The sequence below is a fragment of the Pseudomonas sp. LG1E9 genome, from assembly GCF_003290225.1.
In the GTDB taxonomy this organism is placed as follows: Bacteria; Pseudomonadota; Gammaproteobacteria; order Pseudomonadales; family Pseudomonadaceae; genus Aquipseudomonas; species Aquipseudomonas cyclaminis.
This window is the reverse complement of record NZ_CP029983.1, coordinates 1,425,749-1,482,653: the sequence shown is the minus strand read 5'-3', so window position 1 is coordinate 1,482,653 and position 56,905 is coordinate 1,425,749. Positions and strand designations below refer to the sequence as shown.

Sequence of the window (56,905 nt, the reverse complement as noted above, 5' to 3'; positions counted from 1 at the left end):
CTTTTCGCTTTGGCTTCAACTTCGACTGGAGCGCTTTCCTACCGATCGCGCTGATTTACCTGATCAGCAGCATCGAAACGGTCGGCGACCTCACCGCCAACTGCATGATCGCGCGCCAGCCCATCAGCGGCCCTTCTTATATAAGCCGACTCAAGGGTGGCGTGCTGGGTGATGGTGTGAGCTGCATGATCGCCGCCACCTTCAGCGCCTTCCCCAACACCACCTTTGCTCAGAACAACGGCGTGATCCAACTCACCGGCGTCGCCAGCCGTTACGTTGGCTTATATATAGGCGTGGTGCTGTTTTGCCTCGGCTTGTTTCCGTTGATTGGCGCGGTGTTGCAGCAAATCCCCAAACCCGTATTGGGCGGCGCGACCCTGGTGATGTTCGGCAGTGTGGCGGCCGCAGGCGTGCGCATCCTTGCCCAGGCGCCGCTGGACCGCCGCAGCATGCTGATCATCGCCACGTCGTTTGGCGTCGGCCTGGGCATCGCCGCGCAACCGAACTTGCTGCACCTGATGCCGACGCTGGTGCAGAACCTGTTTGACTCGGCCATCACCAGCGGCGGGCTGACGGCCATCGTGCTGTGCCTCCTGCTGCCGGAGTCCAAGACAACTGAAGCTGCCGCAAACCACGCGCTGGAAAGCGACACACTGGAACCGCTTTAAGGGTTTTATTGCATCAGGACTTGTCTGAGGCTTGAGGGTGGGTTATCTGTGCACACGTCGTCTCTATCGATCAGCACGGTAATCTCCATGAGCCTCGAAGTTCCTGCCCACAGCAACCACGCCGGTAAGCCCGCCAGCCGCATTCGGCAAAAGAACGAACAAGCGATTCTCCAGGCTGCTGAAGATGAATTCGCGCGCCATGGCTACAAGGGCACCAGCATGAACACCATTGCTGCCAGTGCCGGATTGCCGAAGGCCAACTTGCACTACTACTTCACCAACAAGCTGGGCCTGTATATCGCCGTGCTCAGCAATATCCTCGAACTGTGGGACAGCACCTTCAACACGCTGACCGCCGAGGACGACCCGGCCGTGGCCCTCTCTCGCTACATCCGCACCAAGATGGAGTTTTCGCGACGCCAACCCCAGGCCTCGCGGATCTTTGCGATGGAAATCATCAGCGGCGGCGAATGCCTCACCGAATATTTCAGCCAGGACTACCGCACCTGGTTCAGTGGCCGAGCGGCCGTGTTCCAGGCCTGGATCGACGCGGGCAAGATGGACCCCATCGACCCGGTACACCTGATCTTCCTGCTATGGGGCAGCACCCAGCACTACGCCGACTTCGCCACGCAGATCTGCCGCGTCACCGGTCGCACCAAGCTGACCAAGCAAGACATGGAAGACGCGGGCACCAACCTGATTCACATCATTCTCAAAGGCTGCGGCATCAAGCCGGCCCTCTAGACGAAGCCACTTATGCCTTTCACGCTCACCGGTCTTTGCGAATTTCGTGAAGAAATACGCAAAAGCCGCTTCATCACCCTCGCCGCGCCAATCACCAGCCCACAGGACGCCCAGGCATTTTTCGAGCAACACAGCGACCTGAACGCCACGCACAACTGCTGGGCCTGGAAGCTGGCCGACCAATACCGCAGCAGTGACGACGGCGAACCCGGTGGCACTGCCGGGCGACCGATTCTGGCAGCTATCGAAGCCCAGGGTTTTGATCAGGTCGCCGTGTTGGTGATTCGCTGGTACGGCGGCATCCAACTGGGCACCGGCGGCCTCGCCCGTGCCTATGGCGGCGGTGCGAATAAATGCCTGCAGAATGCCGAGCGCCTCGAACTGATCAGCCGCGTGCCGTTGAGTTGCGCCTGTGGTTTCTCCGAGTTGAACCTGGTGAAACTGCGCGTGGCTGAACTCGGTGGCCTGGTGGTGGAGGAACACTTCACCGCCAACGGTGTGGAGCTGCAACTGGCGCTGGTTGAAGCGCACATCGACACGCTCCAGGCGCAGCTTGCCGACCTGAGCCGTGGGCGTATCCTGCTGCAACGCTGAAACTGTTACTGTAATTTGCTGAATCCCCCTGAACCGCGACTCCAAAGGAAGCTTTTCATGTCTACGCCAAAAACCGCACTGATCATCGGCGCCTCGCGCGGGCTGGGCCTTGGCTTGGTCAAGCAACTGCTCCAGGACGGCTGGGAAGTAACCGCCACCGTACGTGATCCGAGCAAGGCCGATGCCCTGAAAGCCGTGGGCCCGGTACAGATCGAAAAACTCGACATGGACGATCAGCAAGCCGTGATCGCCCTGGCCCAGCGCCTCAAAGAGCGCACCTTCGACCTGCTCTTCGTCAACGCCGGCGTCAAAGGTCCGGCCAACCAGGAACCTGGCCACGCCACCCTGGCGGAAGTCGGCCAACTGTTTTTCACCAACGCCGTGGCGCCGATCAACCTGGCGCAGCGCTTTGTCGGACAGATCCGCAAAGACAGCGGCGTGCTCGCATTCATGAGTTCGGTGCTGGGCAGCGTGACCATCCCCGACGGCTCGGACCTGGCGCTGTACAAGGCCAGCAAGGCCGCGCTCAACTCCATGACCAACAGCTTCATCACGCAACTGGGCGACCACAAGCTCACCGTGCTGTCGCTGCACCCAGGCTGGGTAAAGACCGACATGGGCGGCGAAAACGCGCACATTGATGTCGACACCAGCGTGCGCGGCCTGGTGGATCAGGTAAATGCCTACACCGGTAAAGGCGGCCACCACTTCGTGGACTACAAAGGCGACACCATCGCCTGGTAAACACCCCATTGATAGCGTCTTTTTCCTACGAGTAGACCAGATCCCGAACTACACGTAATCTACCCAGCTCGCCCTCACGGGCGACCCTGGATCAGCAGACAGGGCAACACTGAGCTGGCAAACCTGAACCCATCATTCAGAGGAGCCGGCCAATGCCTGCGACCCGTATCTGGTTAAAAAACCCCCTCGCGATTTTCACTGCCAATGGCCTCGATGCCCGTGGCGGCCTGGTGCTGCAAGACGGTGTGATCACCGAAGTGCTGGCCCAGGGGCAAGCACCCGCACAGCCCTGTGCCGAGGTGTTCGATGCCCGCGAGCATGTGGTCCTGCCGGGGTTGATCAACACCCACCATCACTTCTATCAGACCCTCACCCGCGCCTGGGCGCCAGTGGTCAACCAGCCGTTGTTTCCCTGGCTGAAAACCCTGTACCCGGTGTGGGCGCGGCTGACCCCGGAAAAGCTCGCCCTGGCCACCAAGGTCGCACTGGCTGAGTTGCTGCTCTCCGGCTGCACCACTGCGGCCGACCACCACTATCTGTTCCCCGACGGCCTGGAAAATGCCATCGATGTGCAAGTGGAAAGTGTGCGCGAACTGGGCATGCGCGCGATGCTCACCCGAGGCTCCATGAGCCTGGGCGAAGCCGACGGTGGCCTGCCGCCGCAACAGACCGTGCAACAAGGCCAAGTGATCCTCGACGACAGCCAGCGCTTGATCCACGAATACCACGAGCGTGGCGACGGCGCGCAGATCCAGATCGCCCTGGCGCCCTGCTCGCCGTTCTCCGTCACCCCGCAAATCATGCAAGCCAGCGCCGAACTGGCCAACAGCCTCGACGTGCGCCTGCACACCCACTTGGCGGAAACCCTCGACGAAGAAGATTTCTGCCTGCAACGCTTCGGCCTGCGCACCGTGGATTACCTCGACAGCGTCGGCTGGCTTGGCCCACGCACCTGGCTGGCCCATGGCATTCATTTCAACCCGGATGAAATTGCCCGCCTCGGCGCCGCCGGTACCGGGATCTGCCACTGCCCAAGCTCGAATATGCGCCTGGCGTCCGGCATCTGTCCGACCCTCGACCTGCTGGCTGCCGGCGCGCCGATCGGCCTGGGCGTGGACGGTTCCGCCTCCAACGACGCGTCGAACATGATCCTCGAAACCCGCCAGGCCCTGTACATCCAGCGCCTGCGTTACGGCGCGGAAAAAATCACCCCGCAAGGCGTGCTCGGTTGGGCTACCAAAGGTTCGGCGCAGTTGCTGGGGCGTACGGATATTGGTGAGTTGGCCGTCGGCAAACAGGCCGACCTGGCGCTGTTCAAACTCGATGAGCTGCGGTTCTCCGGCAGCCATGATCCGATTTCGGCGCTGCTGCTGTGTGGTGCGGATCGGGCAGACCGGGTGATGGTAGGGGGCAAATGGCGGGTCATTGATGGCCAGGTGGAAGGGCTGGACCTGAAAGGCTTGATCGCCGATCACACCCAGGCGGCCCGACAACTGATCGCCGGAACCTAAGCAAACACACTTCAAAAGGTGGGCGAGGGTTTGACCTCTCCCACACCTTTATCTGCTGTGTTCCTACAACCCCAGCAGAGACAACATGATAAACGTCGCAAACAACACAAAATGGGTCATCCCTTCGATGGCATTGGTTTCGCCATCGTTGAGGTTGATCGCGCTGACAATCAACGTGATAAACACCATCACGGTTTGCACTGGCGTCATCGCCATCTGGAACGGCTGGCCAGTGTAGAGCGCCATCGCCTCCATCACCGGCACTGTCAAAATCACCGTCGACAACGACGCACCCAGCGCAATGTTCACCACTGACTGCATGCGATTGGCCAATGCAGCGCGCAACGCTGTCAGGATTTCCGGTGCTGCCGAGATCGCCGCGACCACAATCGCCGTGATCACTGGCGGTGCGCCCGTGCCTTCCAGACCCAGGTCGAGGGTTTTGGACATCACCTCGGCCAGCGCGCCAATCACAATCACGCCAAACACCAGCGTGCCAATGGAGAACGCCAGGTTCACCGGCGGCGTCTGCTCCTCTTCCGCCAGTTTCTTGCGGCGTTTTTCCGGGTAGCTGTAGCTGAAGAAATAACTGTGAGGCCCCACCTGCATGCGCAGGAACAGGGTATAGAGCACCACCATCGCGCCAATGGTGAAGGCTGAGTAAATTTTCCAGTCGGCTTCGGGGATAAATTCCGGCACCACCATCGACACGCCCATGGCCGTCAGGATCATCACGCTGTAGGTACGCGCCGAGTCATCGTTGTAGGACTGCTCGCCATGTTTGATGCCGCCCATCAACGCGGCCAGGCCGAGGATGCCGTTGATATCCAGCATTACCGCGGAGTAAATGGTGTCACGCACCAAGGTGGGCGACGGCTCGTTGCTCATCATGATCGCCAGGATCACCACTTCCACCAGCACGGCGGCCAGGGTCAGGATCATCGTGCCGTAAGGGTCGCCGACTTTTTCCGCCAATTGCTCGGCGTGATGGGCCACACGCATGGACGCCACCACGATAAAACCGATCAGCGCCACGCCTGCCAGCAGCGCGACCATTTGCCCGCTGTGCAGCATCCAGTGCTCCAGCGGGTAGGCGGCGATGGCGGCAATCAGCGCCAACAGCATGAATTTTTCTTGCTTGAGAGAGGAGAGCATTCGGGGCCTTTTCGTACAGCAAATCAGTCATTGATGGGGTACAGACTGCGCCACGCTGCTAACGTTTCGTTACACCTTAGTTCAGAACCCTATTGCGTGAATTAAACGAATACTCTCCTGCCGGTCAGGTTTTACCGATTATTTCAGCCATGACCTGTAGAATGCGCCCATTGCACCTGATGAGAATTTAGACATGTACGATTGGCTCAACGCCCTGCCCAAGGCTGAACTGCACCTGCACCTGGAAGGCTCGCTGGAGCCTGAGCTGCTGTTCGCCCTGGCCGAGCGCAACAAGATTGCGCTGCCATGGAACGACGTCGAAACCCTGCGCAAGGCCTACGCCTTCAACAACCTGCAAGAGTTTCTCGACCTGTATTACAAGGGCGCCGATGTACTGCGCACCTCCCAGGACTTCTACGACCTGACCTGGGCCTACCTGCTGCGCTGCAAAGAACAGAACGTGATCCACACCGAACCCTTCTTCGACCCGCAAACCCACACCGACCGTGGCGTGCCGTTCGAAGTCGTGCTCAACGGCATCGCTGCTGCACTCAAAGATGGCGAGCAGCAACTGGGCATCACCAGCGGCTTGATCCTCAGCTTCCTGCGCCACCTGAGCGAAGACGAAGCGCAGAAAACCCTCGACCAGGCGCTGCCGTTCCGTGACGCGTTCGTGGCCGTGGGCCTGGACAGCTCCGAGATGGGCCACCCGCCGAGCAAGTTCCAGCGGGTGTTCGACCGGGCCCGTCATGAAGGCTTCCTCACCGTTGCCCACGCCGGCGAAGAAGGCCCACCGGAGTACATCTGGGAAGCCATCGACCTGCTGAAAATCCAGCGAATCGACCACGGTGTGCGCGCCATCGAAGACGAGCGCCTGATGCAGCGCATCATCGACGAGCAGATCCCGCTGACCGTGTGCCCGCTGTCCAACACCAAGCTTTGCGTGTTCGACGACATGGCCCAGCACAACATCCTCGACATGCTGGAACGTGGTGTGAAGGTGACCGTGAACTCCGATGACCCGGCGTACTTTGGTGGTTATGTCACCGAGAACTTCCACGCGCTGTACACCTCTCTGGGCATGACCCAGGACCAGGCCAAACGTCTGGCGCAGAACAGCCTGGATGCGCGACTCGTAAAGCCGTGACGTAAGCAAATGTGGGAGTGAGCGCCTGTGACGAGGGCGTTTGCTCCTACAGCGCAGCCAATCGGGCGATTTCCGCCACCCCGACGTCGTTGACCACCACGGCCCGGGCCTCGTTGACCAGGCTGATCCAGTTCGATTGCAGGAACAACTGCAACAGCCCCGCGCCCAACGCGCCACCCAGGTGCGGTTGCTGCTGGCTCCAATCGAAACAGTCGCACACCAGCGGTGATGCCAGGGCTTGAGTAAAAATACCCAGGCCCGCCAATTGCTGCACACCCTTGACCGTGACTTCAATGCGTTGCTCGCGACGCTCGATCCACCCCGCCACCAACATCCGTTCATACAGCCCCGCCGCCAGCTCACCGCCGAGGTGACCCCGGCACAGCCGAACATGGCGCAACAATGGTGGCGCCACCAACGCCAAGGGTGGAGCATCCGGCGAACTGCGTATTGCGCTGGCCAGGGTGGTACTGGCCAAGGCATCGATGGCGACGCTCACGTCGACAGCCGCCACGCGGAACAGCCGTTTACCGCGCCGGGCTTCGATCCGTAGCAAACCACTCCCAGTCAGCCGTGCCAGATGCGCATTGGCCGAGGCCGGCGACAGCCCGGCAAGCGTAGCCAGTTCCTCAGAGGACTTGGCCGAGCCGTCCATCAGGGACCAGAGCATGGCGGTGCGTTTTGGCTCAGCGAGCAAGCTGGCGATCTGACTGATGCATGGTGCCTCTTCCATCGATTCACTCCCTGTCGACTTATTTTTGTACTGCGGTTGGCGCCAAAGTATAGGGGCGTAAACCGGCAGTTCCTTAGCGTCTTACAGCGCGAATAGGGACAGCATCTGAGTGAAATTTCCTTGTGTGATGGAGGCTATTTACCTAGCGCCTAATCGCTCCGGCAATTGAGCGGTCAATGTCGCACAGCGAGACACGAGCATTTCTCGCAACAGGTTGATGGGTTTGCTCAACTGCGCGCGATGCGCGCACAACAGATTGAGCGGTGTGCGCTCGCCGCGCAGCTCCGGCAGGATCAGGCGCAGGCGCCCGGCCAGCACGTCGGTGCTCACATCCAGCCAGGATTTATAGGCAATGCCTACACCGGCGACGGCCCAGCGGCGCACCACGTCGGCATCGTCGCTGAAACGGTCGCCACTGACCGTCAGGCTGACGTCGCGCTTGCCGTCGTGAAAGGTCCAGTGGTCATGCACGCGACTGCCGAGCATATACAGCAGGCAATTGTGCTGGGCCAATTGCTCCAGATGTCGCGGCTCACCGTGGCGTGCGAGATAACTGGGCGCCGCGCACAGCACACGAACGTTGTGCGGCGCGACGGGCAGTGCAACCAGGCTGGAATCCTCGGGTTCGCCATAGCGCAGGGCAATGTCCACCGGCTGGCGAAACAGGTCGGCAATCCGGTCACCCAACAACAGGCGCACGGTGAGCTGCGGGTACTCACGCTGGAATTCGTCCAACCACGGCAGCAGTTGGTTGCGGCCAAAATCCGAGGGGGCCGACAGTTGCAGCACACCGCTGACATGGTCCTGGCCGCTGGCCAACAGGCGCCGCCCTTCATCCAGAGAACTCAACGCGGCGCGGGCATACTCCAGAAAGCCTTCACCTTCGGCCGTCAGGCGCAGGCTGCGGGTGGAGCGCGCCAGTAAACGTGTGCCCAACTGTTGCTCGATACGCTTGAGTGCCGCGCTGGCCACGGCGGGCGACAAGTCCATCACCCGCGCCGCCGCCGACAAACTGCCCAGGTCGGCCGCGCGCACAAACAACTGCAAATCATCAAAGCGCAGCATGCTCCCCCCGATTATCAAAATTCTATTGAAACAGAGTGCTGTTTTAGCGGCTTTTATGTTCTTGGGAAATAACCAATTATTTGCCCATCCCGTTCACCTGCTGTTTTGGAGCCCCCATGAAAGCCATTGCCTACTACGCATCACTGCCCATCACCGATGAAATATCCCTGCAAGACATCGAATTGCCGGAGCCCATCGCCGGCCCTCGCGACCTGCTGGTGGAAGTCAAAGCCATTTCGGTGAACCCGGTGGATACCAAGGTGCGCCAGAACGTCGCCCCGGAAAACGGCGCCGCCAAGGTGCTCGGATGGGACGTCGCCGGTGTGGTCAAGGCGGTCGGCAGTGACGTGAGCCTGTTCAAGGTCGGCGACAAGGTGTTCTACGCCGGCTCCCTGGTACGCCCAGGCGGCAACAGTGAACTGCACACCGTGGACGAGCGTATCGTCGGCCATATGCCCAAGAGCCTGGGCTTTGCCGAAGCCGCCGCGCTGCCGCTGACCGCCATCACCGCTTGGGAACTGCTGTTCGAGCGCCTGCAAGTGCGTGAGGGTAAAGACGACGAAGGCCAGAGCCTGCTCATCGTCGGCGCTGCCGGTGGCGTCGGTTCGATCCTGACCCAACTGGCCAGCCAGCTCACCGCATTGAAAGTGATCGGTACCGCCTCGCGCCCGGAAACACAGGCATGGGCCAAGGCGCTCGGCGCCGATCTGGTGATCGACCACAGCCAACCGCTGAGCGAAGCGCTGAAACACGCCGGCCACCCGCAGGTGACCCACGTTGCCAGCCTGACCCAGACCGACCATCACCTGGATCAACTGGTAGAAGCCCTACAGCCCCAGGGCAAACTGGCACTGATCGACGACCCCAAGGCATTGGACGTGAGCAAGCTCAAGCGCAAGAGCCTGTCGCTGCATTGGGAGTTCATGTACACGCGCTCGATGTTCGAGACGCCCGACATGATTGAGCAACACAACCTGCTCAATCGGGTGGCCGAGCTGATCGACGCCGGCACCCTGGAAACCACGGTGGGCGAGCACTTCGGTGTGATAAATGCAGCGAACCTGCGTCGCGCCCACGCCCTGCTGGAAAGCGGCAAGGCCAAGGGCAAGATCGTGCTGGAAGGCTTCTGAAATAACGGCTGTCAGTGTCGTCCCTTATTCGTGTAAGTAATGGACGACACCGCTAGTCAGAGAGTTGATCTTTGTCATATTTGTGAGCGTATTCGGGTTTATATTGGCCGCCTTTGCCACGATTCTTTTACGTGAGGAAGTCAGCAATGAAGATCCTGATAAAAGCGTTAGCAAAATCCCAGTGGGAAGTTCGTCTGGACCAGAAGGCGATTACTTTTCACACTGAAGCCGAGGCACGCGCCTTTGCCGATACCCTGCAAGCGCGCATCCAGGCGCCCCACCGCTTTCCAATCAGCCAGCAACATTCCGCCGCTGGCTGACCCGCTCGTCAGACCTGCGCTTGCGCGGCTCTCGCCCGTTGCAGGCGCTGGGTCGACACGGCCACCGTCACCGCCAATACACCGCACAGGCTGATGACCATCGCCATCGGCATGGCCGTGCCATCGTGCAACACCCCCACCAACGACGCCGCCCCCGCCGCCACACCAAACTGGATGCAGCCAAGCAATGCCGACGCACTGCCGGCCCGTGCGCCCTGCCCGCTCATGGCACAGGCTGAGGTATTGGGCAAAATGCAGCCCAGGCTGGCGATGCAGATAAACAGTGGCACCAGCAATGGCCACAGCGCATCAGTGCGCAACGCAGTGATGCCCAGCAGCGTCAGGCCTGCCAGCAGATACACCCACACCGAACGCGACAGCAAAAACGCCGGCCCACGCTTGGCCAGCAGGCGTGCGTTGAGCTGCGCCACCAGGATGAAGCCTGCGGCGTTGGAGCCAAACACCCAGCCGTAATGCTCGGCGGGCACGCCATACAGCTTGATAAACACGAACGGTGAACCGGCGATGTAGGCAAACATCCCGGCAATCGACAGCGCGCCGGTGAGGGCGTAGCCGAGGTAAACCCGGTCGGACAGCAACCCAAAGTAGCGGCGCAACGAGCCCGACAACGGCTGGCGCGGCTGATGGGCCGGGAAGGTCTCGGGCAGGCCGAATGCCACAGCAACGGCGGCCATCACACTGAAGATCGTCAACGCCAGGAAGATCGACTGCCAGCCCCACAACCCGACCATCACGCCGCCGGCCAGCGGCGCGAGGATGGGCGCCAGGCCGGTCACCAGCATCAATTGGGAAAACACTTTGGCCGAACCCACGGCGTCGCATTTGTCGCTGACCACCGCGCGGGAAATCACCATGCCGGCGCACCCGCCCAGGGCCTGCACGAAGCGGGCGCCGATCAGCCAATCCAGGGAGGGCGCGTAGGCGCAGGCGAACGAGGCCAGGGTGAACAGGGTCACGCCGCTGAGCAGCGGCCCACGTCGACCGAAACGATCCGCCAGCGGGCCGTAGATCAATTGGCCAATGGCCAGGCCGGCGAAGTACACCGCCAGGGTCAGCTGGATGTGTTTTTCATCGGTGGCGAAGGCCGTGGCCATTGCCGGAAAGCCCGGCAGGTAAAAGTCGATCGCCAGCGGCGCGAAGGCGCTCAAGGCACCCAGGATCAGGATTATGCGAAGGTTCATCAGGCACCCAAGAGAGTCGGCAGCCCGACAGTCTAGCCGGGCCTGGGTGCCTTGAACATAACGATAGCTCGCTAACTATTAAAATCAGGCGAGCTTGGCGCTGTAGCCTTCCTCGGTGATCAGGCTGATCACCTTTTCGGCAGACAGGCGGCTTTCCACGCCCACTTCCTTTGCCGCCAGATCGACCTTCACACTGGCCGCCGGGTCCTGGCTCTGCACCGCCTGGGTCACGGCCTTGACGCAATGGCCGCAGGTCATTCCTTCAACGCTGAATACTTGCATGACATGACTCCTTTGATGAGGTTGAAATCAGTCTCGACCTTGCCACGATGGCAAGGTCAAGTTCTGAAAAAATCGGCCGGGCTGGTATTCGTCGGCACTGTCGGCCAAGCTTGAGCCATCTTTGATTCATACCACGGAGCATTCGCCATGCGCTGGTCGTTTTTTGCCCTTGCCGGCTTGATGAGTTTGTCTGCCGCTGCGCCCATGGCCAGTGCCGATCAAGACTATGCGGTGCTGATCATTTCCCGGGAGCGCCTGGAAGTGCTGACCAACTGCGAGATCGGCCTCTACCTGAATGACCAACTGGCCGGCCGGCTGTTTCAGGAACAGGCCACCTCCTTCAACCTGCCAGCTGGCGATGTGTCACTGCGCCTGAAACTGCTGCCGGGCCAGGCGCCGGGCTGTCTGCCAGGCCTGCTCGCCCCGCCCGCGCAGAACATCAAGCTCAAGGCCGGTGATGTACGCAAGCTGCGGATTGCCCAAGGCCCGGACGGCATGTACCTCAAAGCCGCTGCATTGGACTACTGAAGGCGCTTGACCTTACCCACAGGTCAAGGTTGATCCTAGGGGCAACTTCTCCTGGAGGACTGCCCCATGAATGGATCCACCACCTTTGATCTGCCCATCAGCGGCATGACCTGCGCCAGTTGCGCCGGGCGTGTCGAGCGTGCGCTGGGCAAGGTGCCGGGGGTGCAAAGCGTCAGCGTCAACCTGGCCAATGAGCGTGCCCACGTCCAAGTGCAGGGCCAGATGGACCCCGCCGTGCTGATCGCCGCCGTCGACAAGGCCGGTTACAGCGCGAGCCTGCCCCAAAGCGAAATAGCCACCGAGACCGATCAAGCCCAGCGCCTGCACCGCGAGCGTTGGTCGCTGCTGCTGGCGATTGCGCTGGCCCTGCCGTTGGTGCTGCCGATGCTGGTAGAGCCCTTCGGCCTGCACTGGATGCTCCCGGCCTGGGTGCAATTCGCCCTCGCCACCCCCGTGCAATTCATTTTTGGTGCGCGCTTCTATATAGCCGCCTGGAAAGCTGTGCGCGCCGGTGCCGGCAATATGGACTTGCTGGTGGCCGTCGGCACCAGCGCCGGTTATGGCCTGAGTATTTACGAATGGCTCACCGCCCAGGCTGGAATGGCGCCGCACCTGTACTTTGAAGCATCGGCGGTGGTGATCGCCCTGGTGCTGCTGGGCAAATACCTGGAAAGCCGCGCCAAACGCCAGACCGCGAGTGCCATCCGAGCCCTGGAGGCCTTGCGCCCTGAACGCGCCCTGCGTGTACAGGATGGGCGCGAAGAGGATGTCGCGATCAGCGCGCTGCAGCTCAATGACCAGGTGCTGGTCAAACCCGGCGAGCGTTTCCCGGTGGACGGTGAAGTGATCGAAGGCCAAAGCCATGCCGACGAGGCGCTGATCAGCGGCGAAAGCCTGCCGGTACCCAAACAACCCGGCGATAACGTCACCGGCGGCGCCATCAATGGTGAAGGTCGCCTGCTGGTGCGCACCACCGCCCTTGGCGCGGAAAGTGTGTTGGCACGCATCATCCGCCTGGTCGAAGACGCCCAGGCCGCCAAGGCGCCGATTCAGAAACTGGTGGATAAAGTCAGCCAGGTCTTCGTCCCGGCCGTACTGGTACTGGCGTTGCTCACGCTGGTGGGTTGGTGGCTGTACGGCGCGTCGCTGGAAACGGCGATTATCAACGCCGTGGCGGTGCTGGTCATCGCCTGCCCCTGCGCCCTCGGGCTGGCCACGCCGACTGCAATCATGGCCGGCACGGGTGTTGCCGCCCGCTATGGCATCCTGATCAAAGACGCCGAAGCCCTGGAACGCGCCCATGAGGTGAGCGCCGTGGTCTTCGACAAAACCGGCACCCTCACCTCCGGTACGCCAAAGATCGCGCACCTGGTCGCGGTGGATGGCAATCAAGCCGTGCTGCTGCAACAGGCCGGCGCGCTGCAACGTGGCAGCGAACATCCGCTGGCCAAGGCCGTGCTGGATGCCTGCAACGAACAAGGGCTGAAGGTGGCGGATGTGAGCGCCAGCCAGTCCCTGACCGGGCGTGGTATTGCAGGCACCCTCGACGGCCGGCCATTGGCCCTGGGCAATCGCCGCCTGCTGGAGGAAAGCGGCTTGAGCGCGCGGGACCTGGCAGGCTCCGCCAACGACTGGGAAGCCGAAGGCCGCACCTTGTCCTGGCTGATCGAACAGGGCCCGCAACCGCGCGTGCTCGGGCTGTTCGCCTTTGGCGACACCCTCAAGCCCGGTGCGTTGGCAGCCGTTGAGCAACTCAAGGCCCGGCACATCAGCAGCCATTTACTGACCGGCGACAATCGCGGCAGCGCCCGCGTGGTCGCGCAAGCGTTGGGCATCGACGATGTGCACGCCGAAGTGCTGCCCGCCGATAAGGCCGCCACCGTCGCCGAGCTTAAAAAAACCGGCGTAGTGGCGATGGTCGGTGACGGCATCAACGACGCCCCGGCCCTGGCTGCCGCCGATATCGGCATCGCCATGGGCGGCGGCACCGACGTGGCCATGCACGCCGCCGGGATCACCCTGATGCGCGGCGACCCGCGCCTGGTGCCGGCCGCCCTGGAGATCAGCCGCAAGACCTATGCAAAAATCCGCCAGAACCTGTTCTGGGCCTTTGTGTATAACTTGATCGGTATCCCCCTGGCCGCATTCGGCCTGCTCAACCCGGTGCTGGCGGGCGCGGCCATGGCCTTGTCCAGCGTCAGCGTGGTGAGCAATGCTCTGCTGTTGAAAACCTGGAAACCCAAGGACCTGGAGGATCAACGCCCATGAACATCGGCCAAGCCGCTCGCCAAAGCGGGCTGAGCGCGAAGATGATTCGCTACTACGAATCCATCGGCCTGCTCAAAGCCGCCCACCGCACGGACAGCGGCTACCGTGTGTACGGCCCGCAGGATTTGCACACGTTGGCGTTTATCAAACGCTCGCGGGATCTGGGGTTTTCATTGGAAGAGGTCGGCAAGCTGCTGACCCTGTGGCAGGACCGGCAACGGGCCAGCGCCGACGTGAAGGCCCTGGCCCGCCAGCACATTGACGAGTTGAACCACAAGATTCGCGAGCTGGAGCAACTGCGCGATACCTTGCAGGACCTGATGGAGCACTGCCAGGGCGATCATCGACCGGACTGTCCGATACTCAAAGAGTTGGCAGCGGGAAACTGCTGCGGCTGACAGACTGTGCAAAAATCATTGTGGGAGGGGGCTTGCTCCCGATGGCGGTGGCTCAGTTAAAGATACTGAGACTGACCCACTGCTATCGGAGCATAGCTATCTACACAACTCTCAAAGGCTTATACATAACTCTGTGGTGAGCGGGCTTGTCCCGCGCTGGGCTGCGCAGCAGCCCCAAAACCAGGCAACTTGGTTTTTCTGAAAAAACGCGGTGGCTTTGATGGGGCTGCTTCGCAGCCCAGCGCGGGACAAGCCCGCTCACCACAACAGCCCAGTTGCCATAGATTCAGTATCCACGGGAAGTTGTGTAGATACCTATGGCTATCGGAGGCAAGCCTCCTCCCACATTTTTAACCTCATCTACCCTGAGATCACTGCATCCAGGGCGGCGGCGGTGGCTCGTCCGGCACTTTGCTAGATGGCGCATCGTCTGCCGCTCGAATCGCCTGCTTGCGCTCTTCATCCAGCCGCGCCGCTTCAATCTCGCGGATCACGCCGCCCACATCCGCCAATTCTTCCGGCTCGTCGAACTCACCGGTCAAGACGCTGGCCGGGTGCAAGGTGCCGGCTTCGTACAGCGCCCACATTTCCTTGGCGTACTTGGTCTTCTTCAACTCCGGGGCAAAGCGTCCGAAGTAGGAAGCCATGTTGCCCACGTCGCGCTCCAGCATGTTGAACGCATGGTTGTTGCCCGCCGCATCGACCGCCTGGGGCAGGTCGATGATCACCGGGCCGGTAGGCGTCAGCAGTACGTTGAACTCGGAAAGGTCACCGTGCACCAGGCCGGTACACAGCATCAGCACGATCTGGGAAATCAGGAAGGCGTGGTATTCGCGCGCCTGATCCGGCTCCAGTGTCACGTCGTTCAGACGCGGCGCCGCATCGCCGTATTCGTCGGCCACCAGTTCCATCAACAGCACGCCTTCAAGGAAGTCGTAGGGCTTGGGCACGCGAACGCCCGCGCCGGCCAGGCGGAACAACGCCGCCACTTCGGCGTTCTGCCAGGCATCCTCGGTTTCTTTCTTACCGAACTTGGAGCCCTTGGCCATGGCCCGGGCCTGACGGCTGTTACGGACCTTACGGCCTTCCTGGTATTCGGAGGCCTGACGAAAGCTTCGTTTATTCGCCTCCTTGTAAACCTTGGCGCAACGCAATTCGTTGCCGCAGCGCACCACATAAACAGCTGCTTCTTTACCACTCATGAGAGGGCGCAGCACTTCGTCGACCAGACCGTCTTCGATCAGGGGTTCAATGCGTTTAGGAGTCTTCATCAGCTTTTATTGTGGGTCCTTTATTACCAAATACGCGTATGGCACTCGTTATACGGCAATCGGCTCGCCGGTGGGAGGGGCTACCGACCGTTGATTGCTTAAGAATGCATCCAATATGCCAGTTTCAACGCTCAATGATCGCCGTCACGCCTTGGCCGCCTGCGGCGCAAATCGAAATCAGCCCACGGCCCTTGCCTGCTGCATCCAACAATTTAGCCAGGTTGGCAACGATGCGCCCACCGGTGGCGGCAAACGGGTGGCCGGCGGCCAGGGAACTGCCCTTCACATTGAGCCGGCTGCGGTCGATGGCACCCAGCGGTGCGTCCAGCCCGAGGCGGGTCTTGCAGTAGTCCGCATCTTCCCAGGCCTTGAGCGTACACAACACCTGAGCTGCGAAAGCTTCATGAATCTCGTAGTAATCGAAGTCCTGCAACGTCAGACCATTCCTCGCCAGCAGACGCGGCACCGCATACACCGGCGCCATCAACAGGCCTTCGGCGCCGTTGACGAAATCCACCGCCGCCGCTTCGCCGTCGCGCAGGTACGCCAGGATCGGCAAGCCCCGCTCTTTCGCCCACGCCTCACTGCCCAGCAGCACCAGGGATGCACCATCGGTGAGCGGCGTGGAGTTGCCGGCGGTGAGCGTGCCCTTTTCGCTGCGTTCGAAGGCCGGCTTGAGGGCGGCGAGTTTTTCCGGCGTCAGGTCGGGGCGCAGGTTGTTGTCGCGGGTCAGGCCCAGAAACGGGGTGAGCAGATCGTTGTGCCAGCCTTCGGCATAGGCGGCCGCCATTTTCTGATGGCTCTGCAGTGCAAGCTGGTCCTGCTCGGCGCGGGGGATCTGCCAGGTCTGCGCCATCAACTCACAGTGCTGGCCCATGGACAAACCGGTGCGCGGCTCGCCATTGCGCGGCAGTTCGGGCTTAAGGTGATGGGGACGAAGTTGTAACAGGACTTTTAATTTATCCGCCATGGATTTGCTGCGGTTGGCTTGCAGCAGGAGCTTGCGCAGCCCTTCATTCACCCCAATCGGCGCGTCGGACGTCGTGTCGACCCCGCCGGCGATGCCGCATTCGATCTGGCCCAGGGCAATCTTGTTGGCCACCAGCAATGCCGCCTCCAGCCCGGTGCCGCAGGCCTGTTGGATGTCATAGGCCGGGGTTTGCGGCGACAGGCGCGAGCCCAGCACGCATTCGCGGGTCAGGTTGAAGTCCCGCGAATGCTTGAGCACCGCACCCGCGGCCACTTCGCCCATGCGCAGGCCGTGCAGGTTGTAGCGTTCGATCAAGCCTTCCAGCGCGGCGGTCAGCATCGCCTGGTTGCTCGCGGTAGCGTACGGGCCATTGGAACGGGCGAACGGAATGCGGTTACCACCAATGATCGCTACACGGCGCAATTGAGTCATGGAAAGCTCCCTCTGTCTGTTATGGGCTTGATCAATGAGCCTAGTCGAACGACTGCTACCCTGGGATGGTCAACCCTTTGAACCCCAGCCTTCGGAGAGCGTTCCATGTCTGACCGTTATATCGACTTCGCCAACTCAAGCCTCGGCCATCGTCTGGTCGCCGCCCTTGGCCTGCCGTCACCGGTACGCCTGGAACGCTGGCAAGCCGGACGCCTGCGCCCGGTAGACGGTGCACTGCTGCTGGGCGGTGGTGCCCTGGCGAGCAAGGTGCAGGCATTTGCCCACAAACTCACTGACGCGACTTACACCTACGGCGCCGAGTCATCCACTTGGATTCCCGGACACGGCCCCAAGCTCAAGGCCGTGGTGTTCGATGCCAGCGAGTTGCAACACACCGACCAGCTCAAGCAACTGCGCGAGTTCTTCCAGCCGCTGATGAAAAACCTCGCCAACAGCGCTCACCTGGTGATCCTCGGCCGCGCTCCGGAAAGTCTCAGCGAACCGTTTGCCGCCAGCGCCCAACGCGCCCTGGAAGGCTTCAGCCGTTCACTGGCCAAGGAATTGCGCAACGGCGGCGTGTTGCAACTGCTGTACGTCGGCGAGGGTGCCGAGGACCAGTTGGAAGGCGCGCTGCGTTTCTTCCTCTCGCCGAAAAGCGCCTACATCTCTGGCCAGGTGATCCGCCTGCAGGCTTGCGCCACCCCCGTCGAGGATTGGACCCGCCCACTGGCCGGACGCAAAGCGCTGGTCACTGGCGCGGCGCGCGGCATCGGCGCGTCCATCGCCGAAACCCTGGCCCGCGACGGTGCCGAAGTCATCCTGCTGGATGTGCCGCAAGCCAAATCCGACCTCGAAGCCCTCGCCGCGCGCCTGGGTGCGCGCACCGTGGTGCTGGATATCTGCGCCGAAGACGCCGCCGGCCAGTTGATCGAACACTTGCCCGATGGCCTCGACATCCTGGTGCACAACGCGGGCATCACCCGTGACAAAACCCTGGCCAACATGACTCCGGAATATTGGGACGCGGTGCTGGCGGTCAACCTCAATGCGCCACAAGTGCTGACCCAGGCGCTGCTCGACAGCGGTCGCCTACACGACAACGCCCGCGTGGTGGTGCTGGCCTCTATCAGTGGCATCGCCGGCAACCGTGGGCAAACCAACTACGCCGCGAGCAAGGCGGGTTTGATCGGACTGGTGCAGGCATGGGCGCCGTTGCTCAAGGAGCGCGGGATCAGCATCAACGCCGTGGCGCCAGGGTTTATCGAAACCCAGATGACCGCGCATATCCCGTTCGCCCTGCGTGAAGCCGGGCGCCGCATGAGTTCCCTGGGCCAAGGCGGTTTGCCCCAGGACGTCGCCGAAGCCGTGGCCTGGCTCGGCCAGCCGGGCTCCGGCGCGGTCAGCGGGCAAGCATTGCGGGTGTGCGGGCAAAGTCTATTGGGAGCGTAAATATGGAATGGCAGACCTTAGGCAATACTCCGTTTCTGCCGCCGTTGTATTGGCGGGCGGCGCTCAAGCGCAAAATTACCGGCAGCACGCTGCCTGAGCAGGGCGTGCGCTGTCGGGTCAGCGTCAACCCCGGGGAAGTGGCGGCGTATCGCAAGGTCTGCGGCTTTGCCGACAGCCCGATCCTGCCGGCGACCTATCCGCACATCCTGGCGTTTGGATTGCAGATGCAGCTGCTCACGGACAAGGCATTTCCCTTCCCGTTGCTGGGGTTAATCCACCTGAGCAATCGCATTCGCATCCATCGACCGCTGGGCGGCGTAAACGAGCTGTGCATCGCTGTGCACACGCAAAACCTGCAACCTCACGCCAAGGGCGCAACCTTTGAGGTGGTGACCACTGTCGAAGATGCTCTAGGCGTGCTGTGGGAAGCCGAGAGCCGGATGCTCTGCCGAGGCGTAAAACTCGAAGGCGAAGCAGCCGATGACACCCAGCCCACTCCTGCGCAGATCAGCGAACTGACCCGCTGGAAAGCCCCCACCGATATCGGCCGTCGTTACGCGAGGGTCTCCGGCGACTACAACCCGATCCACCTGAGTGCGCCGACTGCCAAATTGTTTGGCTTCCCCCAGGCCATCGCCCATGGACTCTGGAACAAGGCGCGCACACTTGCGGCCCTCGGTGAGCACCTGCCCGCTGCCAATGTGGAAATCGACGTAGTGTTCAAGAAGCCGGTGCGCCTGCCCAGCGAAGTGATATTGCACAGCAGCGCCTCCGGTTCCAGCGGTGAATTACTGCTGAAAGGCGCCGCAGACATTGAACATATGCTGGGTAAATGGCGGCCAATCGCATAAAAACCGCCGATGTCGGACGAGGCTCTCGACAGCCTCAACCGCAAGCCGCGGTATTCCTTGAGCTTCAGTTATCAACTCTGACGAGGTGCACAGTGCTCACGAGGATGAATGCTTTTTGAGCGGAAACAGGTTATCCAACGTATCGATCAACCGCACCAGGTAGATCGGCTTGCGAAACAGGTCGAGCACCTGCAGGCGCAACATGTCACTCATATCATCCATCTCGGCATGACCCGACATCACAATCACGGGCAGGTGCGAGCGTGAGGTGTGTTCGCGCAGGCGCTTGATCAAGGAGATCCCGCTTTCTTCGGGCATGCGCAGGTCGGTGATGACCAGGGCAATATCCGGGTGAAGTGTCAATTCTTGCAAGGCGAAGGTGACGGAGGTGGCGGTAAAGCAGACGAATCCCTCGTTTTCGAGAGATTCGGCGAGCTCGATCAGGGCGTCCTCTTCATCGTCCACCAATAAGATTTGCTGGCGTGAAGAAGATGCGCTCATGGCCGTACCTGCGAGGGAAAAGATCGAATGACTGGCACAACCTGGCATCAAGTCCCTGTTGGCATTTTGGTCGACATGTTGGTGAAGATGGTACTTATCTTGGTGCCCAATCCGGTCCCTGCACCGACAATGACAAGGGCAACCAGCGCCACAATAATGGCGTATTCAATACCTGAGGCACCCTCGCTGCGTTTGAAGAACAGTTGCGTCTGCACGTAAAGCTTCACTATCAGGTCAAGGAACATATGACTTCTCCCTAAAGCGCCACGGATTGCCGGTACGGCTCTAGCACGATCTACGCGGCGTGCCACTAGAGCATTGTCAACAAACCTTGGGCTCACAACTGTAATAACGAGTTAATCACAAAGTATTAGTCGCAAAGTTGGCGTCATAAAACCAAGCGTTCAAGGAGGCGGATCTTTAGTTCCGGTAAATTTTTTGTCAGGTAATGGCATTTCGTCCTAGCTGAGCTACCTTCAAATAGCCAAATCGTTAGATGTTCATCACAGCCAGGTTGCGAATTAACTCGTTTGGATTGGCGGGACTGTAGTGCAACCGGAAAGGGAGAGCCGTCATGAACAGTCGTATCAGCATGATCCTGGCTGGCGTGCTGTTGGTCGGGGCGTTGATCGCGGGGTATTGGGGGCTGGTGCTGAGCCGCCAACCCGCCCCCGTCGCCGAACCTGTCATTTCTGCTGAAAAACCCGCCGCTGACGCCGAAGACCAGACCCGCCTCCCGGTCGTGGTGCTGGTGCGCGATGTGCCGCCTTTCGTGGCGCTGACCGAAACCGACCTGGCCGTGGAAAAGCTGCGCACGGTGCCTGCCGGCAGCCTGACCCAACTTGACCAGGCGATCGGCCGCACCCCACAGCGCCCCCTGAGCGCCGGCACTTGGCTTAATCAGGAAAGCTTCAGTACGGGCGGCCCGCTGGCCCGCATGATTCGCCCCGACGAGCGCGCACTGGCGGTTGCGGTCGATGAAGTGGTGGGTGCCGGTGGCCAACTGAGCCCCGGCGATTACGTGGACGTGCTGCTGTTTCTGCGCCAAGAGCCGGGCAACGCCGAGCCGTCGGCGCAGATCGTGGTCCCGGCGATGCGCTTGCTCAGCGTCGGCGACCAATTGGGTCTGACCAACGATGGCCAACCCGCCATGCCGCCGCCGGTCACGGCCGAAGAACGTATCCAGGCCGCGCAACGCCGGGCCGCTGCACGCAGCGTCGTGCTCGCAGTGCCGGAGCCTCTATTGAGCCGCCTGATGCTCGCCACGCAAGCCGGTACGTTGCGCCTGGCCGTACGCAGCGCCGACGAGCAACTGCTCAGCCGCTATTGGGCCGGCGACAGCGATGCGGCGCAAAAACTGCAAAGCGCCAACCGCGACCTCTACCAATTCACCCAACTGGCCATGAGCGCGCCGCCCAAACGCGTCGCCGTCGCCGTCACCAGCGGAGGGCCAAGCGTACGACGTGGCATTGAAGTGATTCGCGGCGCCCAAGCGGCGCCGCAAAACCCGTGATTGAGCAAGGATGCCTTGAATGAGCCATCGCTATGCCCCGCTGTTCACGCACATCGCCTGCGCCCTGATGCTGTCGAGCCTGTCGGTCGGCCTCGCAGTGGCGGCGCCGGGCAACTGCAGCGCCCTGGGCCAGTTGCCTGCCGTGGTCGAGGTGGGCGAAGGGCTGCAACAGGAACTGCAGTCGCCGGTGGCGATTACGCGCCTGGCGATTGGCGACCCGAAGATCGCCGATGTGCGGGTCCACGGTGACCGCAATTTTCTGCTCACCGGTGTCGGCGCGGGCGCCACCAGCCTGCTGGTGTGGACCGCCTGCGCCAGCGCGCCGCGCCAGAGCATGGTGTTCGTCAAGGGCAAGGCTACGTCGGCGCTGACCAGCCTGTCGCTGTCGCCGTCGGAGGACCCGTCACTGCCCAGCCAGGTACAGACCGATATCCGCTTTGTCGAAGTCAGCCGCACCAAGCTCAAGGAAGCCAGCACCAAGTTTCTCGGCATGGGCACCAACTTTTTCCTCGGCAGCCCGAACTTGCTGTCGCCCTCCGAAGGCGTGTTCAAACTGCCGGTGAGCACCGACAGTTTCAACGTCGGCTTTGGCGGCGGCCGCGTCAAAGCCATGATCAACGCCCTGGAACGCAGCGGTTTTGCCTACACCCTCGCGCGCCCGAGCCTGGTGGCCATGAGCGGCCAGAGCGCGACCTTCCTCGCGGGCGGCGAAGTCCCGGTGCCGGTGCCCAGCGCAGGCAGTGACACCATTTCCATCGAATACAAGGAGTTCGGCATCCGCCTCACCCTGACCCCCACCGTGATCGACCGCAACCGCATCACCCTCAAGGTGGCGCCGGAAGTCAGCGAACTGGACTACAGCAACGCGGTGGTGATCCAGGGCATCCAGGTGCCGGCCCTGACCGTGCGCCGCACCGACACCAGCGTGTCCCTGGCCGATGGTGAAAGCTTCGTGATCAGCGGCCTGATCAGCAGCAATAACCGTTCGACCATCAGCAAGTTTCCAGGCCTGGGTGACGTCCCGATCCTCGGTGCGTTTTTTCGCGACTCCAACATCAACCGTGAAGAAAAAGAACTGCTGATGATCGTCACGCCGCACCTTGTCCAACCGCTGGCGGCCAACGCTCGCTTGCCCTCTTTGCCCGGCGAAAAACTGCGCAGCTACGACCCGAACTGGTACCGCATGTTTTTCCTCGAAAACGGCAACTTCGACCGTCGCAGCGGACTGTCCCAATGAGCGATAGCCTGAGCCAGACGTTTCTGGCAATCACCCGCAACGACACCGACCTTGAATGGCTGCAGGGCGCCCTTGCGCCACTGGGCCAGGTGGTCAGTGCCGGCAGTGGCTCGCTGGATGAATTGCTCGCCCTGGTGGACGTGACCTTCGCCAACCTGGTGTTCGTGGGCCTCGACCGGGAAAACGTGGTGGCCCAGAGCGCATTGATCGAAGGTGCGCTGGAGGCCAAGCCGATGCTCGCGGTGGTCGCCCTTGGCGACGGCATGGACAACCAGTTGGTGCTGAACGCCATGCGCGCTGGCGCGCGGGATTTTGTTGCCTATGGCTCACGCTCCAGCGAAGTCGCCGGCCTGGTGCGGCGCCTGAGCAAGCGCCTGCCGCCTGTCACGTCGAATGCGCAACTGGGCGGGCTGACCGTGCTGTATGGCACCCAGAGCAATGCCGACGGCGCGATGCTGGCGACGCACCTGGCCATGGTGGTGCAGAAAAGCGGGCAACAGACGCTGGTGCTGGACCTCGGCCTGCCGCGCAGCGACAGCCTGGCGCTGCTGGGCCTGGAAAGCACCTTCAATTTCGGCGATGCGCTGCGCCATTTGCGCCGCCTTGATACCACGTTGATCAACAGCGCATTCACCACGGCCAAGGACGGCCTGCGTATCCTCGCGTACGCCACCGGCGACGAACCGCTCAAGCTCACCAGCGCGGCCGAACTGTTCATGTTGCTCAGTGCACTGCGCCAGCATTTCCAGCACATCGTCGTCAACATCACCGGGCAACCGGACAGCGAAGCGCTGCGCACCTTTGTCAGCCACTGCGACAAGCTGCTGTGGTGCACCGACCAGAACGTCCTGGACTGTCGCCGCAACCTGGCAGTCCTCAACCGCTGGCGCGACAAAGGCATGAAGCTCGATCACGCCAAGCTGGTGATCGATCGCTACATCAAGTCATGCGCGCCCGACACCGAAGCGCTGGAAAAAAGCTTCGGCCTGCAGTGCATCGCCGTCCTGCCCTTGAGCGCCGAACTGCGCCTGAACGTGAAAAACCAGGGCCAGACCCTGTTTGTCCTGGCGCCCCGCGAACCCTTGACCCAAGCCGTGCGCGCCTTGGGCGAGCGTCTGGCGAAACGCTCCGAAGGCCTGGAAAAACCGTCAATGCGCTGGTTTGAACGCATCCTGGGGGCTGGACGATGAGCGGCGAAAAACTCTTCGGCGGGCCCGCCCGCAACGCCAATGGCAAAAGCGATAACGACGGCCTGAAGCTGGTGCTGCATCGCTACATCATCGACGCCATTGAAGAGTCGGGCAGGAACCTGCTCGAAGGCACGCGCCAATCCCTCGCGCAATTTGTCATCGACAAAGTCTCCGAATACATCACGCGCATGCGCCTGGCAATCTCGCGCTACGAAATGGAGCGGCTGGCCGAAGAGATCGTCGACGAACTCACAGGTTTCGGCCCGCTGGAAGTGCTGCTGCGCGACCCGTCGGTGACCGAGATTCTGGTCAACGGGCCGCATCGGGTATTTATCGAACGCGAAGGCCTGCTGCACCAGAGTGACCTGCGTTTTATCGACGACCATCACGTCGAGCGCGTGATGCAGCGCATCCTTGCGCCACTGGGCCGACGCCTCGACGAGTCGTCGCCGATGGTGGATGCGCGTCTGCCCGATGGCAGCCGGGTCAATGCGATCATCCCGCCGATAGCCCTGGACGGGCCGTGTCTGTCGATCCGCAAATTTCGCAAGGACATGCTCAAGAGCAGCGACCTGGTAGCCATGCAGACCATCGACCAGAGCATCTTCGAGTTCTTCCAGGAGGCCGTCGGCAAGCGCTGCAATATTCTGATCAGCGGCGGCACGGGCACCGGCAAGACCACCCTGCTCAATATCCTCAGCCAGTTGATCAACCCCCGTGAACGGCTGGTGACCATCGAAGACGTTGCCGAACTGCAACTGGGGCACCCCCACGTCGTGCGCCTCGAAACCCGCCCGCCGAATGCCGAAGGCCATGGCGAAGTGCGGTCCAGCGACCTGATCCGCAACGCCCTGCGGATGCGCCCGGACCGCATCATCCTCGGCGAAATCCGCGGCGTCGAAGTGCTCGATGTGATGACCGCGATGAACACCGGTCACGACGGTTCCATGAGCACCGTGCACGCCAACAATGCGCAGGATGCGTTGCTGCGCCTGGAAACCCTGGTGGGGTTGACCGGTCGCGTGGTCGCGGAAAAAACCCTGCGCCAGATGATCTGCGCCGCACTGGACGTGATCATCCAACTCACGCGCATGCCCGATGGCCGCCGCTGTGTGAGCGAAGTGGTGGAAGTGGTCGGCGTGCGCGATGACGTGTATGTCACCAATACCCTGTTCCGCCTGGACCGGCGCACCGGCTTCGGTTTCCTGCGCGAAGCCATCCACCCCGCAGGCGACAAACTGCGCCGCGAATCGGCCTTGCCGCTATAGGGGGCGCTGAATGACCGGACCCTTGCTGCTGCTTATTTGCCTGCTGCTGATCGGCCTGTCGCTGTGGCTGTTCGACAACAGCCTGCGCAAGGCCCAGACCGACCGCGTGCTGGAACGCCTGGGCGACGGGCAGCCCGAGACCGCCGAAGCGAGCACGTCCTGGAGCGGTCTTGAGCGCATGTTCCTGCGTGCAGGGCTGGGTAAACCCACCGACCGCCTGGGCCTGTGGTTGAGTGCGTGGGTGATCGGCGCCCTCTTCGGCTACCTGCTGGGCGACGGCTGGGGCCTGTTCACGATGATCGTCGGCCCGCCGTTGGTGCTGCGCCTTTACATCGGTTGGCGTTACCAGCGCCGCGTACAGCGCATGGTCGAGCAACTCCCGCAGTTGCTCGACCACAGCGTGCGCAGCCTCAAATCCGGCAGAACCCTGGCCGACGCGGTGTTGGGCGGCATCGAAGGTGTCGAAAACCCACTCAAGGAGGCCATGGGCCGGGTACAGCGTAACGTGCGCATGGGCGTCAGCCTGCCCGACTCGGTCAGCGACTTCGCCGAGTTCTACGAACAGGACGAGTTTCGCCTGTTCGCCCTGGGCCTCAAGGTCAACCACCGCTACGGCGGCAATGCCAGCGAACTGCTGGAAAACCTGATCAGGATGATCCGCGAGCGCGAACAGGCCTCGCGCCAACTCAAGGCCATGACCGGCGAAACCCGCATGACCGCCTATGTGCTGGGCGGGCTGCCGATCTTGATGGTGGCTTACTTCATCCTGGTCAACCCCGGCTACCTGATGACCATGTGGAATGACGACACCGGGCGCCACATGTTGCTGGCTGCCACCGCGATGGACCTGACGGGCACGTTCGCCATGTGGCGCATGTTGAGGAGTGTCTGAGATGGTGCTTCTGGTGGGTGCCCTGTTGTTTCTCGCGGCGCTGGTCCTGGTGGGCGGTCAGTTGCTGGAGCATCGGCGCCGCGAGCGCCGGGTGACGGAACGCCTGCAAGGGCGCATCACCAGCGAAGCCAGGCTCGGCTCGCTCATCCGGCTACTGGGCGCAAGCTCGCTGGCCCAGGGCTCGGTGAGCCTGGACAGCGAAACGCAGACCCTGCTCAACCGCGTAGGCTGGCGCAAATCCAGCCAACGCTCGTTGTTTGCCGCACTGCAGATCGGCGTGCCGTTTGTACTGATGGCCTTGACCCTGCTTGGCCAGGAACTGCTGTTCCCCGAGGTGGAACCCGTGTGGATCGCCCCGCTGCTGGCCCTGGGCGTCGGCTACCTGCTGCCCAAGCGCGTACTGGCCACCGCCGCCAGATACCGCCAGCAGCGCATCGCCAGGGAAATCTCCACGTTTATCCCGCTGCTGCGCATCCTGTTCGAGTCGGGCATGGCGATTGAACAATCGTTGCGCGTACTGGGCAGCGAGGCGCAACGCTTGCTGCCCGACCTTACCCACGAATTGCGCCTGATCCTGGCGCGGGTCGATTCCGGCCTGGAACTGGGCGAGGAGCTGGGCAAGACCGCGCACTTGCTGGAAGTCGACGAGTTCACCGACACCTGCGTCATCCTCCAGCAGTTGATCACCCAGGGCGGCGGCGCAATGAAGTCCCTGCTGGCGCTCAAGCAATTGCTCGACGACCGGCGCCTGACCAATCTGCAGGAATTCATCTCGAAGATGTCGGCGAAGATGTCGGTGGTGATGATGGTGTTTCTGTTTCCGGCATTGTTGATTGTCCTCGGCGGCCCGGCCTTTATCGGCATCGCCCGAGCCCTGGTCCATTTTTAAGGAGCACCCGATGAAACCACTGATTGCCGCCATGGCCCTGCTGCTGCTCGGCGGTTGCGCCAGTAACGGGCAGACGCCCTGGGCCTCATTCATGTCGCCCAGCAGTTGCGCCAAGCCCAGTTCGGAACAGGACCTGGCGCTGAACCTGGCCGACGACATGGCCAACGAAGACAAGCTCCACGCCAGCCTGGCCAACCTGCAAAGCCTGCCCGATACGCTGCCCCAGGTGCGCCAGCGCAAGGCCCGCGCCTATCGCTTGCTGGGACGCAGCGAGGCCGAGCCGTTGTACCGCAGCCTGATCGGCACCTGCATGGCCGCCGAGGGTGAACACGGGCTGGGGCAATTGGCGGTGGCGCGGGGCGACAACGCCCAGGCGCTGGTCCATCTGCAAAATGCTGCGCGGCTGGCGCCCACCGACGAGAAGATCCGCAATGACCTGGGTGTGGTCTACCTCAACCAATCGCGTCTGGAAGAAGCGCGCTTTGAATTCTTGACGGCCATCGAGCTCAAGCAGAGCGACCCGCTGGCCGCCGTCAACCTGGTGACGTTGCTGATTTATCAGGACGACTGGGGACAAGCGGCCAAAGTGGTCAGCCAACTGGGCCTGAGCCCCGCGCAAGTCACCGAAGCCCAGGCGCGCGCGGCCAAACTCAAGCGCAGCCCTGCACGCAAAGTCGCGGCCGTCGCCGATGCCCTGCCCGTGACGATCAAGTAAGGAGTCGAGTATGAAAGCCCATTTACTGATGTGCCTGAGCCTGCTGCCGCTGGCCGCGGCGGCCATCGAGCCGGGGCCTTCGTCCCCACAGCAGGCTGAAACGGAAAATTGGCTGGCGCTGCAGGTCAATGGTCTCGCCGCGTCGCCCACCCCGCAAACCACCACGCCGGCGGAACGCGAACAGGCCCTGCAACGCTGGCTGGACAGCAACAAGCATCCGATCCCGGAATACTTCGAGTCGAAATCCAGCTCGTCCGGCGGTGGCGACAGTAAATGAAGTGATGAGCGTCAGTGCGCCGTGACCCGCTGACGCATGACCGAGTTGCTCGGCGACAGCGCCAGCGCCAGTTGGGTGCGGTTGTGCATATGGGTCAGGCGCAACACCTGCGACACATACAGCTTGACGGTGTTTTCGGTGATGCCGAGTTCGCAGGCGATCTGGTAGTTGGTCTGCCCCTTGCCCACCAGACGGGCAACGTCGAGCTGACGCGGTGAGAGCTGATTGAACATGGCCGGGATTTCCACCGCCGCAGGCTCTTCGCCGACCGACTCGGCCGCGTCCGCCACGCTCGGGCTGCGACGCACCTTGTCGAGATCCTGATACAGATCGTTGATGGATTCGGAAAGGTATTGCAGCTTCAGGTTCAGTTGCCCCAGGTGCAATTCCTTCTGACGCTCCTCCAATGCGGCTTCCTGGCGCTGCAGGCCTTCGAGCAGTTCTTCGAGGTCGATCGGCTTCTGGTAGTAGTCCGAGATGCCGGCGCGCAGGGCCTTGATCACGTCCTGTTTATCGGCACGCCCGGTGAGCATGATCGCCTCGAACGCACGATGCTTGCCCGCGATGTTCTGCATCGTCTGGACCAGTTCGATCCCATCCATGTCCGGCATGTGCAGGTCGCACAACACCAGGCCAATCTCCGTGTCTTCGGTGAAGCGCTGCAAGGCATGGCGGCTGGATTCGCAAGGGACGCAGCGATAGCCGCTATTTTCGATAAATTCACAAAGCTCCTCGACGATCAGTGGTTGATCGTCGACCACGAGCACTTTTACAGCCGAAGTGAGCTTGTTCACACGTTACTCCATGCCTGGCAAGCCAAATGATTGACCTATCCCTTTTCGACGCAGAATGTGAATCATCTGCTCAATAAACCTAGCCCTACTTTCCGACTATGTACATAGCGATAGAGGCCTTGTGCGACTAGTGGATCCAAAACCAATACAGGGCAAAACCTGTCAATACAAACGGTGCGAAAGGCTGCTTTCTTGACGTGCGCCTCGTCGCTGTTTCATGGCGCGCGCCAAGCCCTTGATGCACAAGCGACCAGGCCGCGAGCAGCGCCGCTGCAAGAATCAGCGACCACAGCAAATGATTCACCGTGGTGGCCAATCCCAGCGCCGCGAGCAGCTTTACGTCCCCCGCGCCGAACCGGCCCAGCGCGTACCCCGGCAAGGTCAACAGCAAGGCCAGCCCCAGCGCCCACGCGCCCTCGCCCGCGGGCGCACCCAGCCAGGTGCAGCCCGTCCACACCACATACAGCAGGGCCAGCAGCGCCGCGCCGAGGGTCAGCCCGTTGGCGATATGCCGCTGACGAAAATCCTGCACGGCACAGACACTCAGCCAAAGCAGCAACACCGCGCCATGGATCACGTAAAAAACATCCCTTTTTGCTGAATGATTCTATGCTGATATCAAGTAGTAGCCGTCAGGGTAGACGCAGTCATGAAAACCAGCCTCCCTAGAACGCAAAAAGGTGCCGCGGCGATTGAGTTCGCCTTGGTTTTCGGGATCTTTTTTGCGGTGTTCTATGGATTGATCAGTTACAGCCTACCGCTGCTGTTGATGCAATCTTTCAATCAGGCGGCAGCCGAAGCGGTGCGCCAGGCTATGGCGGTCGATCCAGTGGCTGCCGGCACCGCGTATGGCACACAGGTCACCCAACGCGCCAAAGACACGGTCGTCAGCCAATTGAGCTGGATCCCCGCCAGTTTCAACTTTCAGAGCAGCTACATCAGTTCAACCTACGTCGGCACCACCCTGACCGTGGCGATCAGCTACCCCACCACTAATCTGTACTCCGTGTTCCCGGCGCTGGTGATACCCGGCGTGGGCACCGTCCCCAGTCTGCCGGCCAGCCTCTACGCGCGTTCGAGTCTGCAACTTTGACGGCGGGGGACAACCTCTTCGGGCGCCTGTTGGGCCGCACCGACGCCCTGGCCCGCGAAATAACGGCCATGCCCGCAACCGGGCTGCACGTGCACCTGGATCAGCTGGGCCATGTCCTGCACATCGGCGGCACCCTGCGCTCGCAACTCGCCGCACCCGCCGCCAGCGAGCACAAGCCACTGCTGCGTGAGCTGCTGTGCGCGGCCAGTGTCCTCAGCGTCGAGGGCAACCCCGCTGATTGGCAATACCAGAGCCTGGACCTGGATTTCCAGGCAAGCGCCGGCAAAGTCCTGCATCTGCGCGGCTGGATCGAGCCCGACGGCGACGGCTGGAACCTGCACCTGATGGACGTCAGCGACTTGCTCGCCGAGCACCAACAGGCCGGCGATCGCGAGGAGAACCATCAGCTCGCCAGCCGCATGAGCGAGCATCTGCGCGTGTGCAGCCTGAGCCGCTTGCCGGAAGTGCTCAACGAACAACTGCGCAGCCTGTCGCAGCACTGGCACATTCCCTGTGTCGCGTTGGCGCTGCTGGATGATGAAACCCAGGGTTGGCGGATCTACAGCCAATACGCCGGCCACGACGCACCGACCTTGTGGCAGACCGACCAGCCCCTGGGCACCAGCCTCGACAGCGTCAATGGCAACGTCCCCTTGAGCCTGCCCAATGGCCGCAGCGACAACCCCCGGCTGCACAGCGTGTTCGGTGATGCCGACGGTTTTCTGGTGCCCTACCGCGATGGCCAGGGCGTTGCTGCGTGGCTGCTGTGCGGCTTTTATGATGGGCAGGCGCAGATCAGCAACACCGAATGGCTGCACCTGTGCGCCGCCCTCGCCGCGCCGCTGCTGAGCCGTTTGCGCGAGCAGCGTTACCATCAACAGCTGGAGCGCGTAGAAGCCTTGCAAGGCCTGCTCGGCACCGGCTGGTGGGAGTTGCTGCCGACCACCCGCGAAATCCAGCTCGCCCCGCAGTTGTTACGCAGCCTCGGCCAGGAAGACGGCGCCAGGCGCCAGCCACAGGCAGCCTGGCTCGAATTGATCCACCCCGCCGACCGCCAGGAGTTCGACAGCCGCCTGCACGATCTGCAAGTCCTGGGCAAACCGCTGCTCGCCAGCGTGCGCCTGCAACGCAGCGACGCCGACGGCCACCCGCTGTGGTACCGCGTGCAGGGCCAGGTGCTGGGGCTGGGCGACAGCCAGCGCTGGATCGGCGTGATGCTCGACATCAGCGATATCAAGAACCAGCAACTGCACGCCGCCGCCGCCCACGCACGCCTGGACAACCTGATCGCCAGCGCTCCGGCCGTCATCTATGTACAGCGTTATGTCAGCGGCGCGCTGCACCCGGCGTTCTTCAGCGACAGCCTGCTGCCGCTGCTGGGCTGGACCCTCGACGACTGCAATCACGACAACCTGCTGTCGTTGATCCACCCCGACGACCGCGATGTCTATTTCGAACGCACCCGCCAGTTGCTGCGCGAAGGCACCGTGCGCAGCCGCTACCGCGTACGCGACAAACGGGACCACTATCACTGGCTGCTCGACGAAGCCAAGTTGCTGCGCGATGACCTCGGTCTGCCGGTGGAAGCCGTCGGCCTATGGCTGGACGTGACCGAAGCGACCCTGGCCGCCGAGCACGTCAAGCAAAGCGAAGAGCGCTACCGCATCCTGGTAGAAGACTCACCGGCGATGATCTGCCGCTACCTTCCGGACCTGACCCTGACCTTCGGCAACACGCCGCTGGCCAACTACCTGGAATGCCCGCCGGCGCAACTGCCGGGGGTGAACCTGGGCCATTGGCTGTCGGACGAACAGCGCCAGGCCTTTGTGCAACGCATCCGCCAACTGACGCCGGAGTTCCCGGTGAGCACCGCCGAAATCAGCCTGGAACTGCCCGGCCGCGAGCACGCCTGGTGGGTGTGGTCTGACCGTGGAGTCTTCGACGCGAACGGCACACTGGTGGAAGTCCAGGCCGTGGGCCGCGATAACACCGAAGTACGCCGCTCCCAGCAACAACTGACCCAAAGCGCGAAAATGGCCACCCTCGGCGAAATGGCCACCGGGCTGGCCCACGAGATTAATCAACCGTTGAACGTCATGCGCATGGCCATCGTCAACGTGCTCAAACGCCTGAGCAGCGGCGACGCGCCGGTCGACTACCTCACCGAAAAACTCCAGCGCATCGACGCCCAGGTGCAGCGTGCGGCGCGGGTGGTTGACCATATGCGCGTGTTCGGCCGCCGCTCGGAAATCGAGCAGCAACCGTTTGATCCTGCACAGGCGGTCGAAGGCGCGTTGTCGTTGCTCAGCGAAGGGGTGAAGGGCAAAGGCCTCGATCTACGGGTGATACCGGCGGACTTCGTCGTGCAGGTCAACGGCTACGTCGATCAGCTCGAACAAGTGCTGATCAACCTGGTGGTCAACGCCCGCGATGCGCTGCTCGGCCAGCGTGAGAAAGATCCGCAGCTGCAGCCATGGATTGCGCTGCACAGCGAGCATGACAGTCGTCATGTGCGCATCTGGGTAGAAGACAACGCCGGTGGTATTGACCCGCGTCTGATGGAGCGGATTTTCGAGCCGTTCTTCACCACCAAGCCGATTGGCGTGGGCACCGGGCTGGGGCTGTCGGTGAGCTACGGGATTGTCGAGAACATGGGCGGACGCCTGAGCGTCAGCAATGGCGCCGACGGTGCGCGGTTTTGCGTGGAGTTGCCCATTCTTCAGATCACCAGATAGGCGCGGCCCATGTGGCAAGTGAGGTTGGCGCCGACTTCGGCGTTGCCCAGATTAATGCCCAGCGCCGCCAGCAGCGTGTTGACGATGGGATCGAGGATCGGCGCAAGCACGGTTTGGATCAGTCCAACCACGCTGCTGACGATTGACGCCAGTGCCGTCGTCACTGTGGCGGTGGGGTTGTTCGGCGAACTGCCGGTGGGCGGCACGTAAGTAACCTGCAAGCCGCTCAAGGTGGTGCCGAGGCTGTTGACGATGTTGGCGGTGCCGGGCGCGTTTTTATAGGTGGGTGTCGCGTTCATCTCCGCCACCGGCAGAAACACCATGGGGTTGGTCTGCGCCGCCACCGTGGTCAGGGCGCGCAGGTTCAAGCCGCCGCCGACACCAGCAGTACGCGGCCCGCAGATCAAGGTCAGCAGGCAGTATTTCTGGCCAAAATCGATCAGCCGGATCGGTTGCACAGTTACCGCCGCCGACGAAAACGCCGATACCGGGTCCACATAACCGACACCCAAGGTGGCAAGGGACGTGGTGGCCTGCACGGTCAGCGACTTGGTCGCCGGCGTGGCGCAACTGTAGTCGGTGACGTGGCTCTCGGCGCTGGCCGCTTCGATGTAAATCGACAACGTTTCGGTGATGTCCACATCCGCCACATTGCAGCCGACGACACACAAGATACCGCCCACCACAGCGGGCAGGTTCAGGTTGAGCAGGCCGCCGACCACCTTCGATACCGGGGTCGTCAAGCCCGCCAAGATGGACGAGACACCTGAGACCACTTTGAGGATCGGCGCCTGCACCACCACCAGGGTTCGCACTTGCGCGGTGCGCACGAAAATCTGGTCGGTTGGCGGGCTTTTCAACAGCCCGGCCTTGGCCAGCGCGGGGTTGCCTATGGCCGACAGCTGCGGCGCCTCAATCACCTTGGTCTGGATCGACACATTGCCCACCAGCGGAATACTCACCTGGGTCGCCGCACTCACCGCACTTTTGCTGCTGGACAACTGCGCCACCGCTTCCAACAGTTGAAACAGCTGCACATTGGTATTCAGCGCGGCGGCGGGCGTCCCGGTGGCGACTTTCAACAAGTCGCCTACTTTCAACAGTTGGGTAGTGGGGGCGATGGCCTTCACTGAGATCACATCGTTGATCACCGCCGTGGCCACCGCGCCATTTTTTTGCAGTACCTTCACGGTGGCATCGATCAGTTGGCTGGCGGACACGGCGGTGTTGAGCAATGCATCGTAGTCGCCAGCGGTCACGTTCAATTGCACCGCCAGTTGGTCAAGGAAGCCGAGCAGGTTGACGTTGGTCTGCAACAGTCCGTTCCAGCCGGCTGCCGTGATCGACAGGCTGCCGCCGAGCAGATTGCCGAGCGCCAGGTTGAGCAGCGGGGATTTGGTGGAATCGACCGTTGCCAGGCTGCTGCGAATCGTCAGTTGTGCGACCGGCGGTGCAAACGCGGCCACGGCGGTGGCGGTCAGCACCGTTTGCGTGGATATCGGCGTGCCGCTGAACATGTTCCAGATACCGCCGGCGATGCTGGTCATCACGCTGTTAGTCGCCACCACGCGGATTGCGTCGTTCTTGCTGGCATCGGCGGTGTAGACGCGGATATTGTTCGCGTTGGTTGCCAGTGAGCCGCAGGTCACGGCCAGGCCACGGGTGGTGTCGCCGGCGACCACGGTGAAGCCATTGCGGGTGGCGTTCTGTATGGCGAAGTCATTGGCGGTGGAGGTTGGCGTGCACACGCCGCTACGCCCCGCCGCTTCCAGGGCGGCGCTGTCGGCGATGGACTGCAATTTGCGCTTTTCCAGGTACAGGCGACCGCTGTCCACTGCCAGCAGCATGAAGACCATAGCCACGGCCAGGGTCCCCGCTGCCATCAAGCCAATCGCACCACGCTGTCTGAAACCAGATCGGGGAGACATCAAGGCACTCCTTAGCGCTTACTCTCCGTAGGTGCTGTGGAGTGTAGACAAGGCTTGGGAGGTGCGTTGGCCAGTGGCCATAAATTGCTGTTCGGGTTGATCCAGTGGCGGGGCCAGGTCAGTGCGGCGGGTAGCTGGAAAGGATGCGCGTCACCGTCGTGCGGATTGCGTTATTACGGTCCTGTGGGTTGGGCGTGCTGCTCATCATCTGTTCATCGCTGCCGCGCCACACCAGTTTGCCGTCCTTGCCGTCGAGCAAGTCGATCTGGAGGGTCGCGACTTTGTAGGTGATGTTGCGCGTTTCGTTGTACATCGGCGCGCCCCAGTAGCCGTTCCACGGGCCGCCCCAGGCGCCGCCGTAGTTGGTGGTGACTTGCTGCTGGCGGTCTTCGACGATGAGGTAGGCCTGTACGGTCAGGTCGGCCTTGGTACCGGCTGCAGCGGGGCGCAGGCCGCGTTGGTCGAGTTGCTCGCCCACGGCTTGGCGGATGCGTTGTTCGGTGAGGTCGCTCTTGATCCGTGGATCATCAGGGCGGTATTGCAGGGCCGGGTCTTTCCAGGCCCAGTTGCGGTAGGCGCCGAAGTCTCGGCTGGCGTCATAGTCGTGGTTGACCTGGCTGGTCTGGCAACCGCCCAGCAGCACGACAAAAGCGAGCGTAGCGATGCGACGAAACATGGTTTTTCTCCAAAAAGCGAACAGCGCTTGAAATGAGAATAGCGGTTAACGGGGCGGGTAGGCGCTCATGGCCTTTTGCACGGCCTGGCGCAAGGCATCGGCGCGTTCGCCGAGGCTGCCCTGGCTGGCAGTTTCGGCGCTGGTGCTCCACACGGGCTGACCGCTGCGGGCATCAAACAGGCTGACCCGCACCACGGCTACCGTCACCTCGTAAGTGCGCACGATCGGCGCCGAGTTGTACATCCCGTAGCCATTGCCGTAGCGGTTGTAGCCGCCGTAGCCGTAACCGTAGTCATCCTGGACTTGCTTGAGACGCTTCTCCAGGCGCACGTCTGCGCTGACCAGCACGTCGGGCGCGCGGTTGTCGTGCAAGGGCCGCAGGCCGCGTTGGTCGAGGGCGCCGCTGACGGCTTCGGCAATTTGCGCCGAATCCGCCCAGGCCGAGCCCGCCGGCAGTTGGCCGTTGCGCCACGCCCAATTACGGTAGGCGCCGTAGTCGCGCACCGGCGCAGGATACGCACTGGCATCAAAGGTGGTGGCCGCCTGGGCCGGCGCCGGTGGCAGAGGCGCAGACGCCGCCACATAAGGGTTGGGGCTGGAACACGCGCCCAGCCCGAGGGATAACAGGATCAAACAGAGACGACGCATTTCGACCTCCGCAGACTGGGCCGCTTAAACCGGACGGCAGATCCAGTGCAAATAACGCCCAAGTCCGGCAAAGCTTGGGTGACGACGGTGAGCGAGTTCCATCTCAACAAGGTCCTGTAAGTTCACGCGGGCCTGGAATTCCACCGGCATATAGTCGTGGAAAACGCGCACGCCACTTTGGCTTTCGACCTGCCATAGCCCGTCGAGTTGCGCCGCCAATTCGCGCGGGTCGAGGGGCTGTTGCGGGGTCAGGCTCTGCTTTTCGCCGGCCATGTCGTTCTTGCGCATTTTGCGGAAGTGGCCTTTGAGCAGGTTGCGATAAATCAGCGCATCACGGTTGTAGAACGCCAGGGACAGCCAGCCACCCGGCACCGTCAGTTGGTGCAGCACCGGCAGGATTGCATGGGGTTCGGCCAGCCATTCCAGCACCGCGTGGCACAGCACCAGGTCGTAAGGTTCGGTGAGCTGGCCGAGCAGGTCTTGCCAGGGCGCATGGATAAAGGTCGCCGTCTGCCCGGCCTCGGCGAAGCGCTGGCGCGCACCCTCAAGCATCGGCTCGGCGGGTTCGGCCAGGGTCACCTGGTGGCCGCGCTCGGCCAGCCACAGCGACATATGCCCCAGGCCCGCGCCGATATCCAGCACGCGCAAGGGGCGTGCCGGCAGGGCTTCAATCAAGTCGGCCTGAAGCACCGCCAGGCGAATCGCGCCTTTGGCACCACCGTAGATTTTCTCGGCAAAGCGCGTGGCCAACTGGTCGAAATGACGGTCACTCATGGGCAAACCGCCGTTCGCTGTCAGCCAGTTTGGCGCGCACCACTTCGTTCATGTCCAGGCCCAGCTCACTGCACAGCAGCAGCAGGTACAGCACGATATCGCCGACTTCCTGCCCGGCGTGGGCGAGTTTGTCGGCGGGCAACTGGCGGGATTGGTCTTCGGTCAGCCATTGAAAGATTTCCACCAGCTCGGCCATTTCCACGCTGGCGGCCATGGCCAGGTTTTTCGGGCTGTGGAACTGCTTCCAGTCGTTGGTATCGCGGATGCGATGCAGGCGTTCGGTGAGGTGTTCGAGGTTCATAGGGGGCTCCTGAAGGGGTATAGCTTCCGGGGGATGAGCCTTCAAGGCAAGTGAATCACTTGTGTGGGAGGGGCTTGCCCCCGATGAGCATGGGTATCTACACAACTCTCAAAGGCTTACACATAACACTGTGGTGATCGGGTTCTTGCTGATGCTACGCGGTGTTTGTTATTGGGGCTGCTTCGCAGCCCAGCGCGGGACAAGCCCGCTCACCACAACAGCCCATTTGCCATAGATTCAGCATCCACTGGAAGTTGTGTCGATACCTATGCCCCGATGAGGCCCTAATCCACCACGCTGAATTCAAGCCGTGCAGTTTGACCGGCCTCATCGAGGACACTGAGCTGATAGCGCCCCAACCGCTCGAAACTGGCATTGATAAAGTCCTGATTGGCACTGTCCCCCAACGGCGCGCCATTGAGGAACCACCAGCGCCGACCACTGCCGCCCAGGGCCGAGATTTTCAGGCGCAGGGTTTGTTGGCTGGCGGCGGGCAGGCGCAGTTGGTCGCCTTCACGCACGCCGACAATGGACAGCGGCGAAGACGCGGCCAGCGCCGGTGGCGGGCAATCCGGATCGGCGGGCGGGATGCGCGCTTCGCGGCGTTCGGCCCTTGGCAGCCACGGTTCCAGCGGCGCGGGCCAGAGGGCAATATGGCGGGCGACGGCGCCGGGGCAATGGGCGTCAACCCGCAGGCCCTTGGCGTTGACCCAGATACTTTCCATCAAGCCCACACTCAGTGGTTGGTCCAACGCCTGCAAGGTCGGCGGCGTGGTGTTGTCCAGGGTCCAGGCGAAGCGTTGGCGCCGACAATTCGGATCGCTGCGGCTCATCGGCTGGCCCAGGGGCCAACAGATCGCCGCCACGCCGACAGTGGCTGGCACCGGTAAAACCGGCGCGCTGATGCCGCGCTGGCTGTCGCGGTTGGTCAACACGTCATGCACCTGCAACATCAGAGGCGCCGCCGACGCCAAGCCGAACTGGCCCGGCACGGGCGTGCCGTCCGGTCGGCCGATCCACACGCCGATCAGGTAGCGCGGCCCCACGCCGATCGCCCAGGCATCGCGAAAACCGTAGCTGGTGCCGGTTTTCCAGGCAAGCACCGGGCGCTGCACCAGCTCGGCACGCGGGTCGCGATCCGGCCGCGCTTGCCCACTGAGGATGCGCCGCACAATCCAGGCAGAACCCGGCGACAGCATTGGTCGTTCTCTCAACGTGTCGTCAGGCTGCAATCGGATGGAAGCGCTTTTACCGGCCCGGGCGAAGGCACTGTAACCACCCACCAAATCTTCCAGACGGCTGCCCGCGCCGCCGAGGATCAGCGCCAGGTTCGGCTCGGCCAACGCAGGCAATGCCAGGGGCACGCCGCCGATGCGCATCTCGGCGGCAAATCGCTTGGGCCCGTAAGCTTCCAGCAACTGCACCGCCGGCAGGTTCAGGGAGCTGGACAACGCAGTACTCGCCGGCACCCCGCCGGTAAACCCCATGGAGAAATTGCCCGGCCGGTAATCACCATACCGCCGAGGCACGTCCTGCAGCAGCGACTCGGAGTGAATCAGCCCCTCATCCAGGGCCAGGCCATACAGGAAGGGTTTCAAGGTAGAGCCTGGCGAGCGCAACGCGCTGATCATGTCCACATGGCCAAAGCGCCTGGCGTCGTTGATGTCCACCGAGCCCAGATACGCGCGCACGGCCATGGATTCCTCTTCCACCACCAGGATCGCGGCCGAGGTGTGCTCCGGCAACCGTGCGCGCCAGCCCAGCAACAGGTCTTCGAGACGGCGTTGCAGGGTGGCGTCAACGGTGGTGCGGATCAGCGGCGGGCTGTCGGGGCGGTTCAGGCGGCGGGCGAGCAAGGGGGCCAGGCTCGGTTCCAGGCGTGGGGCAAGTAGCAGCGGTTCTTCAAGGGCTTCGTCGACCGCCGATTGCGGCCATACCTTAAACTCGGCGAGGCGCCGCAAGACCTTGTCCCGAGCCTGCTGGGCGCGCTGCGGATGGCGGTCCGGACGCAAGCGGCTGGGCGCCTGGGGCAATACGGCAAGCAAGGCCGCTTCGGCATGGGTCAATTGCGCCGGGGATTTGCCCAGATAGGCCCAACTGGCCGCGGCCACGCCCTGCAACGTGCCGCCAAACGGGGCGCGGTTCAGGTAGAGGTTGAGGATTTGTTCCTTGGACAGGTGCCATTCCAACTGCGCGGTGCGCCACAGCTGGCGCAATTTACCGTGAAAGGTGCGTGAATGCGGGTCGAGCAAACGGGCGACCTGCATCGACAAGGTGCTGCCACCCGACACCACCCGAGCGCCGGTCAGGTTCTGCCAGGTCGCGCGCGCCAACGCCAGCGGGTTTACGCCTGGATGCTGGTAGAACCAGCGGTCTTCGTAGGTGAGCACGGCGTCCAGGTAATACGGCGAGACTTCGCTGGTTTGCACCGGGTAGCGCCACACCCCATTAGCATCGGCAAACCGCCACAACGGCGTGCCATCCTCGGCCAGCACCACCCGCGCCAGGTCATCCTTGGGCAGGGGCAGCGGCCAGATACGGTCGGCCAGCCACAGCAGGGCAATCACCAACAGGAGGGTCGCCAGGGTCCAGCGGGCAACTAAACGCAATTTCAAACGGGCAAACCTCTATGCTGGTAGGGAACTAGCCTGTCGCATTAACAACCAAAGGCACAGACACGCCCACCTCTTATCAGGACACGCACATGCAGGTAGAAAGCTTTTTCGAGTGGTTGGGCCAGGCGCTCGGCTCCATCATCCGGTTTATCGTCGACGGCCTCAGCGGCTTGTTCGGTGTGCTGACCCATGCCGGCGCAAACTTTGTCGAAGGGTTGTCCCGTACGCTGGGCATGGACACGTCGATTATCAGCATCATCACCCTGATCGTCGGCCTTATGTTGCTCTACTCGGCAGTCCGCGCATTTATGCGGGCGTCGATCATCATGGGGATTATCTGGTTGCTGCTGGGGCTGTGGCTGCTCAGCTGGGTCGTGCACTAATCCCCTGCGGGAGCGAGCAAGCCCGCTCCCACAAGGGTTCTTCAGCGGCCCTTGATGACCAGGTCCGCCGGGGTCTCCCCCACGGCCTGCCAGTTCGGCCGATACATCGACTCCACCTGCGGCGGCGGCACACGGTAGGTGCCCGGCGTCACCGCACGCGCCAGGTACAGCAGGTGCGTGGTGCCATCGCCGTCCAGGTTGATCGCCGCCACATAGCGGTCATCGCGGAACTCCTGATGCTTGAGCGCCGCGTTCTGCATCGACTCGCGCCACTCCTTCACTTGGCTGCTGGCGTTTTCCAGGCTGGCAGCACTTTGCGCCAGGTTCTGGTTTTCCAGCTCCAGGCCAGCGGGCAGGAGGTCGACCACCAACGCATCCGGCACGCGCTGCTTGGCGCTGACCGCCAGGTGCACCAGCACCAGGTCGCCGCTATTGAGGCTGCGCAGGTTCAGCGGCTGGCCGTTCATACCCAGGTATTCACGGCGGATGCTCAGGTTGTCGCCACCCGGTGCCGGCGGCACTTGCGGGTAACCCGAGATCGTCAGTTGCTGGTACACCGGCGTGTCGCCCTGATTGCTCAGGCTCAGATCGCCTGAAAGCAGCTTGCCTTCCAGGTCCAGCGTCGACTGTTGATTGTTCAGCTCGTGCTCACCGCCGCTGCCGTTGAGCAGGACCTTCCAGGCCGACTCGGGCTGGGCGAACCCCAGGCGCCCGGCCAGGAACAGCGAATTGCGCTCCTGGGTCGACAGGTACGGGCTGGCCGCCAATTGGTCCGACAGGGTAAACAAACGCTCTTCGCGCTTGCCCTTGGCCAAGTCATTCTCTTCCAGCAACGCCAGGATCATCGCCTGGTCACGCAGCGGGCTGCCGTAGTCGGCCAGCCATTCCTTGGCGCTGCGTTGCGCTGCCAAGCCTGCCTGCAACGCCTGGTCCGCACGCGGCTGGTCGCCCATCTTGTGCAAGGCGATGGCCAACTGCACCAGCGGCAACCCGGAACGCGCATCGCTGCGTCGCTCGAAAATGCTGCGCAGCGCGCCCAGTGGCGCCTGCTGACTGCGCGCCAGCACCATGCCGGCGTAGGCTTGCACGGCAAAGCGCGTGTGTTCGGCGTTGTCGCTGTAGTCGACTTCGATCAGGTTGCGCTCCTGCACATACCGCAGCAGGCGCTCGCTGGCCTTTTTCAAGGCTTCAGGCGGCACGGCAAAACCCTGGTCGCGGGCGCGCAGCAGGAAGTCGGTGACGTAGGCCGTCAGCCAATATTCTTCTTCGCCGTCGGCGCCCCACAAACCAAAGCTGCCGTTGTAGCGCTGCATGCCCAGCAGGCGTTCGATGCCCAACTCGATCTTGCGCTTGCGCTCGGCATCCGGCTCGCCCTTGATGCTCAGACGCTTGAGCAACGCATCGTCAGCGTACAGCGACGGGTACAGGCCGCTGGCGGTTTGCTCCAGGCACCCATACGGGTACGCCTTGAGCGCCGAGATCTGCGCGCCGAGGTTCAGCGGCGGCCGGCTCGACAGGCTCAACAGCGCCTCACGCCCGGAGGCATCGAATTGCTCCAGGCTGCCGGCGGGCAAGCTCCAGGGTTCATTCTTAAGCACTGCGCGGTAATGCTTGAGCAGCGCCGGATAAGCCGGACGCACGCCCAAGGTCCACTCGCGGCTGAACGGCGGCAGGTTTTCACCCGGCAGATCCAGCCCGTTGACTGTCACCTTCACCTTGCCCTGGCCCAACCCGCCCCAGGCTTTCACCGGGATACGCAGGGTGGTGCGCTGGCCTTGTTTGAGCTCAACGGTTTGCGCGGCAGTGTTGACCAATTCCAACTGCCCCTCGGCGCTCAGTTGCACATCGAGTTTCTGCGCCTTGCCCGACAGATTGGACAGGTCCAGGGCCAGTGTCGTCTGGTCACCGCCGGCGAGGAAGCGCGGCGCCGACAGCTCGGCGATCAGCGGCGCGGCAATCACCGTCTTGGCTTCAGCCATGCCATAGCGGTCATCGCTCCAGGCCTGGGCCATCAGGCGCAGTTCGCCATTGAAGTCGGGGATGTTGACGCTGACTTCGCCCTCGCCCTTGTCGTTCAAGGTCACAGGCGCGCTTTGCAGGGCGACGATGGTCACGCTGGTGTCCGGGCGCTTGCCACCCTTGGCCAATGCCGCGTCGCCACCGAAGGCCAGGCTGGCCAGACGGCCCTGCCCGGCTTCGATCAACTGGCCGTAGATGTCGAACTGGTCCACGCCATACGCCTTGCGGCCGAACAGGCTGGCGTACGGGTCGGGCGTCGGGTACTCGGTGATGTTGAGGATGCCCACGTCCACCGCCGCTACCAGCACATGCACCTGTTTGGGCACGCTGCCGTCGGCGTTTTTGGCGGTGACTTTCACCGTCAGTGGTTGTTTGGGGCGCATTTTTTCCGGGGCGGTGAGGCTCACGCCGAGCTTGCGCTGGGTGCGATCCAACGGCAGGTGCAGCAGGCCCACGGCGCGTTTGGGGGTGATATTGGCCTTGCGTTCGCCAGGGCGAATCACCAGGGCACTCACATACAGGTCATGGCGCGACCATTTAGGGTCGAGTTTCACGGCGAAGCTTTTGCCCTCGGCCGGCACCTCGATTTCCTGCCACCACAGCGGCCCTTCGGCGGACTCCACCAGCAGGTAGCCTTTACCGGCAGCGGGCGGCGTCACGGTGACATTGGCGGTGTCACCGTCGCCATACGCCGGTTTATCCAGCGCCAGCTTGACCTGATCGGGCCGCACGGCGCCGCCTTCGGTGTTGTCCTGGGCCTGGTAACCGGCCCAGAAACGCAGGCTGCTGACCAGACCGGTCTGCGGGTCTTCAACCTCGACACGGTACGGGCCCCACTCCACCTGGAAACTGACCTTGGCGGTGTCGCCGGCCTTGATGTTCAGCGTCTGCTCATCAAGGTTGAGGAATTTCTCGTTGTAGTGGTAACTCCAGCCGTCGTTATCGGAGTAGTTCCAGTAATAGTCGCGGCGCTCGCGCACCAGGCGCACCTTGAGGTTTTGCGCGGCGAGTTTCTGCCCGTCCTGGTTGGCCAACAGCACTTCGAATTCCGCCGGGCCATCGCCGTTGGTTTCGGTGCCGTCAAACAGCCCGCGCAGGCCCGGCAATTGCTCGGCCGGCCAGATGGGTTGCACCAGGCGACGGGTGATCGGCCGTCCGCCCGACTCTTGCAGGCTGGCCTGCACGATCAGTTGCAGCGGTGATTTGGCCTCGGCCCATTTGCTTTCCAGGGTCAGTTTTTCCTGGCCCTTGGCATCAAGGACACTTTCGTCCAGTTCAAAATCCTGGCTCAGTTCTTCTTCGGTGACGGAACCGAACTGATAGCCCGGCAGCGCCTTGACCGCTTCGCGCAGCGGCCGCACATAGACTTGCCCGCTGACCCGATTGCCGGAAGCTGGCGCGCCGTACAGGTAACGGCCGTTGACCTGGATGACGGGGTTATCCGCCGGGCTCAATGCTGTGTCGCTGCCCTTGAGTTCCAGCGCCAGGCGCTCGGGCAGGAAGTCTTCGACGAGGAACTCATACAACTGCGGTTTGCCGTCGCCCAGGTCGAACACCAGCTGCCAACGCCCGGTCGGCGCCTCTGCGGCCAGTTGCAGTTGGTATTGATAGAGGCCGGATGCGTCGGCATCCCAGACAAATTTGCGGCTGACTTGTTCATCCGGGCGGCGCACCTCGACACTCACCGGCTGCGGCTTGACGGCGTTGCCGTCCTTGTCGCGCAGCAGGGCGTTGAGCAGCACGGTTTCGCCGGGGCGATACAGGTCGCGCGGGCCGAATACAAAGAACTGCAACGGGTGCGAGGGTTGGCCGCCGATGTCGAACTCCGCCAGGTCCAGCGCAGCGCTGTCGAGGCGCAGCAGGCTGGTCTGTTCGCCTTGCTTGGCAAGCAAAACCTGGGCCTTTTTCGGCAACGGCAACTCGGCGTGGCCACCCTTCTCGGTCTTGCCCTGGCCCAGCACGCGACCATCGGCATCCAGCACTTCCAGGTCGACGCCATCCAGCGCTTTGCCGCCTTCCAGTGCCTGGGTAAACACATCCAGGCGATTGGCGTAGCGATGCACCGACAGGCCGATATCACTCAGGGTAAACAGCGTGGCCGGTTGCGAATAGTTGTAGGTGCCCGAAGCGCGCATCACTGCCAGGTATACGCCCGGCTGCTGCAATTGCTTGAGGCCGGCAATGGGCAGCAGCAGGGTTTCACGGGTATTGCGCGCCGGATTGAGATCAAAACGGCCGCCGTAGACCAGATCGGCCAGCGGCAGCAGTTCACGGGATTCATAGCTTTGCAGGCTGGTATTGCGCCCCCACTGCGCCAGGAACGACGGCAGGGATTCGGGCTTGATGCGGAAGAATTCGACGTCGATCTTGTCAACGTTCAGCGCGATCACCGGCAGGCCCTCGGCGAGGCGCGTCGGCAGCAAGGTGCCACGGCTGGCGAAGCCGACGGTGGCTTGCAGGTCACGGGTTTCCAGGCGGGCGATGTACTCGGCGGCGAGCGTGTTGTCGTTGACCGCCTTCACCCCGGCGTCGACTGTCAGCACCAGTTTGCGCTGGGGCTCAAGGTGGCGCAGGCGCAGCTCCATCAGGTTATCGGACAGTTCCCAGGCGCCGTCGATCTTGCCCGATTTGCTGTCCACCAGGTGGAGCCTATCGGCGAACTTCTGGTCGGGGTCCAGGGGAATGGAGAAACTCACCGACAAGGTGCTGGCCCCGTCCAACTGCACCTCGGACACGTCCACCACGCTCAACTCACGCCCGGCATAACGCTGCTTCAGCGCTGGCACATCCACCGCCGCCTTGGCCGGTTTCGGCGCAGCCGCCACTGGGGGCGCGGACGGCGCAGCAGGTTTATCGGAAGAATCGCAGGCGCTCAGCAGGGCCAGCGCGCAAGCCAGGAACAATCCTTTGTTAAGCATGGGGCACTCGTAGTGAGAGGGAACCGAGGGGTGAACTATATATCAGCGCTGGCGAAGCCGATGTGGCGCTGGTCACATTGACCGACGGAGGGTGGGTTGGTTCTGGATCTGCTTCAAGCCAAGCCAATTCCCACAGCCTATAAAGAATAAAATGTGGGAGGGGGCTTGCCCCCGATGACGGTGGGTCAGTTGATGCATGAGTTGACAGACACACAGCTATCGGGGGCAAGCCCCCTCCCACATTGGTCCTGCGGTGCGACGGAGGGCCAGTTACACTGCTGCTCCCCAGAGGAGCCTCCATGCCCACCTTACTCACCGACTGGCGCCACCGGCCCACACATCGCCGCGTCTGGGCCCTGGCCGCGCCGATGATCCTGTCCAATATCTCCGTGCCGCTGGTGGCCTTGGTCGACAGCATGGTCATCGGCCATCTGCCCCATGCTCATCAGTTGGGTGCCGTGGCCGTCGGGGCCAGCCTGTATACCTTTCTTGCCTGGGCCATGGGTTTCCTGCGCATGGGGTCCACCGGTTTCGCCGCCCAGGCCGCTGGCCGCAACGATGGTGCGGCGCTGCGACAAATCCTGCTGCAAGGTCTGTTGCTGGCGCTGGGGCTGGCGATGTTGCTGGGCACGGTAGGCATTCCCTTGAGCCACCTGGCGCTGGAGTGGATGCAGCCGTCACCCGAGCTCAATCAACTGACTCGTGACTTTTTCCACGCCCGCCTGTTCGGCCTCCCTGCCGCCCTGGCCACTTATGCGCTGGTTGGCTGGTTCCTCGGCACGCAAAACGCCCGCGCGCCGCTGGCAATTCTGTTGACCACCAACCTGGTGAACATCGCGCTCAACCTGTGGTTCGTGCTCGGTTTGGAGTGGGGCGTGGTCGGCTCCGCCCGCGCCTCCGTGATCGCCGAATGGACCGGCGCCCTGCTAGGTCTGGCGCTCACGCAAAAAGCCCTGCGCGCCTACCCCGGCCATATCGCCTGGGCCGCGCTGAAAGTGTGGCAAAGCTGGCGCCCATTGCTGGCGGTGAACCGCGACATTTTTATCCGCAGCCTGGCGCTGCAATCGGTGTTTTTCATGATCACGGTACAAGGCGCGCGCCTGGGCGATGCCACCGTGGCGGCCAACGCGCTATTGCTCAACGGGCTATTGTTGACCGCCCACGCTCTGGACGGTTTAGCCCACGCGGTGGAAGCCCTGTGCGGCCACGCCATCGGCGCCCGTGATCGCCAGTCCCTGCGCCGTTCATTGGTGGTCGCAGGTGGTTGGTCACTGATTGCCAGCGTCGGCTTTGCGCTGCTGTTCAGCCTGGCCGGGCACCTGTTTATCGCCATGCAAACCGACATCCCCAGCGTGCGCGGCACCGCTGATATCTACCTGCCCTACCTGGCCCTGCTGCCGTTGATTGCGGTTTGGAGCTATCTGTTGGATGGCCTGTTTATCGGCGCCACCCGCGCGCGGGAAATGCGCAATGGCATGCTGCTGACGGTGTTGCTGGCACTGCCCTTCGCCTGGGCGCTGCAGGGCTTGGGTAATCACGGCCTTTGGATCACTTTCCTGCTGTTCATGGCACTGCGCAGCCTGACCCTGGGGGGCATCGCTTGGCGGCTCAAGCAGCGTGGCCACTGGTTCGGTACCGGTGCTGACTGACCACTGCCAGAACATCACAACAATACCCATTAACGGCACGGGTAAAATTAACCAGGTCATCCAGATATAACCCTGGCAACTGTTCGTACGCTCAATGCACTGAATTCCATTGACCAAGCCAAAAGCAGCTAGGTTTATTGGCCGGAGGTGGACTCGATAAACCCAGTCACCCTATCCAGCACCGGCGCCAACCAGCGCAAAGGCTTGGCGATAGACGCCACCAATGTTGCATGGCCGGTTCGGGTGAAATACAACACCTCGACCGGCGCACCCGCTTCCCGCAGTTTTTTCGCTAACCCTCCCGTGTTGCGGGTGGGGTTGACGAGCGTGTCATCGGTCGAGGCAATCAACAGGCTTGGCGGCGCGTCACGGCTGACGTGGTTGATCGGCTGCGATTCCGGCGGCGAGTCTGGAAAGAAGAACACGGGCTTCACGTCTGGGTTTTCAATCGGCAAGAAGTCATAAGGCCCGGCCAGGCCGATCCAGCCTTTGAAGATCGATGGTGCCAAGCCCACTGCATTGAGCCAACGCCCATCCAGCGCCAGCATCGAGGCGTTATAAGCGCCGGAGCTATGGCCCATCACGTAAAGCTGCTTGGGATCGGCGCCGTATTCAGCGCCATGGTGATAAGTCCAGGCCACCGCTTTTGCGCCGTCCTGGAGAAAGGCGGGGTAACGCACTTGCGGGTAGAGCCGGTAGTCTGCGATCACCACCACCACGCCACGTGAAGCCAGGGCTTCGCCGACGAAAGCGTAGTCCTCCTTGCTGCCGTTGTTCCAGCTGCCGCCGTAGAAAAACACCACCACGGGGGCGTGTGAAATGGCAGGAAGCGGGCGGTAGATATCAAGCTTCTGGCGGGGATCGTCGCCGTAGGCGATGGCGGAAGTTTTGGTGAAGGTGTCGCAGGGTGTCAGTGCATTGAGCACTTTGATCGGCGAGCAGGCCGCCATGAAAGCAGCCATTGCCAGGGTGAACACTTGCAGCCATTTGCTCGACATCGTTCAGCCCCCACACAACCTCAGGAATGGCAGCGTTCCCACTGTGGGAGGGGCCATCGCACCGCCCCTCCCACAGTTGGACTTGTGTCAGCTCAGCTTACGAGGACAGGTACGAAGACCGCGTCAGCCCCAGGCGCAAGGCGTCGAGGAACTGCGTCCGTTCCGACGCGCTGATCTTCGCGCTCGCGCACTTGTCACGGTAATGCGTCATCAACTCCTCCGGCGACAAGTGCACGTAGCGCAGCATGTCTTCGATGGTGTCGTGGGTCTCGATGCCGGCGCTGTACACCGAGCCGTCTTCGCGCTGGTAGATGTTCACCGAGTCGGTGTCACCGAACAGGTTGTGCATGTCGCCGAGGATTTCCTGGTAGGCGCCGACCAGGAAGATACCCAACAGGTAGTCTTCACCTTCGTTCAAGCCGTGCACCGGCAGGCTGGTCTCGATGCTCTGCTCGTCGACGTACTGCTTGATCTTGCCGTCGGAGTCGCAGGTCAGGTCTTGCAGCACGGCGCGGCGCAGCGGCTCTTCGTCGAGACGGTGCAGCGGCAGGATCGGCAATACCTGGCCGATGGCCCAGGTGTCCGGCAGGCTCTGGAACACCGAGAAGTTGCAGATGTACTTGTCGGCCAGCTTGTCGTTGAGTTCGTCCAGCACCTGGCGGTGCGAGCGCTGGCGGGCTTTCAACGAGTTGTGCAGGCGGCGGCACACGGCGAAGTAGCACTGCTCGGCCAGGGCTTTTTCGGCCAGGGTCAGCTTGCCATCGGCGTACTGGGTGGCCACGTCGCTCATGTAGTGAGTGGCGCGCCAGTAGGTTTCGGTGACCATCTCGATGTCGGTCGGGCCCAGCAGGTCCACCAGCCACTGCACGGTTTCCGGCAGGCTTTCCTTGTTTTCGATGGTCGGGATTTCGTCGTTGTGTTTCTCGACGTCAGTGACTTGCACCACCAGCATGGCGTGGTGGGCGGTCAGGGAACGGCCGCTTTCGGAGAAGATATTCGGGTGCGGCAGGCTTTGCGCGTCGCAGAATTCCTTGAGCATGCCCACGACCACACCGGCGTAGTCGTCCATGTCGTAGTTGATGGAGCTGGCGTTACGCGAGTGCGTACCGTCGTAGTCCACGCCCAGGCCACCGCCGACGTCGATGTGATCCACCGGCAGGCCGAGGTTGCGCAGTTCGCCGTAGTAACGAATGGCTTCCTTGAACCCGTGCTGGTAATCGGCCAGGTTGGCGATCTGCGAACCCATGTGGAAGTGCAGCAAGCGGATGCCCTGGTCCAGGCCTGCGGCGCGGAAGCGCTCGACCACGGACAACAGTTGCGCCGCCGACAAACCGAACTTGGACTTCTCGCCACCGGTGTCCGCCCACTTGCTCGACGCGAGGGACGACAACCGCACACGCAGGCCGACCTGTGGCTTGACCTTGAGGCTGGCAGCCTCTTCGATCACCAGGCCGACTTCGGATTCTTTCTCGATCACGATAAATACGTTGTGGCCGAGCTTCTGGCCCATCAGCGCGAGGCGGATGAACTCACGGTCCTTGTAACCGTTGCAGACGATGGTGCCGCCCTTCGGCGCCAGGGCCAGCACGGCCAGCAGCTCAGGCTTGGAGCCTGCTTCGAGGCCAATGGAGACGTTCTGGGTGGCGATGATGTTCTCGATCACCGCTTCCTGCTGGTTCACCTTGATCGGGTACAGCGCGGTGTACTTGCTCTGGTATTCCAGGCGTTCGATGTTGGCGTCGAAGGCACCGGTCAGTTGGCGTACACGGTCTTGCAGAATGTCAGGGAAGCGCACCAGCAACGGCAGCGACAGGCCGCTTTTGCGCAACTGGTCGACTTGCTCGTAAAGGTCGACTGGCGTGCTGTTCGGGCCGTTCGGACGGACTTCAACGCGACCGGCGTCATTGATCGCGAAATACCCGGCCCCCCAATGGCGGATCCCGTAAACACTGCGGCTGTCCGCAACTGTCCATTGGCTGCCATCGTCTTTGCGTGTGCGTCGTACGGACATCGAAGTCCCCTATAAATGAAGGCGAAGGCGCCACCTCTCAGGGAGGCTGGCGCAGTCTAAAGAATGAAAATGACGATTTGCCTGTAAGAAAGGTAGACCTCACTCGCAGGACAGAGTTTAGACACAGGTTGGGAAGAGGCTGTCAGCCGCCGGACTTCTTGGCCTTGTAACCGAGCTTGATCAGCTCGGCCAACAGCAGTTCGACGTGATCGCCCTGGATCTCGATGACGCCGTCTTTCAACGCGCCACCGGTGCCACAACGCTTTTTCAGCGCGGTGGCCAGTTCCTTGAGCGCATCTTCAGCCAGGGGCACGCCGGTGATAGTCGTCACCGTCTTGCCGCCACGGCCCTTGCTCTCGCGTCGCACGCGGGCAATACCGTCGCCTTCAGGGATCAGGGTCTGTTTGCAGGTACACGAATCCACGGGCTGACGACAGTCCGGGCAGTGTCGACCTGCATCGGTGGAAAATACCAGGCCACCAAGGGCGGCGAAGGATGCGGCTTTTTTGGCCACCGGCAATCCTCTTGGGAGGATGAAGACTGATCGGCGCGCTCATGCACGACCGACCGCGAAGCCCCACTCAGGCAGGGGCAGCGCTACCGAACCGCCAAGGCGGCTCGGGTGAAAAGTCGCGCAGTGTAACGGCAAAAAGCCAACTTGCTAAGGGCCAAATAGCGCCAATTTATGCAACTTTAGCGACGCGAGGCCAGATAGCGGCGCAGGCCCTCTTGGGCGTCCGGGCAGTAGGGCTTTTGTTCGGCCTCCTGCAGGACAATCTCGATGGGCAAAAAGCGCGCTTCCATGACTTCTTCAGGCTGTAAACGCAGGGGCCCATCCCAGACAGCGGAATAGGATCTGCACCACAAACGGCTGTCACCGTCCTCGAAGTAGAAATGGTCATGCTCCACCAATTCCACCCCGCCCACGCCAAGTTCTTCCTCCAGCTCACGCGCTGCGGAGTCTGCATAACTCTCCCCGGCCGCCACCATGCCGCCCGCCGCCGTGTCCCAGAACCCAGGGTACATGGCTTTGCTCAGGGTACGCCGGTGCACACACAGCTCACCGGCGGAGTTGAACAGGAAGATAAACGTGCAGCGGCCGATCAAGCCCCGCTGGCGAAGGTCGGACCTGACGACGGTGCCGAGCAGATTGTCCTGCTCGTCGACCCAGCAGATCAGTTCAGCATCGGAAGCCGCACGGTGCGCGGCCTCCTGTTGAGTGGCGTCCATCATCAACCCTGGTTAAGCAACTGACGCAAATCGATCACCGCTGCGTTGGCCCGCGAGATGTAGTTGGCCATCACCAGCGAGTGGTTCGCCAGTACGCCAAAGCCGCTGCCGTTGAGGATCATCGGGCTCCACACGGGCTCTTGCGAGGCTTCCAACTCACGGATGATCTGACGCACGCTGACCGTGGCGTTCTTCTTGGCCAGTACGTCGGCGAAGTCGACTTCGATGGCGCGCAGCAGATGGGACAGTGCCCACGCCTGGCCACGGGCTTCGTAGAACACGTTGTCGATCTGCATCCATGGGGTTTCCACCACCTCTTCGTCGACCTGCGGCACTTCACCTGGCGCCAGGGCTTCGGTTTTGAGTGCGGTGTTCAATTTGACCCGGCCAACACTGGCCGACAGGCGTTGCGACAACGAACCCAGGCGGGTAGCCACATCACCCAGCCAGTTGTTCAGGTTGTCGGCACGCGCATAAAACAGCGCGCCGCGCTGGTTAGGGTCGGACAGGCGCGCTTCATAGCGGCTCAGGGAGTTGATGCCTTCCTGGTACTCCGACTCGCTCGATGGCAGCACCCAGCTCTTGTTATCGAAGTTGAAACGCGGCTCGGCCTTGGCCAAGTCAGCGTCTTCGGCCGATTGCGACTGGGACCGGGCGAAGTCTTTACGCAGGGCACGGGTCAGGTCGCGCACCTGCACCAGCACGCCGTACTCCCAGCTCGGCATGTTGTCCATCCACAAGCCCGGCGGGAAACGGTCGTTGGAGATATAGCCGCCGGGTTTGTTCAGCAAGGTGCCGACCACGGTCTTGAGGGTTTCGACAGTGGTGTAGCCCACCACCATCTGCTTGCCTTCTTTCTCGGCAGCAATTTGCGCGTTCTGCTGGACCGGGAACAGCGCCGGCTCTTCGCTCCAGTACCAACCCAGGGCACCGGTGACCAACAGGTACAGACCCAGCACGCTAAGCAGCGCCCGGCTCATCAGCAGGGTACGAAAATAGCTGCGGTTGGCCGACTTGGGCTCAGGGGCGGGGCCTTTGGCACTGCCTGCACGGTTTTTCCAGTCCAGCATGGCGATATCCTTTCAATCACTTGAGTTCATGCACTTCAATTGACGGCGTGCGTTCAAACACTCCGACCACAACCCTACCCCATCGTGCCCGCCGGTGCGGGGGTTTTCACCAAACTGGCGCAGGAGTGGCGCTGGACTATAAAGGATGGACGCTTTTTACGCTGCGCGACCGTCAGGTCATTAACTGAATCGCACCGACATGCAGTTAATTGACATATGACACTCATCCCACTGAAAAGAGGTGCTAGCATAGAGCCATCAGTTCGACCTCAGCATGCCCCCTTACTAGTAGTCAGGATATGACCGAGCCAGAAGACCCCAGCCGTGAGCGTCTCAAGCAGCACTTTGCCCAGCGGGTAATTCATCAGGCACGTCAAATTCTTGAGATCTGGCAGCGCCTGCAACGCAGCGAATGGTCTGGCGCCGATCTCTCCGAGCTCAGCGAGGCCAACCTGCGCCTGCTGCGCTTTGCCGAGCGTTTTGAACAACCCGAACACGGCCAGTTGGCGCGCAACATCGGTGAATCACTCCAAGCGGTGGATGAAAACCGTGGTCGCCTCAGCAGCCAGTTGATCACCGAACTCAACCGTTTGATGCAGCGCCTGTCGCGCACTGGCCTGCGTCAGGGCGACCAGCTGGAACAGACCTTCCTGCCACCGATGCGCAAGCCGATCTACGTGATGCTCGCCGATCACGACCGCGCCGAGCGCCTGGCCAAGCAGCTGGAATTCTTTGGCCTGAGCGCCCAGTCACTGGACAGCGTGGCGGCGTTTCGCGCCTCAATGAGCGAGCGCCTGCCGTCTGCAATCGTGATGGACGTGGATTTCTGCGGCGCAGGCCTGGGCCTCAAGCTCGCCGCCGAAGCCCAGGAAGGCCTGGAGCAAAAGCTGCCGCTGTTGTTTTTCAGCCTGCACGAAACCGACACACCGACCCGACTGGCTGCCGTGCGCGCCGGTGGCCAGGAGTTTCTGACCGGCACACTGGAAGCCTCCAGCCTGCTGGAAAAAATCGAAGTGCTGACCTGCGTCGCCCAGTACGAGCCTTATAAAGTGCTGATCATCGACGACTCGCGGGCCCAGGCGCTGCACACCGAGCGGCTGCTCAACAGCGCCGGGATCGTCACCCGCACCTTGATTGAGCCGATCCAGGCCATGGCCGAGTTGGCGGACTTCCAGCCAGACCTGATCATCCTCGACATGTACATGCCCGCCTGCACCGGCACCGAACTGGCCAAGGTGATCCGCCATAACGACCGTTATGTGAGCGTGCCGATCATTTACCTGTCGGCCGAGGACGACCTGGACAAGCAATTGGATGCGATGAGCGAAGGCGGCGACGACTTCCTCACCAAGCCGATCAAGCCGCGCCACCTGATCACCACCGTGCGCAACCGCGCCGCCCGCGCCCGCCACCTCAAGGCACGGATGGTGCGCGACAGCCTGACCGGGTTGTACAACCACACCCATATCCTGCAATTGCTCGAAGACTGCAGCTTCCGCGCACGCCGCGAGAACAAGCCGTTGAGCTTTGCCATGCTTGATATCGACCACTTCAAGCGGGTCAATGACAGCCATGGCCACCCCATGGGCGACCGCGTGATCAAGAGCCTGGCGCTGTTCCTCAAGCAGCGCTTGCGCAAGACCGACTTTATCGGACGCTACGGCGGTGAAGAGTTCGCCATCGTGATGCCCGACACCGACCTGGAGTCGGCCTGCAAGGTGCTGGATGAAATCCGCGGACGCTTTGCCGAAATCCATTACCCGGCACAGCCTCAGGATTTGTGGTGCACGTTCAGCGCCGGGCTGGTGGAGCTGCGCGACGGCTCCGACAGCCTGATGATGGCGGCCCAGGCCGACGAGGCGCTGTATCGCGCCAAGCATGCCGGGCGCAATCGCGTGCAAGCCGCCCGGACGTCAAAGCAAAGTGCCACCTTTTCACCAGAATCCACTGACTCCGTCATAACGCTGTAATGAAAACGCAATAACTTCAGGCACTTACCTTTCGCTGTCGGTTGAAACCACGCATGCGCCTGAAGCTGCTGACCAATCTCAACACCCTTCTTCTGGTGGCCGTGTGCCTGGCACTTGGGGCGACGCTGTGGTGGTCGCAACGGGCGCTGGAACGGCCCTATCTGCTGATGGAGCGCTACCTGGGGCTGTCCCAGACCTTCCAGAACCAGGCGGCGCGCAATATCGACGATTACCTGGCCAGCGGCGATGCCCTGCGCCTGAGCAGCGCCAGTCAAAGCCTGGAAAACCTGCTGCAACAGCTGGATGAGCTGCCCGCTGACCTGGCGCAGAACCTGCGCCCCAGCCTGGCTGCCCTGGACACCTTCAGCAAGACCGACCTGCTGGCCGCCGGCAAACTGGCAGGCGACCCACAGGCCTTGCTGCTACAAGCCGAGCGCGAATTGGGCGCCAACCTGGACCAGTTGAGCCAGTACGCCATGGGCGTCAATTCCCCTGACGGTGCGCGCTACCTTCAACCGCTACTGACCGCGTCCCAACACCTGGGCAAGTTGTCCCTGGCCCGCGACAAGCTGGTGAGCAGCGGGCGTGCGGAACTGGCCAATGATGTGGAGCGCGAAGTCGCCAATATCCGCGCCCAGGCCGACGCGCTGGGACAACTGCCGTTGCTCGGCGTCAAAGCCAGCACCGAATCCAGTACCGATGACTTTTCCGCCCTGATGGGCCTGGAAAACAGCGAAAAAACCGAAGCCCAGGACACCGGTGTCGACCTCAAGCGCGAACTCAACAGCCTGCTGACCCGTTACCCCGCCGAACTCAAGCGCACCCGTGAACAGATCCAGCAACGCAGCGACCTGGCCGCCAGCACCCACCTGAAGATCAACGCCGTGCAACAGGCCATCGCCGGTCTTGAGCCTGTGGTGCGCGCACAACATGGCCTTATCCAAAGCGAAGTGCGCCTGATGCAAGGGGTGATGATCGGCCTGATCCTGCTGATTGCGCTGCTGATCGACACCCTGCAACGCCGCCTGGCAAGGGTGCTGACCAATCTGGCCCCGGCCTTGTCGGTCTGGGCCGAAGGCAACTTCAGCCAACCGATCGCACTGGGCAAGACCAACCGCGAACTGCACGACATCGAAGCCTCCCTCAACCGTTTGCGCGCCTACCTGGTGGACTTGGTGGGCACCATTCGCGGCAATGCCGAAGAAGTGGCCGGCAGCAGCCGCGCCCTCGCCGAACTGAGCAGCGGCCTGCACGACGGCGCCGAACGCCAGGCCGGGGACACCGCGCAGATCCGCGATTCCCTGGGCGAACTCGAAGCCACCATCCAGCAAGTGGCCGGCGATGCCAGCCAGGCCGCCAGCGCCAGCCGCAGCGCGGGCCAGGCAGTGGAACAAGGCCAGCGGGTGATCGGTCTGAGCCTGACCGGTTTGCATGCATTGGTCGGCGAAGTGCAGCAAAACGCACAGATGATCGAGAAACTTGCTGAAGAGTCCGCCACCATCGGCGGCGTGCTCACGGTGATTCGCTCGATTGCCGACCAGACCAACCTGCTGGCCCTCAACGCCGCCATCGAAGCCGCCCGCGCCGGCGAGGCCGGACGTGGATTTGCGGTGGTCGCCGACGAAGTACGCACCCTGGCCCAACGCACCGCCGGCGCCACCGCAGAGATCCAGGGCTTGATCAGCGGCCTGCAAAACGCAGCCCACCAGTCAGTGGAAGGCATGCGCGCCCAGGTCGAACACGCCGAAGCCACCGCCCAGCAAGCCCAGGCGGCGGATGGAGCGCTGGATGAAATCGTCGGGGCGATCCAGACCATTTCCGACACGGCTGTGCGGATTGCCGACGTGACCGCGCAGCAGAGTGGCGCGGTGAGTGAGATTCGCGATAACAGCGAGCGGATTCATCAATTGGGTGAGGATAATTTGCTGCGCATCGGGCAAGGGCGTAGCCAGGGAGAGCATCTGCTGGTGCTGGGTGGGCAGCTCAACACCGCAGTCCAAGCCTTTCGCGTATGACCCAATCCCGCGCCCTATGAAGATCAAATGTGGGAGGGGGCTTGCCCCCGATTGCAGAGTGTCAGCCACTGCATGTGTTGGCTGATGCACCGCTATCGGGGGCAAGCCCCCTCCCACACTTGATCTCGATGACCAGATCTAAGCCCCCAGTCACAAATTTTGCGCAATCCTCGCTAATCGTGCTGCCTACTGCATAGAACTGGACAGTCACAAAGGCTTTGCGGCATAGTCGCCGGGTTCTGCCGTACTCCCATCAATAACAAGGAACAGCCGATGGCGACCTTACTGGTTCTTCACGGACCCAACCTGAACCTGCTTGGCACCCGCGAACCGGGCGTCTACGGGGCTGTGACCCTGGATCAGATCAACCTCGATCTGGAGCAGCGGGCTCGTGTTGCCGGCCACCATCTGCTCTACCTGCAAAGCAATGCCGAGTACGAATTGATTGATCGCATCCATGCCGCGCGCGGCGAAGGCGTGGACTTTATCCTGATCAATCCCGCCGCTTTTACGCATACAAGTGTTGCATTACGTGACGCGCTGCTGGCGGTGAGCATCCCATTCATCGAAGTGCATTTATCGAACGTGCATAAACGCGAAGCTTTCCGCCATCACTCTTACTTCTCCGACGTAGCGGTAGGTGTGATCTGCGGCCTTGGCGCCAGCGGTTACCGACTGGCCCTGGAGGCCGCCCTGGAACAACTTGAACAACCGGCCAAGCGCCCCTGACCGACCCTTGGGAGTTGATGATTCATGGATATCCGTAAAGTTAAGAAATTGATCGAACTGCTGGAAGAGTCCGGCATCGACGAGCTGGAAATCAAGGAAGGCGAAGAGTCCGTACGGATCAGCCGCCACAGCAAGACCCCGGCTCAACAGTTCTACGCGCCACAGATGCAAGCACCGGCTCCGGCTGCTGCACCTGCCGCCGCGCCAGCCGCCGCCGCTGCTGCACCTGCCGCCCCGGCCGCGCCTGTTCTGAACGGCTTCGTGGTCAAGTCGCCAATGGTCGGTACTTTCTACCGCACCCCGGCTCCGACCTCGCCAGCCTTCGTTGAAGTCGGCAAGACTGTGAAAGTGGGCGACACCATTTGCATCGTTGAAGCGATGAAAATGATGAACCACATCACC

The 56,905-nt window shown here is 62.2% G+C and carries 52 protein-coding genes (2 of these 52 cut by a window edge); 29 read left to right on the top strand and 23 right to left on the bottom strand.

Going from position 1 to position 56,905, the window contains the following annotated elements; all coding sequences use genetic code 11:
* The 5 genes from DNK50_RS06935 to DNK50_RS06915 all read left to right on the top strand — a co-directional run.
* On the top strand, positions 1-668 hold the 3' portion of the coding sequence (locus DNK50_RS06935) for a uracil-xanthine permease family protein (protein WP_112193283.1). 727 nt of this gene lie to the left of the window's left edge; 668 of the gene's 1,395 nt are visible here — the last part of the coding sequence; its start codon lies off the left edge, out of view; its stop codon occupies positions 666-668.
* Between the two features lie 87 nt (positions 669-755).
* Entirely contained in the window at positions 756-1,415 is a 660-nt protein-coding gene (locus tag DNK50_RS06930) for a TetR/AcrR family transcriptional regulator (RefSeq protein ID WP_112193281.1), read from the top strand.
* A 12-nt stretch (positions 1,416-1,427) separates the two neighbouring features.
* Positions 1,428-2,009 carry a YigZ family protein gene (locus DNK50_RS06925; RefSeq protein ID WP_112193280.1) on the top strand — a complete coding sequence of 194 codons (582 nt, stop codon included), beginning with the start codon at positions 1,428-1,430 and terminating at the stop codon, positions 2,007-2,009.
* A gap of 57 nt (positions 2,010-2,066) precedes the next feature.
* Positions 2,067-2,753, top strand: coding sequence for an SDR family oxidoreductase (locus DNK50_RS06920; protein ID WP_112193278.1), 687 nt, complete (start codon positions 2,067-2,069; stop codon positions 2,751-2,753).
* 152 nt (positions 2,754-2,905) lie between these two features.
* Positions 2,906-4,264 (top strand): 8-oxoguanine deaminase, encoded by a 1,359-nt coding sequence (locus tag DNK50_RS06915; RefSeq protein WP_099583556.1) that lies wholly within the window; start codon positions 2,906-2,908, stop codon positions 4,262-4,264.
* A 63-nt stretch (positions 4,265-4,327) separates the two neighbouring features.
* Here the strand turns inward: DNK50_RS06915 and DNK50_RS06910 are convergent, their stop codons facing one another.
* A complete protein-coding gene (locus DNK50_RS06910; RefSeq protein WP_112193276.1) occupies positions 4,328-5,419 on the bottom strand; it encodes a calcium:proton antiporter in 1,092 nt (363 codons plus the stop codon).
* A gap of 193 nt (positions 5,420-5,612) precedes the next feature.
* Between DNK50_RS06910 and DNK50_RS06905 the strand changes: the two genes are divergently transcribed.
* The gene (locus DNK50_RS06905; protein ID WP_032887105.1) at positions 5,613-6,566 is read left to right on the top strand and encodes an adenosine deaminase; all 954 of its coding nucleotides are present in this window, start codon (positions 5,613-5,615) and stop codon (positions 6,564-6,566) included.
* Between the two features lie 46 nt (positions 6,567-6,612).
* On the opposite strand, the gene DNK50_RS06900 is transcribed toward DNK50_RS06905, so the two are convergent.
* Both DNK50_RS06900 and DNK50_RS06895 read right to left on the bottom strand, forming a co-directional pair.
* Positions 6,613-7,299, bottom strand: a complete 687-nt coding sequence (locus DNK50_RS06900) for a helix-turn-helix transcriptional regulator (RefSeq protein WP_099583559.1) — start codon at positions 7,297-7,299, stop codon at positions 6,613-6,615.
* A gap of 138 nt (positions 7,300-7,437) precedes the next feature.
* Positions 7,438-8,364, bottom strand: coding sequence for a LysR family transcriptional regulator (locus DNK50_RS06895; protein WP_112193274.1), 927 nt, complete (start codon positions 8,362-8,364; stop codon positions 7,438-7,440).
* Positions 8,365-8,480: 116 nt separating this feature from the next.
* Here DNK50_RS06895 and DNK50_RS06890 point away from each other — a divergent pair, with 116 nt between their 5' ends.
* Positions 8,481-9,494 (top strand): zinc-binding alcohol dehydrogenase family protein, encoded by a 1,014-nt coding sequence (locus tag DNK50_RS06890; protein WP_112193272.1) that lies wholly within the window; start codon positions 8,481-8,483, stop codon positions 9,492-9,494.
* Between the two features lie 146 nt (positions 9,495-9,640).
* Entirely contained in the window at positions 9,641-9,814 is a 174-nt protein-coding gene (locus DNK50_RS28905) for a hypothetical protein (protein ID WP_177411507.1), read from the top strand.
* 8 nt (positions 9,815-9,822) lie between these two features.
* Here the strand turns inward: DNK50_RS28905 and DNK50_RS06885 are convergent, their stop codons facing one another.
* Together DNK50_RS06885 and DNK50_RS06880 are read right to left on the bottom strand one after the other, a co-directional pair.
* The gene (locus tag DNK50_RS06885; RefSeq protein WP_099583562.1) at positions 9,823-11,016 is read right to left on the bottom strand and encodes a multidrug effflux MFS transporter; all 1,194 of its coding nucleotides are present in this window, start codon (positions 11,014-11,016) and stop codon (positions 9,823-9,825) included.
* Positions 11,017-11,100: 84 nt separating this feature from the next.
* On the bottom strand, positions 11,101-11,298 hold the full coding sequence (locus DNK50_RS06880; RefSeq protein WP_112193270.1) for a heavy-metal-associated domain-containing protein: 198 nt from the start codon (positions 11,296-11,298) through the stop codon (positions 11,101-11,103).
* A gap of 147 nt (positions 11,299-11,445) precedes the next feature.
* Between DNK50_RS06880 and DNK50_RS06875 the strand changes: the two genes are divergently transcribed.
* From DNK50_RS06875 to cueR, 3 genes are all read left to right on the top strand, one after another.
* On the top strand, positions 11,446-11,826 hold the full coding sequence (locus DNK50_RS06875; protein ID WP_099583564.1) for a hypothetical protein: 381 nt from the start codon (positions 11,446-11,448) through the stop codon (positions 11,824-11,826).
* Positions 11,827-11,892: 66 nt separating this feature from the next.
* Positions 11,893-14,094, top strand: a complete 2,202-nt coding sequence (locus tag DNK50_RS06870; RefSeq protein ID WP_112193268.1) for a cation-translocating P-type ATPase — start codon at positions 11,893-11,895, stop codon at positions 14,092-14,094.
* Positions 14,091-14,492, top strand: coding sequence for a Cu(I)-responsive transcriptional regulator (cueR, locus tag DNK50_RS06865; RefSeq protein WP_112193266.1), 402 nt, complete (start codon positions 14,091-14,093; stop codon positions 14,490-14,492). The genes DNK50_RS06870 and cueR overlap by 4 nt, the downstream gene beginning before the upstream one ends.
* Before the next feature lie 371 nt (positions 14,493-14,863).
* Here the strand turns inward: cueR and DNK50_RS06855 are convergent, their stop codons facing one another.
* Both DNK50_RS06855 and DNK50_RS06850 read right to left on the bottom strand, forming a co-directional pair.
* Positions 14,864-15,763: a PA4780 family RIO1-like protein kinase gene (locus DNK50_RS06855; RefSeq protein WP_112193264.1), complete on the bottom strand. Its 900-nt coding sequence runs from the start codon at positions 15,761-15,763 to the stop codon at positions 14,864-14,866.
* Positions 15,764-15,887: 124 nt separating this feature from the next.
* Entirely contained in the window at positions 15,888-17,165 is a 1,278-nt protein-coding gene (locus tag DNK50_RS06850; protein WP_112193262.1) for an acetyl-CoA C-acetyltransferase, read from the bottom strand.
* A 105-nt stretch (positions 17,166-17,270) separates the two neighbouring features.
* Here DNK50_RS06850 and DNK50_RS06845 point away from each other — a divergent pair, with 105 nt between their 5' ends.
* Both DNK50_RS06845 and DNK50_RS06840 read left to right on the top strand, forming a co-directional pair.
* Positions 17,271-18,614: a 3-oxoacyl-ACP reductase gene (locus DNK50_RS06845; protein ID WP_112193260.1), complete on the top strand. Its 1,344-nt coding sequence runs from the start codon at positions 17,271-17,273 to the stop codon at positions 18,612-18,614.
* 2 nt (positions 18,615-18,616) lie between these two features.
* On the top strand, positions 18,617-19,465 hold the full coding sequence (locus DNK50_RS06840) for a MaoC family dehydratase (RefSeq protein WP_112193258.1): 849 nt from the start codon (positions 18,617-18,619) through the stop codon (positions 19,463-19,465).
* Between the two features lie 96 nt (positions 19,466-19,561).
* On the opposite strand, the gene DNK50_RS06835 is transcribed toward DNK50_RS06840, so the two are convergent.
* Entirely contained in the window at positions 19,562-19,966 is a 405-nt protein-coding gene (locus tag DNK50_RS06835) for a response regulator (RefSeq protein ID WP_112193256.1), read from the bottom strand.
* 47 nt (positions 19,967-20,013) lie between these two features.
* Complete coding sequence (locus DNK50_RS06830) at positions 20,014-20,211, bottom strand: Flp family type IVb pilin (protein WP_112193254.1); 198 nt, start codon at positions 20,209-20,211, stop codon at positions 20,014-20,016.
* A 329-nt stretch (positions 20,212-20,540) separates the two neighbouring features.
* Between DNK50_RS06830 and cpaB the strand changes: the two genes are divergently transcribed.
* The 8 genes from cpaB to DNK50_RS06790 are packed head-to-tail and all read left to right on the top strand — an operon-like array spanning position 20,541 to position 27,947.
* Positions 20,541-21,479: a Flp pilus assembly protein CpaB gene (gene cpaB / locus DNK50_RS06825; RefSeq protein ID WP_099583573.1), complete on the top strand. Its 939-nt coding sequence runs from the start codon at positions 20,541-20,543 to the stop codon at positions 21,477-21,479.
* Positions 21,480-21,498: 19 nt separating this feature from the next.
* Complete coding sequence (locus DNK50_RS06820) at positions 21,499-22,716, top strand: type II and III secretion system protein family protein (protein WP_112193252.1); 1,218 nt, start codon at positions 21,499-21,501, stop codon at positions 22,714-22,716.
* Positions 22,713-23,906 (top strand): pilus assembly protein, encoded by a 1,194-nt coding sequence (locus DNK50_RS06815; protein ID WP_099583575.1) that lies wholly within the window; start codon positions 22,713-22,715, stop codon positions 23,904-23,906. Before DNK50_RS06820 ends, DNK50_RS06815 begins: the two co-directional genes overlap by 4 nt.
* Positions 23,903-25,174, top strand: a complete 1,272-nt coding sequence (locus tag DNK50_RS06810; protein WP_099583576.1) for a CpaF family protein — start codon at positions 23,903-23,905, stop codon at positions 25,172-25,174. The genes DNK50_RS06815 and DNK50_RS06810 overlap by 4 nt, the downstream gene beginning before the upstream one ends.
* A gap of 10 nt (positions 25,175-25,184) precedes the next feature.
* Positions 25,185-26,066, top strand: a complete 882-nt coding sequence (locus tag DNK50_RS06805; protein WP_099583577.1) for a type II secretion system F family protein — start codon at positions 25,185-25,187, stop codon at positions 26,064-26,066.
* 1 nt (position 26,067) lies between these two features.
* On the top strand, positions 26,068-26,955 hold the full coding sequence (locus DNK50_RS06800) for a type II secretion system F family protein (protein ID WP_112193250.1): 888 nt from the start codon (positions 26,068-26,070) through the stop codon (positions 26,953-26,955).
* Positions 26,956-26,965: 10 nt separating this feature from the next.
* A complete protein-coding gene (locus DNK50_RS06795) occupies positions 26,966-27,670 on the top strand; it encodes a tetratricopeptide repeat protein (protein ID WP_112193248.1) in 705 nt (234 codons plus the stop codon).
* Between the two features lie 10 nt (positions 27,671-27,680).
* Entirely contained in the window at positions 27,681-27,947 is a 267-nt protein-coding gene (locus DNK50_RS06790) for a DUF3613 domain-containing protein (protein WP_112193246.1), read from the top strand.
* 11 nt (positions 27,948-27,958) lie between these two features.
* Here the strand turns inward: DNK50_RS06790 and DNK50_RS06785 are convergent, their stop codons facing one another.
* Together DNK50_RS06785 and DNK50_RS06780 are read right to left on the bottom strand one after the other, a co-directional pair.
* Complete coding sequence (locus tag DNK50_RS06785; protein WP_112193244.1) at positions 27,959-28,741, bottom strand: response regulator transcription factor; 783 nt, start codon at positions 28,739-28,741, stop codon at positions 27,959-27,961.
* 127 nt (positions 28,742-28,868) lie between these two features.
* On the bottom strand, positions 28,869-29,318 hold the full coding sequence (locus DNK50_RS06780; RefSeq protein ID WP_112193243.1) for a prepilin peptidase: 450 nt from the start codon (positions 29,316-29,318) through the stop codon (positions 28,869-28,871).
* Positions 29,319-29,390: 72 nt separating this feature from the next.
* Between DNK50_RS06780 and DNK50_RS06775 the strand changes: the two genes are divergently transcribed.
* Both DNK50_RS06775 and DNK50_RS06770 read left to right on the top strand, forming a co-directional pair.
* Positions 29,391-29,834 carry a TadE/TadG family type IV pilus assembly protein gene (locus DNK50_RS06775; RefSeq protein ID WP_112193241.1) on the top strand — a complete coding sequence of 148 codons (444 nt, stop codon included), beginning with the start codon at positions 29,391-29,393 and terminating at the stop codon, positions 29,832-29,834.
* Positions 29,831-32,569, top strand: coding sequence for a PAS domain-containing sensor histidine kinase (locus DNK50_RS06770; protein WP_112193239.1), 2,739 nt, complete (start codon positions 29,831-29,833; stop codon positions 32,567-32,569). The genes DNK50_RS06775 and DNK50_RS06770 overlap by 4 nt, the downstream gene beginning before the upstream one ends.
* On the opposite strand, the gene DNK50_RS06765 is transcribed toward DNK50_RS06770, so the two are convergent.
* From DNK50_RS06765 to pbpC, 6 genes are all read right to left on the bottom strand, one after another.
* Positions 32,554-34,497, bottom strand: coding sequence for a pilus assembly protein TadG-related protein (locus DNK50_RS06765; RefSeq protein ID WP_112193237.1), 1,944 nt, complete (start codon positions 34,495-34,497; stop codon positions 32,554-32,556). The genes DNK50_RS06770 and DNK50_RS06765 overlap by 16 nt on opposite strands.
* Before the next feature lie 118 nt (positions 34,498-34,615).
* Positions 34,616-35,173, bottom strand: coding sequence for a DUF4136 domain-containing protein (locus DNK50_RS06760; RefSeq protein WP_099583586.1), 558 nt, complete (start codon positions 35,171-35,173; stop codon positions 34,616-34,618).
* 45 nt (positions 35,174-35,218) lie between these two features.
* Entirely contained in the window at positions 35,219-35,821 is a 603-nt protein-coding gene (locus DNK50_RS06755) for a DUF4136 domain-containing protein (protein ID WP_112193235.1), read from the bottom strand.
* 24 nt (positions 35,822-35,845) lie between these two features.
* A complete protein-coding gene (locus tag DNK50_RS06750; protein WP_099583588.1) occupies positions 35,846-36,595 on the bottom strand; it encodes a methyltransferase in 750 nt (249 codons plus the stop codon).
* Positions 36,588-36,896 carry a MazG-like family protein gene (locus tag DNK50_RS06745; protein ID WP_003188211.1) on the bottom strand — a complete coding sequence of 103 codons (309 nt, stop codon included), beginning with the start codon at positions 36,894-36,896 and terminating at the stop codon, positions 36,588-36,590. Before DNK50_RS06745 ends, DNK50_RS06750 begins: the two co-directional genes overlap by 8 nt.
* 284 nt (positions 36,897-37,180) lie before the next feature.
* Positions 37,181-39,511: a peptidoglycan glycosyltransferase PbpC gene (pbpC, locus tag DNK50_RS06740; RefSeq protein WP_112193233.1), complete on the bottom strand. Its 2,331-nt coding sequence runs from the start codon at positions 39,509-39,511 to the stop codon at positions 37,181-37,183.
* Between the two features lie 89 nt (positions 39,512-39,600).
* Between pbpC and DNK50_RS06735 the strand changes: the two genes are divergently transcribed.
* On the top strand, positions 39,601-39,894 hold the full coding sequence (locus DNK50_RS06735) for a hypothetical protein (protein ID WP_099583590.1): 294 nt from the start codon (positions 39,601-39,603) through the stop codon (positions 39,892-39,894).
* Positions 39,895-39,935: 41 nt separating this feature from the next.
* Here the strand turns inward: DNK50_RS06735 and DNK50_RS06730 are convergent, their stop codons facing one another.
* Positions 39,936-44,831: an alpha-2-macroglobulin gene (locus DNK50_RS06730; protein WP_112193231.1), complete on the bottom strand. Its 4,896-nt coding sequence runs from the start codon at positions 44,829-44,831 to the stop codon at positions 39,936-39,938.
* Between the two features lie 299 nt (positions 44,832-45,130).
* Between DNK50_RS06730 and DNK50_RS06725 the strand changes: the two genes are divergently transcribed.
* Positions 45,131-46,480 carry an MATE family efflux transporter gene (locus DNK50_RS06725; protein ID WP_112193229.1) on the top strand — a complete coding sequence of 450 codons (1,350 nt, stop codon included), beginning with the start codon at positions 45,131-45,133 and terminating at the stop codon, positions 46,478-46,480.
* 134 nt (positions 46,481-46,614) lie between these two features.
* Here the strand turns inward: DNK50_RS06725 and DNK50_RS06720 are convergent, their stop codons facing one another.
* From DNK50_RS06720 to DNK50_RS06700, 5 genes are all read right to left on the bottom strand, one after another.
* A complete protein-coding gene (locus tag DNK50_RS06720; protein WP_112193227.1) occupies positions 46,615-47,478 on the bottom strand; it encodes an alpha/beta hydrolase in 864 nt (287 codons plus the stop codon).
* Between the two features lie 97 nt (positions 47,479-47,575).
* Positions 47,576-49,489 (bottom strand): arginine decarboxylase, encoded by a 1,914-nt coding sequence (gene speA, locus DNK50_RS06715; protein ID WP_099583594.1) that lies wholly within the window; start codon positions 49,487-49,489, stop codon positions 47,576-47,578.
* A 142-nt stretch (positions 49,490-49,631) separates the two neighbouring features.
* Positions 49,632-50,003 carry a translation initiation factor Sui1 gene (locus DNK50_RS06710; RefSeq protein ID WP_025857628.1) on the bottom strand — a complete coding sequence of 124 codons (372 nt, stop codon included), beginning with the start codon at positions 50,001-50,003 and terminating at the stop codon, positions 49,632-49,634.
* A 179-nt stretch (positions 50,004-50,182) separates the two neighbouring features.
* On the bottom strand, positions 50,183-50,719 hold the full coding sequence (locus DNK50_RS06705; RefSeq protein WP_112193225.1) for an NUDIX hydrolase: 537 nt from the start codon (positions 50,717-50,719) through the stop codon (positions 50,183-50,185).
* 2 nt (positions 50,720-50,721) lie between these two features.
* Positions 50,722-51,789, bottom strand: coding sequence for a DUF2333 family protein (locus tag DNK50_RS06700; protein WP_099583597.1), 1,068 nt, complete (start codon positions 51,787-51,789; stop codon positions 50,722-50,724).
* A gap of 299 nt (positions 51,790-52,088) precedes the next feature.
* Here DNK50_RS06700 and DNK50_RS06695 point away from each other — a divergent pair, with 299 nt between their 5' ends.
* From DNK50_RS06695 to accB, 4 genes are all read left to right on the top strand, one after another.
* A complete protein-coding gene (locus DNK50_RS06695; RefSeq protein ID WP_112193223.1) occupies positions 52,089-53,759 on the top strand; it encodes a PleD family two-component system response regulator in 1,671 nt (556 codons plus the stop codon).
* Positions 53,760-53,812: 53 nt separating this feature from the next.
* Positions 53,813-55,774: a methyl-accepting chemotaxis protein gene (locus DNK50_RS06690; RefSeq protein WP_112193221.1), complete on the top strand. Its 1,962-nt coding sequence runs from the start codon at positions 53,813-53,815 to the stop codon at positions 55,772-55,774.
* A gap of 273 nt (positions 55,775-56,047) precedes the next feature.
* Complete coding sequence (aroQ, locus tag DNK50_RS06685) at positions 56,048-56,503, top strand: type II 3-dehydroquinate dehydratase (protein WP_099583600.1); 456 nt, start codon at positions 56,048-56,050, stop codon at positions 56,501-56,503.
* A 24-nt stretch (positions 56,504-56,527) separates the two neighbouring features.
* Positions 56,528-56,905, top strand: partial view of an acetyl-CoA carboxylase biotin carboxyl carrier protein gene (gene accB, locus DNK50_RS06680; protein WP_112193219.1) — the 5' portion only. Its footprint extends 87 nt past the window's final position; only the first 378 of its 465 coding nucleotides appear in the window; the start codon lies at positions 56,528-56,530; the stop codon falls past the right edge of the window.

Bases quoted from the DNA above. Each gene is read 5' to 3' on its own strand.
- DNK50_RS06930 (WP_112193281.1), top strand. From the start codon at position 756: ATGAGCCTCGAAGTTCCTGCCCACAGCAACCACGCCGGTAAGCCCGCC.
- DNK50_RS06925 (WP_112193280.1), top strand. From the start codon at position 1,428: ATGCCTTTCACGCTCACCGGTCTTTGCGAATTTCGTGAAGAAATACGC.
- DNK50_RS06920 (WP_112193278.1), top strand. From the start codon at position 2,067: ATGTCTACGCCAAAAACCGCACTGATCATCGGCGCCTCGCGCGGGCTG.
- DNK50_RS06915 (WP_099583556.1), top strand. From the start codon at position 2,906: ATGCCTGCGACCCGTATCTGGTTAAAAAACCCCCTCGCGATTTTCACT.
- DNK50_RS06910 (WP_112193276.1), bottom strand. From the start codon at position 5,419: ATGCTCTCCTCTCTCAAGCAAGAAAAATTCATGCTGTTGGCGCTGATT.
- DNK50_RS06905 (WP_032887105.1), top strand. From the start codon at position 5,613: ATGTACGATTGGCTCAACGCCCTGCCCAAGGCTGAACTGCACCTGCAC.
- DNK50_RS06900 (WP_099583559.1), bottom strand. From the start codon at position 7,299: ATGGAAGAGGCACCATGCATCAGTCAGATCGCCAGCTTGCTCGCTGAG.
- DNK50_RS06895 (WP_112193274.1), bottom strand. From the start codon at position 8,364: ATGCTGCGCTTTGATGATTTGCAGTTGTTTGTGCGCGCGGCCGACCTG.
- DNK50_RS06890 (WP_112193272.1), top strand. From the start codon at position 8,481: ATGAAAGCCATTGCCTACTACGCATCACTGCCCATCACCGATGAAATA.
- DNK50_RS28905 (WP_177411507.1), top strand. From the start codon at position 9,641: ATGAAGATCCTGATAAAAGCGTTAGCAAAATCCCAGTGGGAAGTTCGT.
- DNK50_RS06885 (WP_099583562.1), bottom strand. From the start codon at position 11,016: ATGAACCTTCGCATAATCCTGATCCTGGGTGCCTTGAGCGCCTTCGCG.
- DNK50_RS06880 (WP_112193270.1), bottom strand. From the start codon at position 11,298: ATGCAAGTATTCAGCGTTGAAGGAATGACCTGCGGCCATTGCGTCAAG.
- DNK50_RS06875 (WP_099583564.1), top strand. From the start codon at position 11,446: ATGCGCTGGTCGTTTTTTGCCCTTGCCGGCTTGATGAGTTTGTCTGCC.
- DNK50_RS06870 (WP_112193268.1), top strand. From the start codon at position 11,893: ATGAATGGATCCACCACCTTTGATCTGCCCATCAGCGGCATGACCTGC.
- cueR (WP_112193266.1), top strand. From the start codon at position 14,091: ATGAACATCGGCCAAGCCGCTCGCCAAAGCGGGCTGAGCGCGAAGATG.
- DNK50_RS06855 (WP_112193264.1), bottom strand. From the start codon at position 15,763: ATGAAGACTCCTAAACGCATTGAACCCCTGATCGAAGACGGTCTGGTC.
- DNK50_RS06850 (WP_112193262.1), bottom strand. From the start codon at position 17,165: ATGACTCAATTGCGCCGTGTAGCGATCATTGGTGGTAACCGCATTCCG.
- DNK50_RS06845 (WP_112193260.1), top strand. From the start codon at position 17,271: ATGTCTGACCGTTATATCGACTTCGCCAACTCAAGCCTCGGCCATCGT.
- DNK50_RS06840 (WP_112193258.1), top strand. From the start codon at position 18,617: ATGGAATGGCAGACCTTAGGCAATACTCCGTTTCTGCCGCCGTTGTAT.
- DNK50_RS06835 (WP_112193256.1), bottom strand. From the start codon at position 19,966: ATGAGCGCATCTTCTTCACGCCAGCAAATCTTATTGGTGGACGATGAA.
- DNK50_RS06830 (WP_112193254.1), bottom strand. From the start codon at position 20,211: ATGTTCCTTGACCTGATAGTGAAGCTTTACGTGCAGACGCAACTGTTC.
- cpaB (WP_099583573.1), top strand. From the start codon at position 20,541: ATGAACAGTCGTATCAGCATGATCCTGGCTGGCGTGCTGTTGGTCGGG.
- DNK50_RS06820 (WP_112193252.1), top strand. From the start codon at position 21,499: ATGAGCCATCGCTATGCCCCGCTGTTCACGCACATCGCCTGCGCCCTG.
- DNK50_RS06815 (WP_099583575.1), top strand. From the start codon at position 22,713: ATGAGCGATAGCCTGAGCCAGACGTTTCTGGCAATCACCCGCAACGAC.
- DNK50_RS06810 (WP_099583576.1), top strand. From the start codon at position 23,903: ATGAGCGGCGAAAAACTCTTCGGCGGGCCCGCCCGCAACGCCAATGGC.
- DNK50_RS06805 (WP_099583577.1), top strand. From the start codon at position 25,185: ATGACCGGACCCTTGCTGCTGCTTATTTGCCTGCTGCTGATCGGCCTG.
- DNK50_RS06800 (WP_112193250.1), top strand. From the start codon at position 26,068: ATGGTGCTTCTGGTGGGTGCCCTGTTGTTTCTCGCGGCGCTGGTCCTG.
- DNK50_RS06795 (WP_112193248.1), top strand. From the start codon at position 26,966: ATGAAACCACTGATTGCCGCCATGGCCCTGCTGCTGCTCGGCGGTTGC.
- DNK50_RS06790 (WP_112193246.1), top strand. From the start codon at position 27,681: ATGAAAGCCCATTTACTGATGTGCCTGAGCCTGCTGCCGCTGGCCGCG.
- DNK50_RS06775 (WP_112193241.1), top strand. From the start codon at position 29,391: ATGAAAACCAGCCTCCCTAGAACGCAAAAAGGTGCCGCGGCGATTGAG.
- DNK50_RS06765 (WP_112193237.1), bottom strand. From the start codon at position 34,497: ATGTCTCCCCGATCTGGTTTCAGACAGCGTGGTGCGATTGGCTTGATG.
- DNK50_RS06760 (WP_099583586.1), bottom strand. From the start codon at position 35,173: ATGTTTCGTCGCATCGCTACGCTCGCTTTTGTCGTGCTGCTGGGCGGT.
- DNK50_RS06755 (WP_112193235.1), bottom strand. From the start codon at position 35,821: ATGCGTCGTCTCTGTTTGATCCTGTTATCCCTCGGGCTGGGCGCGTGT.
- DNK50_RS06750 (WP_099583588.1), bottom strand. From the start codon at position 36,595: ATGAGTGACCGTCATTTCGACCAGTTGGCCACGCGCTTTGCCGAGAAA.
- DNK50_RS06745 (WP_003188211.1), bottom strand. From the start codon at position 36,896: ATGAACCTCGAACACCTCACCGAACGCCTGCATCGCATCCGCGATACC.
- DNK50_RS06735 (WP_099583590.1), top strand. From the start codon at position 39,601: ATGCAGGTAGAAAGCTTTTTCGAGTGGTTGGGCCAGGCGCTCGGCTCC.
- DNK50_RS06730 (WP_112193231.1), bottom strand. From the start codon at position 44,831: ATGCTTAACAAAGGATTGTTCCTGGCTTGCGCGCTGGCCCTGCTGAGC.
- DNK50_RS06725 (WP_112193229.1), top strand. From the start codon at position 45,131: ATGCCCACCTTACTCACCGACTGGCGCCACCGGCCCACACATCGCCGC.
- DNK50_RS06720 (WP_112193227.1), bottom strand. From the start codon at position 47,478: ATGTCGAGCAAATGGCTGCAAGTGTTCACCCTGGCAATGGCTGCTTTC.
- speA (WP_099583594.1), bottom strand. From the start codon at position 49,489: ATGTCCGTACGACGCACACGCAAAGACGATGGCAGCCAATGGACAGTT.
- DNK50_RS06705 (WP_112193225.1), bottom strand. From the start codon at position 50,719: ATGGACGCCACTCAACAGGAGGCCGCGCACCGTGCGGCTTCCGATGCT.
- DNK50_RS06700 (WP_099583597.1), bottom strand. From the start codon at position 51,789: ATGCTGGACTGGAAAAACCGTGCAGGCAGTGCCAAAGGCCCCGCCCCT.
- DNK50_RS06695 (WP_112193223.1), top strand. From the start codon at position 52,089: ATGACCGAGCCAGAAGACCCCAGCCGTGAGCGTCTCAAGCAGCACTTT.
- DNK50_RS06690 (WP_112193221.1), top strand. From the start codon at position 53,813: ATGCGCCTGAAGCTGCTGACCAATCTCAACACCCTTCTTCTGGTGGCC.
- aroQ (WP_099583600.1), top strand. From the start codon at position 56,048: ATGGCGACCTTACTGGTTCTTCACGGACCCAACCTGAACCTGCTTGGC.